The organism is Devosia sp. UYZn731 (genome assembly GCF_040546795.1).
GTDB lineage: Bacteria > Pseudomonadota > Alphaproteobacteria > Rhizobiales > Devosiaceae > Devosia.
Window position 1 is genome coordinate 165,975 of the sequence record NZ_JBEPOL010000009.1, and the last position, 57,671, is coordinate 223,645.

At 58.8% G+C, this 57,671-nt stretch carries 46 protein-coding genes and 2 pseudogenes (2 of these 48 cut by a window edge); 32 read left to right on the plus strand and 16 right to left on the minus strand.

The window, feature by feature from the left end; all coding sequences use genetic code 11:
- The 3 genes in view from traG to traC are tightly spaced (at most 4 nt apart) and all read right to left on the minus strand, a layout consistent with a single transcriptional unit that may run on beyond the window.
- Positions 1-1,262: the 5' portion of a Ti-type conjugative transfer system protein TraG gene (gene traG / locus ABIB57_RS21700; RefSeq protein WP_354043327.1), read on the minus strand. 646 nt of this gene lie to the left of the window's left edge; 1,262 of the gene's 1,908 nt are visible here — the first part of the coding sequence; the start codon lies at positions 1,260-1,262; the stop codon falls past the left edge of the window.
- Entirely contained in the window at positions 1,249-1,464 is a 216-nt protein-coding gene (gene traD / locus ABIB57_RS21705) for a conjugal transfer protein TraD (RefSeq protein WP_354043328.1), read from the minus strand. The genes traG and traD overlap by 14 nt, the downstream gene beginning before the upstream one ends.
- A 4-nt stretch (positions 1,465-1,468) precedes the next feature.
- Entirely contained in the window at positions 1,469-1,717 is a 249-nt protein-coding gene (gene traC / locus ABIB57_RS21710; protein WP_354043329.1) for a conjugal transfer protein TraC, read from the minus strand.
- A gap of 244 nt (positions 1,718-1,961) precedes the next feature.
- Here traC and traA point away from each other — a divergent pair, with 244 nt between their 5' ends.
- Positions 1,962-5,270, plus strand: coding sequence for a Ti-type conjugative transfer relaxase TraA (gene traA, locus ABIB57_RS21715; protein WP_354043378.1), 3,309 nt, complete (start codon positions 1,962-1,964; stop codon positions 5,268-5,270).
- Entirely contained in the window at positions 5,267-5,800 is a 534-nt protein-coding gene (gene traF, locus ABIB57_RS21720; protein ID WP_354043330.1) for a conjugative transfer signal peptidase TraF, read from the plus strand. Before traA ends, traF begins: the two co-directional genes overlap by 4 nt.
- A gap of 152 nt (positions 5,801-5,952) precedes the next feature.
- On the opposite strand, the gene ABIB57_RS21725 is transcribed toward traF, so the two are convergent.
- Complete coding sequence (locus ABIB57_RS21725; protein WP_354043331.1) at positions 5,953-6,207, minus strand: response regulator; 255 nt, start codon at positions 6,205-6,207, stop codon at positions 5,953-5,955.
- 42 nt (positions 6,208-6,249) lie between these two features.
- Here ABIB57_RS21725 and ABIB57_RS21730 point away from each other — a divergent pair.
- Positions 6,250-6,480: pseudogene (locus tag ABIB57_RS21730) on the plus strand (IS110 family transposase); the annotation flags it as partial.
- A gap of 365 nt (positions 6,481-6,845) precedes the next feature.
- On the opposite strand, the gene ABIB57_RS21735 reads toward ABIB57_RS21730, so the two are convergent.
- The 3 genes and pseudogenes from ABIB57_RS21735 to ABIB57_RS21745 all read right to left on the minus strand — a co-directional run bounded on the left by ABIB57_RS21735 (position 6,846) and on the right by ABIB57_RS21745 (position 12,069).
- On the minus strand, positions 6,846-9,467 hold the full coding sequence (locus ABIB57_RS21735) for a molybdopterin-dependent oxidoreductase (protein ID WP_354043332.1): 2,622 nt from the start codon (positions 9,465-9,467) through the stop codon (positions 6,846-6,848).
- Between the two features lie 8 nt (positions 9,468-9,475).
- Positions 9,476-10,768, minus strand: a pseudogene (locus ABIB57_RS21740) (NAD(P)/FAD-dependent oxidoreductase); the annotation flags it as partial.
- Between the two features lie 20 nt (positions 10,769-10,788).
- Entirely contained in the window at positions 10,789-12,069 is a 1,281-nt protein-coding gene (locus ABIB57_RS21745) for an MFS transporter (RefSeq protein WP_354043333.1), read from the minus strand.
- 445 nt (positions 12,070-12,514) lie between these two features.
- Between ABIB57_RS21745 and ABIB57_RS21750 the strand changes: the two genes are divergently transcribed.
- The 3 genes from ABIB57_RS21750 to ABIB57_RS21760 all read left to right on the plus strand — a co-directional run bounded on the left by ABIB57_RS21750 (position 12,515) and on the right by ABIB57_RS21760 (position 14,092).
- Positions 12,515-13,198, plus strand: a complete 684-nt coding sequence (locus tag ABIB57_RS21750) for a hypothetical protein (protein ID WP_354043334.1) — start codon at positions 12,515-12,517, stop codon at positions 13,196-13,198.
- 229 nt (positions 13,199-13,427) lie between these two features.
- Entirely contained in the window at positions 13,428-13,670 is a 243-nt protein-coding gene (locus ABIB57_RS21755; RefSeq protein ID WP_354043335.1) for a type II toxin-antitoxin system Phd/YefM family antitoxin, read from the plus strand.
- Complete coding sequence (locus ABIB57_RS21760) at positions 13,667-14,092, plus strand: type II toxin-antitoxin system VapC family toxin (protein WP_354043336.1); 426 nt, start codon at positions 13,667-13,669, stop codon at positions 14,090-14,092. Before ABIB57_RS21755 ends, ABIB57_RS21760 begins: the two co-directional genes overlap by 4 nt.
- A gap of 153 nt (positions 14,093-14,245) precedes the next feature.
- Here ABIB57_RS21760 and ABIB57_RS21765 read toward each other — a convergent pair whose 3' ends face one another.
- Positions 14,246-14,698, minus strand: a complete 453-nt coding sequence (locus tag ABIB57_RS21765; protein WP_354043337.1) for a Ros/MucR family transcriptional regulator — start codon at positions 14,696-14,698, stop codon at positions 14,246-14,248.
- Between the two features lie 427 nt (positions 14,699-15,125).
- Here ABIB57_RS21765 and ABIB57_RS21770 point away from each other — a divergent pair, with 427 nt between their 5' ends.
- From ABIB57_RS21770 to ABIB57_RS21840, 15 genes are all read left to right on the plus strand, one after another.
- On the plus strand, positions 15,126-16,415 hold the full coding sequence (locus tag ABIB57_RS21770; RefSeq protein WP_354043338.1) for a polysaccharide lyase family 7 protein: 1,290 nt from the start codon (positions 15,126-15,128) through the stop codon (positions 16,413-16,415).
- A 515-nt stretch (positions 16,416-16,930) separates the two neighbouring features.
- On the plus strand, positions 16,931-18,658 hold the full coding sequence (locus ABIB57_RS21775; RefSeq protein WP_354043339.1) for a type I secretion system permease/ATPase: 1,728 nt from the start codon (positions 16,931-16,933) through the stop codon (positions 18,656-18,658).
- Positions 18,648-20,006 (plus strand): HlyD family type I secretion periplasmic adaptor subunit, encoded by a 1,359-nt coding sequence (locus tag ABIB57_RS21780; RefSeq protein WP_354043340.1) that lies wholly within the window; start codon positions 18,648-18,650, stop codon positions 20,004-20,006. Before ABIB57_RS21775 ends, ABIB57_RS21780 begins: the two co-directional genes overlap by 11 nt.
- A 390-nt stretch (positions 20,007-20,396) precedes the next feature.
- A complete protein-coding gene (locus ABIB57_RS21785) occupies positions 20,397-21,716 on the plus strand; it encodes a nucleotide sugar dehydrogenase (protein ID WP_354043341.1) in 1,320 nt (439 codons plus the stop codon).
- A 2-nt stretch (positions 21,717-21,718) separates the two neighbouring features.
- The gene (locus ABIB57_RS21790; RefSeq protein ID WP_354043342.1) at positions 21,719-23,197 is read left to right on the plus strand and encodes a glycosyltransferase; all 1,479 of its coding nucleotides are present in this window, start codon (positions 21,719-21,721) and stop codon (positions 23,195-23,197) included.
- A 10-nt stretch (positions 23,198-23,207) separates the two neighbouring features.
- Entirely contained in the window at positions 23,208-24,317 is a 1,110-nt protein-coding gene (locus ABIB57_RS21795) for a pilus assembly protein PilZ (protein ID WP_354043343.1), read from the plus strand.
- Positions 24,314-25,759 carry a mannose-1-phosphate guanylyltransferase/mannose-6-phosphate isomerase gene (locus tag ABIB57_RS21800; RefSeq protein WP_354043344.1) on the plus strand — a complete coding sequence of 482 codons (1,446 nt, stop codon included), beginning with the start codon at positions 24,314-24,316 and terminating at the stop codon, positions 25,757-25,759. Before ABIB57_RS21795 ends, ABIB57_RS21800 begins: the two co-directional genes overlap by 4 nt.
- Positions 25,752-27,263 carry a NosD domain-containing protein gene (locus ABIB57_RS21805; RefSeq protein WP_354043345.1) on the plus strand — a complete coding sequence of 504 codons (1,512 nt, stop codon included), beginning with the start codon at positions 25,752-25,754 and terminating at the stop codon, positions 27,261-27,263. The genes ABIB57_RS21800 and ABIB57_RS21805 overlap by 8 nt, the downstream gene beginning before the upstream one ends.
- Entirely contained in the window at positions 27,263-28,684 is a 1,422-nt protein-coding gene (locus ABIB57_RS21810; RefSeq protein WP_354043346.1) for an MBOAT family O-acyltransferase, read from the plus strand. Before ABIB57_RS21805 ends, ABIB57_RS21810 begins: the two co-directional genes overlap by 1 nt.
- A 9-nt stretch (positions 28,685-28,693) precedes the next feature.
- Positions 28,694-29,794 carry an alginate O-acetyltransferase AlgX-related protein gene (locus ABIB57_RS21815; protein ID WP_354043347.1) on the plus strand — a complete coding sequence of 367 codons (1,101 nt, stop codon included), beginning with the start codon at positions 28,694-28,696 and terminating at the stop codon, positions 29,792-29,794.
- Positions 29,794-30,570, plus strand: coding sequence for a hypothetical protein (locus ABIB57_RS21820; protein ID WP_354043348.1), 777 nt, complete (start codon positions 29,794-29,796; stop codon positions 30,568-30,570). The genes ABIB57_RS21815 and ABIB57_RS21820 overlap by 1 nt, the downstream gene beginning before the upstream one ends.
- Positions 30,571-30,573: 3 nt before the next feature.
- Positions 30,574-31,935, plus strand: coding sequence for an alginate O-acetyltransferase AlgX-related protein (locus ABIB57_RS21825; protein ID WP_354043349.1), 1,362 nt, complete (start codon positions 30,574-30,576; stop codon positions 31,933-31,935).
- Positions 31,932-32,564, plus strand: coding sequence for an alginate O-acetyltransferase AlgF (locus ABIB57_RS21830; protein WP_354043350.1), 633 nt, complete (start codon positions 31,932-31,934; stop codon positions 32,562-32,564). The genes ABIB57_RS21825 and ABIB57_RS21830 overlap by 4 nt, the downstream gene beginning before the upstream one ends.
- A 9-nt stretch (positions 32,565-32,573) precedes the next feature.
- Entirely contained in the window at positions 32,574-35,309 is a 2,736-nt protein-coding gene (locus ABIB57_RS21835) for a tetratricopeptide repeat protein (RefSeq protein WP_354043351.1), read from the plus strand.
- A gap of 8 nt (positions 35,310-35,317) precedes the next feature.
- Positions 35,318-36,397 (plus strand): alginate lyase family protein, encoded by a 1,080-nt coding sequence (locus ABIB57_RS21840; RefSeq protein WP_354043352.1) that lies wholly within the window; start codon positions 35,318-35,320, stop codon positions 36,395-36,397.
- Between the two features lie 1,859 nt (positions 36,398-38,256).
- Here ABIB57_RS21840 and ABIB57_RS21845 read toward each other — a convergent pair.
- Complete coding sequence (locus tag ABIB57_RS21845; RefSeq protein ID WP_354043353.1) at positions 38,257-38,919, minus strand: hypothetical protein; 663 nt, start codon at positions 38,917-38,919, stop codon at positions 38,257-38,259.
- A gap of 910 nt (positions 38,920-39,829) precedes the next feature.
- On the opposite strand from ABIB57_RS21845, the gene ABIB57_RS21850 reads away from it, so the two are divergent.
- From ABIB57_RS21850 to ABIB57_RS21860, 3 genes are all read left to right on the plus strand, one after another.
- Entirely contained in the window at positions 39,830-40,036 is a 207-nt protein-coding gene (locus tag ABIB57_RS21850; RefSeq protein WP_354043354.1) for a hypothetical protein, read from the plus strand.
- Between the two features lie 198 nt (positions 40,037-40,234).
- A complete protein-coding gene (locus ABIB57_RS21855) occupies positions 40,235-40,375 on the plus strand; it encodes a hypothetical protein (protein ID WP_354043355.1) in 141 nt (46 codons plus the stop codon).
- Positions 40,376-40,903: 528 nt separating this feature from the next.
- Positions 40,904-41,161 carry a hypothetical protein gene (locus ABIB57_RS21860; RefSeq protein ID WP_354043356.1) on the plus strand — a complete coding sequence of 86 codons (258 nt, stop codon included), beginning with the start codon at positions 40,904-40,906 and terminating at the stop codon, positions 41,159-41,161.
- Between the two features lie 711 nt (positions 41,162-41,872).
- On the opposite strand, the gene ABIB57_RS21865 is transcribed toward ABIB57_RS21860, so the two are convergent.
- On the minus strand, positions 41,873-42,568 hold the full coding sequence (locus ABIB57_RS21865) for a hypothetical protein (protein ID WP_354043357.1): 696 nt from the start codon (positions 42,566-42,568) through the stop codon (positions 41,873-41,875).
- Between the two features lie 221 nt (positions 42,569-42,789).
- On the opposite strand from ABIB57_RS21865, the gene ABIB57_RS21870 reads away from it, so the two are divergent.
- Complete coding sequence (locus tag ABIB57_RS21870) at positions 42,790-43,059, plus strand: hypothetical protein (protein WP_354043358.1); 270 nt, start codon at positions 42,790-42,792, stop codon at positions 43,057-43,059.
- Positions 43,060-43,639: 580 nt separating this feature from the next.
- Here the strand turns inward: ABIB57_RS21870 and ABIB57_RS21875 are convergent.
- On the minus strand, positions 43,640-45,583 hold the full coding sequence (locus tag ABIB57_RS21875; RefSeq protein ID WP_354043359.1) for a methyl-accepting chemotaxis protein: 1,944 nt from the start codon (positions 45,581-45,583) through the stop codon (positions 43,640-43,642).
- 843 nt (positions 45,584-46,426) lie between these two features.
- On the opposite strand from ABIB57_RS21875, the gene ABIB57_RS21880 reads away from it, so the two are divergent.
- The 5 genes from ABIB57_RS21880 (at position 46,427) to ABIB57_RS21900 (ending at position 48,154) form a co-directional block, all read left to right on the plus strand.
- Positions 46,427-46,807, plus strand: coding sequence for a RidA family protein (locus tag ABIB57_RS21880; protein ID WP_354043360.1), 381 nt, complete (start codon positions 46,427-46,429; stop codon positions 46,805-46,807).
- A gap of 37 nt (positions 46,808-46,844) precedes the next feature.
- Entirely contained in the window at positions 46,845-47,138 is a 294-nt protein-coding gene (locus ABIB57_RS21885) for a GFA family protein (RefSeq protein ID WP_354043379.1), read from the plus strand.
- Between the two features lie 2 nt (positions 47,139-47,140).
- Positions 47,141-47,371, plus strand: a complete 231-nt coding sequence (locus ABIB57_RS21890; RefSeq protein WP_354043361.1) for a hypothetical protein — start codon at positions 47,141-47,143, stop codon at positions 47,369-47,371.
- Positions 47,372-47,518: 147 nt separating this feature from the next.
- The gene (locus ABIB57_RS21895; protein ID WP_354043362.1) at positions 47,519-47,830 is read left to right on the plus strand and encodes a hypothetical protein; all 312 of its coding nucleotides are present in this window, start codon (positions 47,519-47,521) and stop codon (positions 47,828-47,830) included.
- Entirely contained in the window at positions 47,831-48,154 is a 324-nt protein-coding gene (locus ABIB57_RS21900) for a hypothetical protein (RefSeq protein ID WP_354043363.1), read from the plus strand.
- A 52-nt stretch (positions 48,155-48,206) separates the two neighbouring features.
- On the opposite strand, the gene ABIB57_RS21905 is transcribed toward ABIB57_RS21900, so the two are convergent.
- The 3 genes from ABIB57_RS21905 to ABIB57_RS21915 all read right to left on the minus strand — a co-directional run bounded on the left by ABIB57_RS21905 (position 48,207) and on the right by ABIB57_RS21915 (position 51,593).
- Entirely contained in the window at positions 48,207-48,965 is a 759-nt protein-coding gene (locus tag ABIB57_RS21905; protein WP_354043364.1) for a GGDEF domain-containing protein, read from the minus strand.
- Between the two features lie 1,539 nt (positions 48,966-50,504).
- Complete coding sequence (locus ABIB57_RS21910) at positions 50,505-50,717, minus strand: hypothetical protein (protein WP_354043365.1); 213 nt, start codon at positions 50,715-50,717, stop codon at positions 50,505-50,507.
- A gap of 525 nt (positions 50,718-51,242) precedes the next feature.
- Positions 51,243-51,593 (minus strand): hypothetical protein, encoded by a 351-nt coding sequence (locus ABIB57_RS21915; protein ID WP_354043366.1) that lies wholly within the window; start codon positions 51,591-51,593, stop codon positions 51,243-51,245.
- Between the two features lie 1,514 nt (positions 51,594-53,107).
- Between ABIB57_RS21915 and ABIB57_RS21920 the strand changes: the two genes are divergently transcribed.
- Positions 53,108-53,380, plus strand: coding sequence for a hypothetical protein (locus ABIB57_RS21920; RefSeq protein ID WP_354043367.1), 273 nt, complete (start codon positions 53,108-53,110; stop codon positions 53,378-53,380).
- A 222-nt stretch (positions 53,381-53,602) separates the two neighbouring features.
- A complete protein-coding gene (locus ABIB57_RS21925; protein WP_354043368.1) occupies positions 53,603-54,352 on the plus strand; it encodes a Crp/Fnr family transcriptional regulator in 750 nt (249 codons plus the stop codon).
- 390 nt (positions 54,353-54,742) lie between these two features.
- On the opposite strand, the gene trhA is transcribed toward ABIB57_RS21925, so the two are convergent.
- Together trhA and ABIB57_RS21935 are read right to left on the minus strand one after the other, a co-directional pair.
- On the minus strand, positions 54,743-55,414 hold the full coding sequence (gene trhA / locus ABIB57_RS21930) for a PAQR family membrane homeostasis protein TrhA (protein WP_354043369.1): 672 nt from the start codon (positions 55,412-55,414) through the stop codon (positions 54,743-54,745).
- Positions 55,415-55,858: 444 nt separating this feature from the next.
- On the minus strand, positions 55,859-57,671 hold the 3' portion of the coding sequence (locus tag ABIB57_RS21935) for a hybrid sensor histidine kinase/response regulator (RefSeq protein WP_354043370.1). Its footprint extends 107 nt past the window's final position; the window shows 1,813 of its 1,920 coding nt (coding positions 108-1,920); the start codon falls outside the window, past its right edge — the gene reads right to left on this strand; its stop codon occupies positions 55,859-55,861.

Below are 57,671 nucleotides of genomic sequence, written 5' to 3' on the forward strand. Positions count from 1 at the left end.
GCAGCGTAATTCTGATAGCTCAACCAATGGGTTTCTTTGACGGCGTTGGCATAGACGCCTGAAAATGTCTCCGGGGTCATGGCGATGAACGGTGCGACGTTCTCTTTGACGAATACCGATTCCGACTTGTCGTAGATCGACTGCAGCCGCCTACGCAGCTGGGGCTCCGGCTCGGCAAGATTGGCGCGGACCTGCCGTAAGTGCTGGTCCTTCTTTTCCGTGTGGCCAGAGAGGCAAACGTCGGCGACCAGCGCGGTGACGAGCTGCAGCGCCGAGGCGCGAAAAAAGTCGTCGCGGGCGGAGCCCTGCCGCGGATTGTCGGTGACGATCCAGGAAGCGACAGCGACGATGTCCTCCTCCTTCGTTGCTCCGAACTGCCCGATCCAGTCGAGCGCGTTGAAGCCGATATCGGGAGATTTGGGGTCCATCGTAAAAAGGCTTCGACCAGCGGCACGGCGGTGGGCGGACACCAGCGGTCCAACCTCATTGGACGGGTCCAGTATGACAAGTCCGCTCCCCCATTTGAGGGCCGTGGGCACTGTGATCGATGTCGTCTTGAAACCACCGGACCCGGCGAATGCAATGCCGTGCGATGAACCGAACGAGCCGTCGAAGCAGAGTAATGGGGAATTGCCACCCTTGCCCCAGCTGTCCTTGCTGTCGGCCCGAAAGCTGCGATCAGCGGTGCTGTCCTGGTCGACACGATAGCGTTCGCCGATGACGATCCCGCCGGTCTCTGGAAAGAGCTGCGCCGCCCCGCCGATGCTCATCCAGTGCGACGCCCCATGCACCGCCCGTTTGCCGCGGATGCGCCGCGGGGCGGCGGCCGCGAAGGCCGCGTTGCCCTTGATGGCAACGCGCAGGGCGAACGCGCCGCACAAAACCGCGACCATGCCGCCCGAGAGTGTTGCGGAGTCAACGTAAGCAAAGATGCTCTGGTCAACGGCCCCTCGATCCGAGAGCGCCAACAACCTGTAGATTTCGCGCCAGAACATGATCATCGCCACGGCGACCGCGCCTGTGACGACGCCCCATGCGGCGGCGCGGATCGCGACCGCGCCTTTTGCCGCATAAAGAACAATGATACCGAGCGGACCGCCGATGCCATAGGGCAGCGCCAGTCCGATGCGGCTAAGAATCATTCTGGCCTCAGGCGTTAACCCCAACTGCCTGAGCCAGGTCTCGATGCCGGTGAGAATTAGGCATCCACCGACCATCACGATGATCGGTGCGAACAGCAGGGCAATCCTATTCGGGGTCATTGGCGAACGCCTTGGTGCCGATGGCCAGAAGGCGCTCACGCTCGGTATCGTCGCTCTTGATCCGGTCGCGCGCATCGATCAGCAGCCCAAGCAGCACGGCCCGCTTCTCGTAACGGAGACCTGCCTTGGCGATCAGTCCACCAAGTTGGATTTTCTCGCGGGTATCCTTTTTGCGATCCTCGGACTGGCTGACTTTTTGCATTCGCTCAAGCCTCCCCACCCAACTCCGAAGGCGCCTCAGTCGGGATCTTCGCCGCCGCCGCATTTCCGCTACGAAACTTTTCGGTCAGCGCCTCGAAAGCGGCTTGCAGGTCAGCATCGTCAATCTCAATTTCGCCGAGCCCGGCCTTGAGCGCGAGGCGGCCAATGCGTTCGGCCTCTTTTGTCTCGGCGGCCCTGAGCTGCTCCTGGAGTTTGGTGATTTCTTCCCTGATCTTCGATGACGGCTTCTTCATTCCGTATGGTCCTTTTCCCGCGTTGCACGCCGAACAGATTGATCGAAGATCGATCCTGCAGGGACCCGGCATTTCTGCCGGGTCGGCGTAGCCCCCATTTCCTGAGATGATCCCGCCGTTTCGAAGGAACGGCTCCAAGGGCGCAGTAATACGTCGCTTACCGCGACGTCCTGCTTTCGGCCGGTTGGGCCGGCCGTTCCCGATGAACACCGCCCTGCGCATCATCATCGGGATCAAATTCGCCTTGGCCATTACCCACTTCACGCCCCAGCTCATCGGACGCGGCACAGGCCGCAGCGCCGTATTGGCGGCGGCTTATCGGCATTGCGCGCGCATGGAGCATGAAGCTGAGGCGCGCACGGTGGACTACACTGCCAAGCGCGGCCTGGTCCATGAGGAGTTCCTGCTGCCACCCAATGCGCCGGTATGGGCCCGCGCTTTGATTGCCGACCGCTCGGTCGCGGGTGCGGCCGAGGCGTTCTGGAACAGGGTCGAGGGCTTCGAGAAGCGGCAGGATGCCCAGTTTGCCAAGGAGTTCATCGTCGCGCTGCCCGTTGAGCTCACCACTGAGCAGAACATCAATTTGATGCGGCAATTCGTGCTCGAACAGGTTTTGGCCCGCGGGCAGGTCGCGGACTGGGTCCTCCACGACGAACCGGGAAACCCGCATGTCCATCTGATGACCTCCTTGCGCCCGCTCACCGAGAATGGCTTTGGGGCCAAGAAAGTGGCCGTTGTTGATGATGACGGCGCGGCGCTGCGCAACAAAGCCGGCAGGATCGTCTATCGGCTCTGGTCTGGAGAGAAACAGGAGTTCCTCGCGCAACGGCAAGGTTGGCTGGACCTCCAGAACCAGCATCTGGCTTTGCGCGGTCACGACATTCGGGTCGATGGGCGTTCCTACGCCGAGCGTGGCATCGATCTGATGGCCACCACCCATATCGGGGTCGCGGCCAAAGCCATCCAGCGCAAGGTCAACCGGGAGGGAAGGGCGCCGGATCTGGAACGTCTGAAGCTGTTCGAAGACCGGCGACAGGAGAACGCAAGGCGGATTCAGCGCCGACCAGAGATCGTGCTGGACATGGTTTCGCGCGAGAAAAGTGTCTTTGACGACCGCGATATTGCCAAGGCGCTGCACCGCTATATCGACGACGCAGACACCTTCCAGCACCTCATGGCGCGGATCATCCAAAGTCCGGATGTGCTCCGGCTCGAGCGCGAGACGGTCGACTTCGAGACTGGCGAGATCCTGCACGCGAAACACACCACGCGCGAGCTGATCCGCATCGAGGCGGAGATGGTCAATCGCGCTACAGCCTTATCTCGCAGTAATGGCTTTTTCGTCCGCGATAGCGTGCTCGTTGCGGCATCTTCCCGTCACGCGCAACTCGCGGCCGAACAGCGCACGGCCATCGAGCATGTCGCATCCAAGGAGCGGATCGCCGCCGTGATCGGCCGCGCCGGCGCCGGCAAGACCACGATGATGAAGGCCGCTCGGGAAGCATGGGAGGCCGCGGGTTATCACGTAATCGGCGCCGCGCTCGCCGGCAAGGCCGCCGAGGGGCTGGAGAGGGAAGCGGGCATCCCATCGCGGACATTGTCGTCCTGGGAACTTGCCTGGAAACAGGGGCGTGACCAGCTCAACGACAAGACCGTGTTTGTGCTGGACGAGGCAGGTATGGTCGCCTCGAGGCAAATGGCGACATTCGTTGAAGCAGTGTCGCGCGCCGGCGCCAAGCTGGTGCTTGTCGGCGATCCCGAACAGCTGCAGCCGATCGAGGCCGGCGCCGCCTTCCGCGCCATCGTCGGTCGCGTCGGCTATGCCGAACTTGAGACGATCTATCGCCAGAAAGCGGACTGGATGCGGACCGCCTCGCTGGATCTCGCGCGTGGCAGGGTCGGCGCGGCGCTGTCGGCCTATACCGACAGGGGCAGGGTGTTTGGTTCCCAGCTGAAGACCCAGGCGATCACCAATCTGGTTGAGGATTGGAACCGTGAATATGTCGCGGACAAGTCCACCCTGATCCTGGCGCATCTGCGCCGCGATGTGCGCGCGCTCAATGATATGGCCCGGGCTAAACTGGTAGAACGCGGTCTAGTCGCGCCCGGTCACCTGTTCCGGACCGAGGATGGCGAACGCCGCTTCGCGTCTGGCGACCAGATCGTCTTCCTCAAAAATGATGCCAGCCTCGGCGTCAAGAATGGCATGATCGCCAAGGTCGTCGAGGCGGAGCCACGCCGTATTGTCGCCGAGATCGGGGAGGGGGAACACCGCCACCGGATTGAGGTTGATCAGCGGTTTTACCGCAATCTGGACCATGGCTATGCCACCACCATCCACAAGTCGCAGGGCACCACCGTCGACCGAGTGAAGGTGTTGGCGACGCTTTCGCTCGACCGGCACCTGACCTACGTGGCGATGACCCGTCACCGCGAAGATGTAGCTCTTTACTACGGCCGGCAGTCATTCGGCGGGTCCGGTGGACTGATCGCGATCCTGTCCAAGCGCAACGCCAAGGAAACGACGCTCGACTATGCGCGCGGCGGGGGCTATCGCGCTGCGCTGCGCTTTGCCAACAGCCGCGGCCTGCCCATCGTCCATGTCGCGAGAACCCTGGTCCGCGACCAACTGAACTGGGTGCTGCGCCAGAAGCAGCGCGTCGCCGCGCTCGTGACGCGACTGCGCGGCATCGGCCAGAAACTCCGTCTCCTCGATACAAGCGAGAACGCAAATGTCGCCACCCCACAGAAGATGCGTCCCATGATCGCCGGCGTCACCACATGGCCCAAAACCATCCAGGATTCGATCCAGGACAAGGTGTTGCTCGATCCCGGCGTCAGGAAGCAGTGGGAAGAGGTTTCGGCCCGCTTCCGACTGGTGTTCGCCGATCCCGAAACCGCGCTTAAGGCGATGAACCTCGAGTCCGCGGTGAACGAAACGAATACTGCGTCCCGATCGATTGCCTCGCTCACGAGCGACCCTGCGTCTATCGCTCCGCTCAAGGGCAGGGTCGGGCCCCTCGCCGGAACGGTGGAGCGGTCGGATCGTCGGATCGCCGAGATCAACGCCCCGGTCCTCAGGCGCGACATCGAGCGCTATGTCCGGGTGCGAACTGAAGCGGCCCGCAAAATCGAGGCTGAGGAGCGCGCTGTCCGATCGCGGGTGGCCATCGCTATACCTGCGCTGTCGCCGCAAGCCGGAATGGTGCTCGAACGCATCCGCGACGCCATCGATCGCAACGACCTGCCAAGCGCGCTCGGTTTCGCCCTTGCCGACAAAATGGTGAAGGCGGAGATCGATGGTTTCAACAAGGCGATTGCCGAGCGAATCGGCGATCGGGCCTTGCTGGCAAATGCGGCCAAGCAACCATCCGGATCGGCGTTCGAGAAGGCGGCGCTTGGATTGAGGCCCGCGGAGCGGGAAAGGCTGGTGGCGGCATGGCCGGTGATGCGCGCTGGCCAGCAACTGGCCGCCCATGAACGCACGGCCGAAGCGCTGAAGCACACCGAAGCGGTGCAGCTCAACCAAAGGCAAGGTCAGGTGCTGAAATGACCGCCCGGCATCAAACGGTGATCGCGATGGGCGCCGGCGGCGCGCTCATAGCCATTCTGTTCGCCGCCGGCTCCTGGGGTGGCTTGAGGATCAATTTCACGCCGAGCTACCCGCTCGGCCTCTGGCGGGTGACCTCGCTGGATCGGCCCATATCGGTGGGCGATCTTGTGCTCATCTGCCCGCCCGAGACAGCCGCTTTCATCCTCGCGCGTGAGCGCGGCTATGTTCGCCGCGGTCTTTGTCCAGGCTGGCTAACCCCGCTGATCAAGACGGTGGCGGCGATTGCCGGCCAGCAGATCAAGATCGGGCAATCGGTCCGCATCGATGGGTACGCCCTCGAACATTCCGAGATCCATGCGGTCGATGCCGAGGGCAGGGCGCTTTCCGCCTTCCCCGGTGGGACCGTGCCCGCCGCACAGGTTTTTCTCCATTCAGATTTTGCAGGGTCCTATGATTCCCGCTACTTCGGGCCGATTCCGACCGACGGCATTCTCGGTCTGGCGCATCCAATTCTTACCGTCCCGCCCTGATGGTGTTCGAACGAACGCTTAGATCGTCAGGGTGGCGACCGTCGGTACGGCCCCCAGAAGGCTCAGCGGGAATCTGAACTACTGTTGGGTGCCATATGAACGGCTTAAAATTACCCATCGTCAATTGACGTGGAGTAGACGCGTCGCCACACTCAATAGGAACATCTTAGCCACATCACCCGTCGTGAAGACGACTGGAATGCCACGCGAATGACAGGTCGCCGCGATATTAAGGCTCGTCGTTGAGCCAAGATCATATCCGTGCTGTGACGCAGCAGGGCTAGCGCTTCGCTTTCGGTGTAGGCACAGCCCTCGATCTGCCAGCCCAAATCGGCGGCGATTTCTTCAATGTTGATCGAGATCAATGGCTCGTCTTCGACAGTGTCCAGACGACGCACTGATTGCATCTCATTCCTCTATCTGAGTGGCCAGCCAATTAGCGCCAGCCAATGGGCGACCGGTATCTGAGAAAGCTCCTGGTGATTGGCGCCACCTCGCTAATCCGCCGAGCTAGGCACAAACCCGAGACGGCCGATCCGCGCCTCCTCGCGTTGCTTGCCCGCAAACCAGCCCGCGTGGCCAGTGTCGCCATGGCCAACAAAATGGCCCGCGTTGTCTGGGCGATCATGGCCCGCGGGGAGACGTATCAGGCCCGCCACGCCCCGATCCCGGCAGCGTAAGGCAATTGGGACAGAAACGAGATCTTGAAGCGAAATCCAGTTCGAGCCGGCCGATCGGCTCCATGAAGTTGTGAGAGCGAAGCGATGTGACGGCGAAACCGGTCAGGCCGGAAACAGGGACAACCGGTCGAATGTCTGAGGCGTCATAGCCTGCAAAGCAGATTGGGACCTTGTTCGCCGACCCCATCAGGGCCAGCAGTCTCCAATGGCTGCATCAACAGGCCGAACAGAAGACTGCACCCGACCAACGCGCCAAAACGTCGAATTCCCTCTTGCAATGCGGGGGCCATCCACAGAAGACGTTCGTGCGTTTCCTTGAGTAGTTCACTAACTGCCGCAATGGCTTACGCAAGGTGACAGCCGCCCTATTCAGCTACAGCGAGACGATTTGTGTCGATGATCCCCCTGATTTCGGCCCGACAGGAACCACAGTTTGTGCCCGCCTTGGTGCACGCTCCGACAGCCTCGACGGTCGAGCAGCCCTGGGCCACGATGGCGCTGATGATGGTATTGATACCAACGCCCATACATGAACAGACGATGGCTCCAGGGTCGGGCATGTCAGCCGGAGGGCGGCCCGCCAGGACCGCGTTGCCGTCGAGGCCCGAGGCGGTGAGCAGGTTGGCTGCCCATCGCCGGGCCACCAGCACCGGGTCTGGCGATATGTAGAGGGCCAGCGCCAGCCTGTCGTTCTCAAACACGGCAAAGCTGCGACGGCCGGACGGGGCATCGTCAACGCTGACGATCGACAGTTTTTCCGCCAGCGCGAAAGACCGGCGCAGCCACGCGGTCCAGTTGGTGGGTTCGTCCACCCAAGCCAATTCGCCGCGCATGCCGCCCGTGGTTTCGGCTACGGCCCAATATGCAGTGTCCAGAGTTGGCCGATGCGTGGCGACGAAAAAGCCGTACAGGCGGATCAGGAGTGGCTCAACGTGCACCTGCGCCATTTTCAGCGCGGGTTGGCCGGACATCGGATCAACCTTGGCATCGACAAGGGCATCGATCCGACCATTGGAAGCGTACTGGTTGCTCCAGTGCATCGGCACGAAGGCATGGCCGCGCCGCTGCCGATCCGTGACCAGGGCGCGAACGACAGCACTGCCGTGCCGATTGGAGAGGCGAACCAGCGTCGCTCGACGAATGCTGAGCGCGTCGGCATCGGCCGGGTGCAGTTCGACAAAGGGCTCGGCCATATGGGCCGAAAGCCGTGCGGCCTTTCCGGTGCGCGTCATCGTGTGCCAGTGGTCCCGGACGCGGCCGGAATTGAGAATGAAGCTGCCCGGCGCAGGCCGCAGCGGTGGCGGCGGCAGGACCGGCACGAAGCGAGCTTTGCCGTCGGGCGTGAAGAACCGGCCATCGCCGAACATGCGCGCCGTTGGCTTCCGACGAAAAGGCCACTGAACCGGGGCGAGTTTTTCGTAGTCGGTGCTGACGAGGCCCGAAAGATCGAAATCTCGCACGCCGTCATTTTCAAATGCCGAGAGTTCGACATGTTCGGCAAAAATCTGACCTGGCGAGGTGTAGGCGAACGCGTCAGCGAAACCCATGCGGCGGGCTACTTCCGTGACGATCCACCAGTCCGGACGCGCTTCGCCCGGCGCATTGAGGAATGGGCGTTGCCGGGAGATGCGGCGCTCGGAATTGGTCACCGTGCCGTCCTTTTCTCCCCAACCTGCGGCCGGCAGGCGCACTTTGGCTTCCACAGCGGTATCGGTATTGGCGTTCATTTCTGAGACCACCACGAACGGGCAGGTGCGCAAGGCGGCCCGCACCGCATCCGCTTCGGGCATGGAATCGACAGGATTGGTGGCCATGATCCAGACTGCCTTAATTTCACCACGGGCCATTGCGGCGAAAAGATCGACCGCCTTCAAGCCGGGTTTCGAGGCGACATTGACGCTGCCCCAGAATCGGGAAACCCGATCGATTTCGTCCGGCGTGAAATCCATGTGGGCTGCCAGCATGTTGGCGAGCCCGCCCACTTCACGACCGCCCATGGCGTTGGGTTGCCCGGTGACCGAGAACGGCCCCATCCCCGGCCTGCCGATACGCCCGGTCAGCAGATGGCAATTGATGATGGCATTGACCTTGTCGGTACCCGACGAGGACTGGTTGACGCCTTGGGAATAGACCGTGACGACCTTCTCTGTGGCGGCAAACAGACCATAGAACAGTGCGATGTCGGCTTCCGACAAGCCGGTCGCTTCGGCGACGCGGGTAATGGTCCAGTCCTCAGCAATCATCAAGGCAGCCTCGGCGCCATTCGTGTGGGCGGAGAGATAGTCGGGAGCCGTCTTGCCCGCCCGCGCGAGTTGGCTCAACAGGCCTACGAACAGCGCGCTGTCGCCATCCGACTGTAGAGGCAGGTGCAGATCGGCGATGTCGGCAGTGGCGGTACGGCGGGGATCGATGAGGACGATGCGCATGTCCGGGCGATCGAGCTTAGCCTTGGCAATGCGCTGGTACAGTACCGGATGGCACCAGCCCAGATTGGAGCCGACCAGCACCACGAGGTCCGCCAGTTCCAGATCTTCGTAATTGCCCGGCACGGTATCGGAGCCGAAGGCCCGCTTGTGGCCGGCGACCGAGGAGGCCATGCACAGGCGTGAATTGGTGTCGATATTAGCAGTGCCGATAAAGCCCTTCATCAGCTTGTTGGCGACGTAATAGTCCTCGGTGAGCAATTGGCCAGAGCCGTAGATGGCGACCGATCCGGGGCCATGCTCGGCAATGGCTTGCTTGAATGTGGAGGCAACCAGGTCCAGTGCCTGATCCCAGCTGGCGCGTGCGCCGTCGATCTCAGGGTGCAGCAACCGACCCTCCAGAGACAGGGTCTCGCCAAGCGCCGAGCCTTTCGAGCACAGGCGACCGAAATTGGCGGGATGGTCGGGGTCGCCGGCAATAGCGACGCTCCCATCTGGCTGAGGCGTGGCCAGTACGCCGCAGCCGACGCCGCAATAGGGGCACGTGGTCCGTAGGGCGGTCATGCGGCTACCAAGAGCGAAATGGGGAGGTTGCGGAGCAGGCCGTTGCAGTTGCCGACATTAGCCGGCGAGGCTGCAACGGCCGCCATAGGGTCCAGTGGGGGGCTCCCCTGATAGGCCTCGCCGAAGATCAGCGTCTGGCGCAGTTGCGCCGTGTCGATATGGCGCTTCAGCAGGTCGAAATACCAAGGCCCATCGCTCGTTTGGCCGTAGAGCACCGCGCCGATGATGCGATCGTGCTTGAGCACAAGGCGTTTATAGCTGCCCGTATTGACATCGCGCAGGATGATCTCTTCGCGATCGTCGGCATCGGCGAAATCGCCGGCCGAATAGACCGAGACGCCCGTGACCTTCAACTGCGTGGCGGTCTTGGGTGGGTGGAAGGCGGCGACAAGCCCGGCAAGCGTCTGCGCGGCGACTTTGGCCATGTCGTACAGCGGCGCCACCAGCCCATAGACGACGCGGTTGTGCTCGACGCATTCGCCGAGGGCTAGCACGTTGGGATCGGATGTGACCATGTGATCATCGACGACGATGCCACGCTCCACATGCAGGCCCGCATCGGTGGCCACGCGGGTTTCCGGTCGGATACCCACGGCCATGACCACGATGTCGGCCTTGTAAATGGTGCCATCGTCCAGCAGCACGGCCTCAGCGCGAACCGCGCCGAGAATGGCCTTGGTCTGCGCCTTGCAATGAACTTTGATCCCGCGTGCTTCGAGCGCGTCCTGCAACAATCGTGCGGCAGCGGGATCGAGCTGACGCTCCATCAGGTGGCCCATGAGGTGGAGGATGACAACTTCCATGCCCCGCAGACGCAATGCCGCAGCGGCTTCCAGGCCAAGCAGGCCGCCACCGATGACCACGGCGCGGGCCCCCGGCCTGCCCGAAGCGACGATCATCTTGTTGACATCGCCCAGGTCGCGGAACGTCAGCACCCCCGGCAGGTCCTTGCCGCTGATCGGGATAATGAAAGGGGCCGAGCCCGTCGCGATCAAGAGCTTGTCATATTGGGTCTCGCCGCCCGCCGAGATGACAACCTGGCGCTGCCGGTCGATGGCCGTGACCGTCTCGCCGAACCGGCAGGTCACACCATGCCGGGTGTACCATGCCGCGTCGTGGATGATGATCTGCTCGTAAGTCTTCTCACCGGCTAGGACCGGAGAGAGCATGATACGATTGTAGTTGCCACGTGGCTCGGAGCCGAACATCGTGACGTCGTACTGGCCGGGCGCTTGCGCAAAGAGGTCTTCAAGCGCCCGCCCCGAGGCCATGCCGGCGCCGATAACCACCAGCTTCTGCATTTGGGCCTTCCCTGCCGCGATCATGTTGCCTGCGCCATGGTCTGGTGCTGCAGCCGCCGGACCGAAAGGTGCATCCAGATGAAGCACGTGACGACCAGTACGAAGAGCGCGGCAAAGCAGCTCGACCAGATGCCGGTAAGATCGTTGAGCACACCGAACGCCAGAGGTAGGACAAATCCACCGAGGCCCCCGAGCATGCCAACTAGTCCTCCGACGGCACCAACGTTTTTCGGGTAATAGACGGGGATGTGCTTATACACCGCGGCCTTGCCCAGGCTCATGAAAAAGCCGAGCACGAAGAGCAGCCCGATAAATGCCCAGGGCGTCAGCTCGTAGTGGAATGAGACTGGCCCATTGATGCCCGCGATGACGTAATCCGTCGGCGGCACGGCCAGAATCAGCGTGACCAGGGCCGCAACGCCGAAGGTCCAGTAGAGGATACGCCGCGCGCCGACCTTGTCCGAGAGTGTGCCGCCATAGGCGCGGAAGACGCTGGCGGGAATGGAGTAGAGCGCCGCCACCATGCCGGCCGTGGCGATATCGAAGCCGTAGACATTGATCAGGTATCGCGGCAACCAAAGCGTCAGCGCGACGAAGGCGCCGAAGGAAAAGAAGTAGTAAAGGCCAAAGCGCCAGACTTGGACGTTCCGCAGCGGTTCGAATTCGCCGAGCAGGCTTTTGGGCGTATAGAGCTCGGTCCGCCGCTGAACGGTGACCGGATCATCCTCGGAGGTGAACCAGAACACCACCGCCGTGATCGCCAGCGCCGCCGCCCAGATCAGCGCCACCGACTGCCAGCCCCAAGCCAACATGACGAAGGGCGCAATGAACTTGGTGACTGAGGCGCCGACATTGCCGACTCCGAAGATGCCGAGCGCGGTGCCCTGCTTTTGCGCCGGGTAAAAGCGCGAAACATAAGCTACGCCCACCGCGAATGAACCGCCCGCGATGCCGACACCCAAAGCCGCCAGCAGCAACTGGTCATAGGTTTGCGCAAAGGCCAGCAGGAACGTCGCGGCTGCCGCAGCCAGCATGGTTAGGGCGTAAACCAGCCGTCCGCCGCGCCGATCGGTCCAAATCCCCAGAACGATGCGAATAAGCGATCCGGACAGCACCGGCGTGCCGACCAGCAGGCCATATTGGGTCTCGCTGAGCCCGAGCTTGTCTTTCATCGTAATGCCGATAATCGAAAAGATCGTCCACACCGCAAAGCACACCGTAAAGGCCGCTGTTGAGGTCGTAAGGGCGCGCCGCTGCCCCGATATCGTGTCTGCTTGTCTGCCTAGCTGAACCTGACCCATTGTGTTGCACCTGCACCATGAACAAAAAAGCTGCCAACGGGAGCGGTGCCGCGGTCGATGACCGGGAACAGAACCTGTTGGCAGCTTTGCCTGAGACGCCCAGCACTGGACGTCGATAATAGGACGCCAATGGCGTCGTTGCTCTCCACTATGCATGAGACGTGCCAAGCCAAATTGTAACACAATAGTCTTGTAGAATCAGATGCTTAGAAAAAGCCTGGAGTGGTTTGCGTTTGCACAAGTTTCCGACAAGGGCCAAATTTACGGCATTTGCTTAACAAATGATCGATTCGCTTGTTGATTAACATTTGGCCAATTAGCGGCTGGAGGACCCTGTAAGGGTCCATGAATCCAAATCTTACAATCCGCTGACAAGACGCCTCACTGGGACGTCACCCCGTATCGGATAGAACTGTCGCCCTCGAAGCGTGACGAGGTTTGGCTAATGAATTCTTCAAGTGAGCATGGGCTTGCCTGCGTAGGGGGCATCGCGGCGTACCAATGGATATTCACGGGGGATGTGAAGGGAAGTGCAACGCTAAATCAGCGCTGCTCAATCTGCGACCGGGACGATTTAAGCGTGATGTTCCAGGTGCGCACAGCTGCCTCGGACGCCATAAGCGAGATTTGCGAAACTTGCCTAGGCAAGGGTGCCGTCGCACTGCAGCCGGGAGGCTCGATACTGCGCGGGCACGAACTGCGGCATCAGCTCGGCCAGATGTGCATGCGGGTGATGCTGCGAACTTGCAAGGACGTTCTAAGGGAACTACTGGCGAACACCAACGACAGCAAATTGCCCGAGGTCGCGGTCTACTTCGATCGAAATGCACAGCTGTCTCCTCGCCATGCCGCAACCCTCTTCCTGATCCTGTCAAATGCCGGATCGAACGTTGATGCCCGCATCTTTCAGGTTCAATTGCGAAAAACTGAGCACCAGCAGGAGTTTGGACGTTTGCTCCAGCCTGAGAAGCTTGCCCTGTGGCCTGTCTTGTCCCCCGCTATTCGGACGCGGCTGGCTACGTTAGGATTTGCTCCGACGCCCGATGTTGTTCAGCGGTCTAGAGGGATCAATTCGAACAGTGGGCGGCACGTTGCCGTAGACCAGAGAAGTTACGACCTCCGCATGTGATGTGGGCTCCCCAGGTATCAAGCGATTCAGGGGCATTGGGAGCCTGCGGCGGTGTTGCTGGCCACAGCGTGGGACCGGTTCGACGAAATCTCGCCTATCAGCGGGCAAGTACCGAGCTTCGGCTCGGCTTTTCGATATCCCATTGATTCAGTCTTTTAATGCACTAGCTAGTCTTATTATGGCACGTCGAGTGGACTAAGTTTAGCGAACTAAGTTTGACGAGGTAGTCATGGTCCAGACAGTCAACATCCACGATGCGCATCTGTCGCGCCTCGTCGAGCGAGCCGCAAAGGGGGAAGCCTTCATTATTGCCAAGGCAGGCAAACCAATGGTGAAGGTTATGCCAATCGATCAGCCTGGACCTTCCGAAGCGCGGCGCCTGGGATTCATGACTGGGCAGTTTGTTGTGCCGGATGATTTTGACCGCATGGGCGGGACCGAAATCGAACGACTCTTCGGAATGGGCCAATGAAGATATTACTCGACACCCACATTCTGCTCTGGGCCGGAGAACCGGATCGTCTACCTGCGGCAGCATTAGAGGCTCTCGAAAATCCCCAAAACGAGTTGATCTTCAGTCCCGCCAGCCTTTGGGAAATCGCTATCAAGACGGGTTTGGATCGCGAAGACTTCAAGGTCGACACACGGCTGATCCGCCGTGGTTTGCTGGACAATGGCTATGTCGAACTACCCGTCACGGGTGAGCATGTCGTTGCAGTCGTCGATCTTCCTCCGATCCACAAAGATCCATACGACCGCATGCTGATCGCTCAGGCCACGATCTGCGGCATCGAACTGATGACAGCCGACGAAATCGTCAGTCGCTATCCAGGCCGATCCGTCGAGTTTAACTACTCACGCACGTTTATTGTTCATCATAATTCAACAGAGTGAAGTTATTGTTCGCATAATATAGATTATGGAACAAATCTCGATCAGTTATCGCGCAACATCGAGCCGGGTCTCATGGCCGTGAAAGGCCTGTAGCCGGATTGGGCGTTACGAGTTTGCGAGTGTGGGGATTGAAGCAAGCTCGCCAATTAGTTGCTATACCGCGCTACCGCTTTTTCGCCGTGCGGGTACCTGTAATGGCTCACGTGTGCGGCCAAGGCCGGTGCTTTTGGCTAGGTTGGAGCGCACCGCCGCGTACGCGGCGGACACCATCGGATAGTCACTCGGCAGATTCCATTTGGCCCGGTATTGATCCGGCGTCATTCCGAAATGCGCCATGAGATGGCGCTTGAGGGATTTGAACTTTTCGCCGTCTTCCAGACAAATGATGAAATCTGCGGTAATTGATTTATTGATCGGAACTGCTGGAGCCTGCACGGTAGCAACGTCGACCGGCTGGGTACTCCAAAGTGATTGCAGAGCAGCGTGCACAGCCGAAATTAACCCCGGCAAATCCTGAGTGCTGATTGAATTGTGACTGACATAGGCACTGACTATCTCGCCGGTGAAAGATACCAAGTCATCATCGGGGGCTGCGTCTTTGAACATCGCCAAACCAAGCCATCAATTCTACATCATTGATATAATTACCGCATTTTGAACGCGTGTCCAGTTGGTACGCTAGCGGAGTGAATGACAAATTTTCATGCCTGACTTGGCACTGATACTTTTCTTTAGCCATAGCTGCGCCAAGCCGCACTTAACTGATTGTTAACTATGTTCTTCCCTAATGTCATAGCCGAAAATCGACGACTAGCCGGACAGTTATGCGATTAGCGCATAGCTGACAGTCGATTTCAGAGGAAAGATGGCAACCCGTGTAACTATTTGCGCGGCATCACAAAACTTATCTCAGGAGCGTGTCGCGACCGCTCGGCAGCGGGCAGAGCCACATTCTGATCACAAACCGGGACAGGATGCACTGACGCGTCCGTGATCGGCGGTAGCGATTAGCGTCAGCAGAGTGGGAATAGCCATGACTCTCGACCCCAACGCGTTACCGAGTTCCAATTTTGATCTGTCTAACTGGAAGCTCCAACTCCCTATAGACGCCAAAGGCTTGTTCACCGGCAAGGCCGCCGAGATCAAAGCGTTGACCGGCTATGAGAACGCCAATTATTTCCACACCGGTTCGGATGGCGCGGTTGTTCTGGCCGCTCCTGTTGGCGGGGCCACAACGGGGGGTTCGATTTACGCTCGCTCCGAATTGCGCGAAATGTCAGGTTCTGCCCCAGCAGAGTGGAAGCTTGGCCAGGGCGGCCATATGCAGGCCACCATGCAGGTCGATTCTGCCCCGAGGCAGTCTGACGGCACCTACGGCAAGATCGTGGTCGGTCAGGTCCACGGCGGGGATGGGCAACTGGTTCGCCTGGCGTGGGAGGACGGCACGCTGTTCTTTGCCAATGACATTGCCACCGACGGCAAAAAGGACGTGCATATCGAGTTGCTCGACTCCGCGGGCAAACAACCGTCCGTCTCGCTCAACGAGACCTTCTCGTATTCGATCGATGTCATCGATCACAAATTGGTCGTGTCCGTGGTCGCGGATGACCATACTTACAGTTCTACGTCGCAGATTAACAATGCGTGGGATGACAACTCATTCTACTTCAAGGCGGGAGCTTATCTGGGGGTCAATGAGAGTGGTGGCACCGGCGGCGGACAAGTGTCGTTGTTTGCCCTAGCTGTGGACCATTCCGGCAACAGCACACCGATTACAACTGAAAATCCGACGCCGACCCCGTCCACGCCCACACCGCCGGTATCAGAACCGCCCGCCTCAACGCCTCCGACCTCTATTCCGACGGCGCCGACCACGACGACGAAGACAATAGTCGGCACGGATCACGATGACGTCCTGCGTGGCAAATCGACCAACGACTTCCTGGTCGGGGGTGCTGGCAACGACCATCTGAACGGCACTTATGGTCATGACGTGCTTTTTGGCGGCGCCGGTAACGACGTCTTCGTTTTCGATCGCAATGCAAGCACCAAGGGCAATAGCGACCTGATCAAGGACTTCACTCACGGACAGGACAAAATCTCGCTGGAAGACGGAAAGTTTCATTCCCTGGCCGAAGGCTTCAATTCCAACAACCTGTTCTTTGGTGAACAAGCCCACGACGCCAATGACTTCATCATTTACAACAAGTCGACAGGTGAGCTGTTCTACGACCGCGACGGGTCAGGCCACCGCTCCGCGCAACTCATCGCGACGCTGGATGGTCATCCTACCCTGACAGTGGACGATTTCCTGATCCTTTAGGAGGGCCGATGTGCGGACCACCAGAGCTCGCCCCCGCCCACACATCCGCACGAATTTCGCCATCAATCCGTCGTTAACTTTTCTCGCCTACCGTTTGTGATCGAGGCAACACCGCGAGATTTCGATGCTTGAGTTTCCAGGGCCACGATCACCGATCGAATGGGATACGGAAGTGGCGGCGGAACTGGCACGGCTATGGCTGTCGCGCAAGAGCACGACGGTTATCGCCCGACGGTTGGGCATCTCGCGATCGTCGGTTGTCGGCAAGCTCAAAAGTATGCGGACCGACATTATGTGCTCTGTAGCGCGTCGTGACTGTCTCGAGCTCTAGCCGCATAGCGACTTACTGACTTCGGTCCAACACCTTGGCGTCCTCGCTTCCCTAGCTACGGGAGAAGCGTATCGGCGACGGCTGCCCAGTCTGTATACGCAGCTAATTGCCGCATATCGATGCCTGCGGTTGACGCGGCGCGAACCTTCATTAACCATTGCAGCCGATCGAATGAAAGATCGCCATGCATCGTGTTCCAAACTTGCGGCTCCAAGGGCTGGCCCAACTCGTCCAGAGCTATCCCGTGCCTTTAGCCGCCGTCGCGACGCTAAGCGTCGTGGCAAATCTGCTGACACTGACCGGCTCGATCTTCATGCTGCAGGTGTACGACCGCGTCCTGACCAGCCGTTCTATTCCCACCCTGCTATCGCTGACTCTGTTAACGGCGGTCATGTATGGCTTCTTTATCGCCATCGAGAACCTGCGGCTGCGCATCGCCATTCGATTTTCGAGGCTCGTGGTCGATTGGCTCTCACAGCCCCTATTCGAAGCCTATTTGCGGGGCGGACTGCGCCCGAACGCAACGAACACAGACCCACTACGAGACCTCGATACGGTCCAGGGATTCATCGGCAGTGCCGGGCCGTTTGTGCTGCTGGACTTGCCTTGGGTCCCGATCTACCTCGCTCTGATCTTTGCGCTGCACCCCTTGCTCGGCTGGGTGGCCATTGCAGGCGCGGGAACCATTACTGCGCTGCTCATCGTCAGCGAGATGCAGTCGCGCGGATCGTCTCGCCGCATCAATAACGAATTGCTGCAGCGGGTCGCGCTAGGGGAGAGCGCACGCTCGAACGCCGAGTCGGTCATCGCCATGGGAATGATGCGACAGATCAGCGAACGCTGGCTTGCCGCAGCAAGCAGGCTGGTCGATAGCCAACAAAAGACCGCCGACCGTCTCGCCTTTTACACGTCCGCTAGCCGGGGATTTCGTTATTTTCTTCAGTCTGGCGTGCTCGCAGCCGGTGCTTTTCTTGCAATCCATGGTGACATGACCGCGGGCCTAATGATTGCGGCGTCCATAATCACTGCGCGGGCGCTGGCTCCAGTCGAACAGGCTATCGCGCACTGGCGCGGCTACGTCAGCGCAAGGCAAGCGCTACGGCGAATAGACGATACGCTCACTGCAGCAACAAGCCCCGCGATCGCTACCGATCTACCCCTGCCCCATCGAGACCTGGTCGTGACCTCGATGGCCACCGCACCCGCCCGTGAGCATCGCCCCTTGGCTTCGGGCATATCCTTTTCCCTTCAGGCAGGGGACGGCCTGGGCATTGTCGGCCTTTCAGGCTCGGGAAAGTCCTCTTTGGCACGCGCCATCGTTGGCGTGTGGCCGACCCTTACGGGCCAAATCCGCCTCGATGGATCTGAATTATCGCACTATGATTCCGAGCGGCTCGGTGCTTGCACTGGCTACCTGCCGCAGTCCGTTGAGCTTTTCGAGGGCACGGTCGCCGAAAACATCACTCGCTTTCGCTCACAAGCCGCGACCAGCGAATTGTTGCGGGCGGCGGAACAATCGCAAATCCACGACCTCATCGTTTCGCTGCCTCAAGGTTACGACACCCAGGTGGGCAGGCACGGATCAATATTGTCGGCTGGACAGCGGCAGCGCATCGGGCTCGCCCGCGCTCTTTACGGCAATCCGTTCCTGATCGTGCTGGACGAGCCAAATTCCAATCTCGATGGAGAGGGCGACAAGGCTTTGACAGGCGCAATAACCGACGCCATGGCTCGAGGCGCCATCGTCGTGGTCGTGGCTCATCGCCCCAGCGCGATCGCGGCACTCAATAAACTTTTGCTTATGGAGAATGGACGCCAGGTCGTTTTTGGTGACAAGGACGAGGTTATGCGGGTCATCGGCCCGCAATCTGCACGCCCCGAACCAACGCAGTTGCAACAAAATGGCGCTTAGCCAAGGGCGTGGAAGGCCGACTGCGGAAGGGGCCGTCGACACGGGCGGGCTCAGCGCCCCCAATACAAGGAGCCTGCGCAGTCACTCGGTAGCCGCCTTCGGCGTTATGTTCTTGTTAGTTGGCTGCATGGGCGGGTGGGCGGCTACAACCAGCATAGCCGGGGCGGTTATCGCCAGCGGTGTCGTTTCGGTGGAGGGCGGGTCAAAACGCATTCAGCACGCCGAAGGCGGCATCGTGAGTGAAATTCTTGCGCACAATGGAGACATGGTCCAAGCCGGAGACGTCCTGGTCAGGCTTGATGGCGTTGTCGCGCAATCGGAACTGTCCATCGTCCTATCGCAATTGAGAGACTCACTAGCTCGCCAGGCACGGCTGACTGCTGAAAGTACACAGAGTGATACGATCGTAATGCCCGCTGTTGCAGGGAACTGGCCGCCCGACCCTGAATTATCGGGACTGCTGGGTGCCCAGTCTCGTTTGCGTCAGTCGAGAAAAGCCTCGCTCGATGGGCGACTGGACCAATTGCAGCAACAAATTGTCCAGCAAAATGAGCAGACTTCAGGACTCCTCGTCCAGCAGGACGGCGTGCGACAGCAGCTTGGCCTACTCCAGGAGGACGAGAAAAGGCTCCAAAACCTGTTCGCGCAGGGACTGATCGAGTCTTCGCGGCTCAATGAGGTGATGCGCAATCGCGCTCAAATGGAGGGCGAACTGGGCCAGACCACTGCTCAGATTGCAGAGGTGAGATCCAGAATTGCCCAGCTCGAGGTTAGTCGCGTTCAGACGGCAGACGACTTCCAAGCCGACGTGCTGCAGGACCTGGCCAAGGTCAGCCAGCAAACATCGGAACTGATGCAACGCAAGGTGGCGGCCGAAGACCGGCTGCGACGCCTTGATATCCGAGCCCCGATTGACGGGATGGTCTACATGTCCACCGTTCAAACCGTCGGCGGCATCGTGGGTAGTGGCGAGACAATCATGCAGATTGTTCCCGGCGGCAACCAATTGACGTTCGACGTCCGGATCGGTCCGCTGGACATCGATAAAGTGCATGTGGGGCAGGATGTCCTGGCGCGACTCTCAGGATTAGACCCACGGACGACCCCTGAACTGACGGCGAAGGTCAATACTATCGCTCCAGACCTCACTCGTGACGCTAATTCGGGCGTGCAGTTTTATCAGGTTCAAGTGGGTATCGGCCCCGATGAACCCGCCAAGTTACCGGCAGGGACAACGCTCATGCCCGGCATGCCCGCGGAGATTTTCGTAAAGATTGGTGACCGCACAGTACTGAACTACCTGCTGTCACCGTTTACTGATCAGCTGGGACGGGCCCTTAGAGACTAGCAGTCACTTCTAAGTAAATTGCCTATTTTTTACGCTTGTCTGAGCGGGTTCCATTAACAGGTGCTCACAGTCACGTGAAGCCGTTTAGTACGGTCTCGCCAAGGCTTTATCTAAAGTGTTGTTGTCGCTCAAAAACCCCTGCAGCCTTAACCTCAATTATAAAGGTTAACGATCTGTTAAAAGGGCATGCACCTCATGCAATAACTGCATATGGCGCCCCATTGGGGAATGTACCTATAGTGAAACAGACGATCTACTGAGAAACGAAGGCCTTTTAGGGCTATGTGTCAGTATTACGTGCCTTTTGAAAAATATATGTGAAACAACGACGTTCTTCACGGCAAGATCGGTTAGGTCCGGATTGCTGAGCGGGGGCGTTTGGAGATTTGTATGGCCAGAATAAGTGTCTTCGGAATTGGCTATGTCGGTGTTGTCTCGGCCGCCTGCTTGGCAGAAGACGGTCACACTGTGGTGGCGGTAGACGTAGATCCTGGGAAGGTGGCCGCAATCAACTCCGGTCTGTCGCCGATTGTTGAGGAGGGCCTTCCTCCACTGATCGCGCGAAATGTGGCAAACGGCCGGCTGACTGCCACAACCGACGCAAGCCAAGCGGTTATGGATACTGACATATCGTTTATCTGCGTCGGTACACCGAGCGCGCCGTCAGGGGCCGTGGGTCTGAAGTATGTAACGGCAGTGTGCGAAACCATCGGTGCCGCAATCAAGGCCAAGGGATCTGCGCACTCGGTTGTCGTTCGCTCGACAATCGTGCCGGGCACCATGGACGACGTCATGGTGCCTGCGCTTGAGCGCGCTTCCGGCCTTAAGGCCGGCGAAGACTTCGGGGTCGGCTACTACCCAGAATTCTTGCGTGAAAGCACCGCGATCGAAGACTATTACGCACCGGGCTTGATCGTATTCGGCGTGCTCGACGGCAACACAGAAGCGCTCCTGCGCGAGGTCAACGCGAACATGGGCGTGGAATGCTTCGTGGTGAGCCTTGCCACTGCCGAGGCGGTGAAATACGCGAGCAATTCGTGGCGGGCTGTGAAAGTCACGTTTGCCAACGAGATCGGCAACATTGCCAAGGCCTGTGGGGTAGATGGTCAGCAGGTCATGAAAATGATCTGCTCGGATACCAAGGTCAATATTTCCCCCTACTTCATGCGCCCCGGCTTTGCATTTGGCGGCTCCTGTCTGCCCAAGGACGTCCGCGCGCTGAGCCACCTAGCGACCGAAAAGGGCGTAGAATCTCCCCTCTTGACGGCTGTGCTCGAAGCCAATGAAGCCCAGATACAGCGGGCTGAACTGATGGTGGAGTCGAGCGGCAAGCGTTCCGTCGGCATGGTCGGGATCAGCTTCAAGCCCGGTACGGACGATCTGCGCGAAAGCCCGCTGGCCGAGCTTGCGTCACGGTTGATCGCGAAGGGCTTCGAGCTGAAGGTCTACGATCCATTCGTCAGCGAAGCCTTCCAGAACGGCGTAAGCGCGATCGGGCGCGGCAATGATGTCGTCCCGGATCTGGGCGGGCGCATGGTCCCCAACATCAATGACCTGATTAGTAGCACCGATATTATCCTCGTGGGTAATCGCTACGAAGAGACACTGCATCCCCTCAACGAAGCGACCAAGTCCCACTCTCTGGTCGACTTGACCCGGATCAATACGGCTTTGCGGTCTCAGGGTGCCTACCAGGGGATCTGCTGGTAACTATGAGCGGCATCCTTTCCCACGCGGTCTATATTCTGGTTTGCCTGGGAATAGCGCTCTCCATTCCCGGGGGTGTCCTCGGCGCGCACGGCGCCTTGGTCATAACCCTGGGGGCGGTCGGAGCCTGGCGTTATCTTTGGGCCGCCACGAACTTTGTTCGGGCTCAAATTTACAGCCGGTGGGCGTATCCCCGCTGGCGCGGCGAGGCGGAGCAAGCCTACGCTCAGCAAGAGTCGCGGGCGCACGCCTATTTCCTGGTCACCTCCTACAAGGTTGAACAGGCGATATCGATGCGGGTGTACCGGTCAGTGTTTGCCGCCGCCGCACGGTCCGAAGGTGGCGCAACCGTGGTCGCCTCGGTTGTCGACATCGCGGACGAACGTTTGATCCGCTCGATCTTCGGGAAGTTCGCGGACGTCAGTGGGGTCAAACTCATCATCGACCGCATCCCGGGGACGGGAAAGCGCGATGCTCTCGCCACCGCGCTTGACACTATAGCGGGGGAGCTTCCAAGCACGCGCGACATCGTACTGTTTGTCGACGGCGATACGATCGTGCCGGTGGACATCGTCGCGCGCAGCGCGCCGTTCTTTACCGATCGACGCATCGGTGCGCTGACCACCGACGAGATGAGCGAGACGACAGGCAGCCCGCTGTTCCGCGATTGGTTCTCGCTGCGTTTCAACCAGCGGCAGATGATGATGTGCTCAATGGCGCTCGGCCGGCGAGTGCTGACATTGACCGGCCGCATGTCCGTTATCCGTGCGGATCTGGCGACCGACAAGAGCTTCATCGATCAGGTGGGCAGCGATTTTATAGATCATTGGCGCCTGGGTCGGGTCAATTTCCTGACCGGGGACGACAAATCCACCTGGTACTGGTTGCTGCGCCACGGCTTCCAGATGGCCTACCTGCCTGACGTGCAATCGATCTCCATGGAAACTCAGCCAAGGGCAGGGTTCATCGACTCTGCGACGACACTGATGATCCGCTGGTTCGGCAATATGTTGCGCACCAACGGGCGGGCCATGGCTTTGTCACCGCGCCAGATCGGGCTTTTCACTTGGTGGTCGATTCTCGACCAGCGGGTGTCGATGTGGACGACACTGGCAGGCCCGATCGCTGTCGTGCTGACCGCCCTCTTCGTCGATCCGGCGATCCTGCCTGCTTACTTTGCCTGGGTCATGGCAACCCGCTACGTCAGTTGCTGGCTGCTGGCAAGTTTCCGTGGCCCCTTCCCGATCACCTATCCCTTCCTGCTCTATTTCGGCCAGATCCTGGGCTCCGTCATCAAGAGCTATGTCGTGTTCAGGATCGATCGGCAGAAATGGACCCGTCAGGCGACGTCCATCGGCACCAGCGTCGGGATTTCCGGCCAGGCCCGCGCGATGTCCTCGATCTACATGCACGCCCTAGCGCTGGGATGGCTGATCACTGCCGTTCTGCTCTTGAGCCGTTCTGCACTTAACCCCTTAATTTAGAAGAGCAATCATGCAACAGCCCAGCAGTTTAGATGCCCTGTCCGCTGATAGCGGCAAAGCCGAACTTTCCAGAGCGCACTATGACGGCGAACATCCCGTTATAGACATGCCGTTCAGCGCCATTGTCGATGGCCGGCTCTTCGAAGGCGATGGAATTTCACTGGTCGGCGCTCGCGCTCACGGCCTGGTGCCGCCGCAACTCGAAGGCGAGCGACGCCTCGTCACGCTGTTGTTTGCGTTTTCCGGATTCAACGTCGCATTGCCGACTGAGGCCTTAATCGAAACAGCCTCGGTCGCTTCGGGCAGCCTGTCATTGCGCTTCACCAAGCCGACAGGCCCACATCTTCCGCAGCTGCGCCATCTGCTGAACTCGTTTATCGCAGGCGACATCAATGACGTCCGCTCGGTTCTGTCGGTCTCTGCAGGGCCGGCTGACAGCAAGCCGATGGCAAAGTCATCGCCATCGCGCAGCGCGGCCAAAGTGCTTGGGGGTCTCGCACGCGGACTGCTTATCACCGCGGCCTCGCTGGCCCTCTTCGGTTACGTGGGCTCAAAGATTTATGAGCGCGTCTTCGTGGTTCACGCCGACGGCATATCGCTGATCAGCAAAGACGGCACGGTGCTGCGGTCGGTGAGTTCAGGCCAGCTTGATTTTGTCGATCCCACCGCTGCCAAGGGTCAAGTTGCCTACTCCGTCAGAGCGACCTCAGGTGAGCTGGTCAGCGTCAGCATGCCTTGCGATTGCGAGACTTTGCCCGGAAGCCTAACGGCCGGCGCAACGGTTTTGGCGGGTGATACCGTGATGAATGTGGCGCCAGTCGATGCCCAGGCCGAGGTCAAGGTACGGATTGCCCTCAACGGTTATCGTGCATTGTCGCAAGGGGCGTTGGCTGAGCTTGCGCTGTCCGACGGCACCGTTGTTCAAGCAGGCCTGAAAGCCGCCGCGCTGCCAACAACGAGCTCGGACGCGCAGGACACCCTTGATGTCGTGCTGTCGCCGCTGGGTACGCTGGATCCAAGCCTTATCGGCACTCCCGTCAGCGTCACAGTCGAAACGGCGCCGTTCGCCCCAGCTGTGGATTATCTCCGAGGCCTTGTCCTTAAAGGATTCAATCAATGACACAAATCAACCCAGTGATCTTGTGCGGGGGTGTCGGCACTCGATTGTGGCCGCTATCGAGGCAACATCAACCCAAGCAGTTCCAGCCCATCAACTCGGAAGGCACCACCTTCTTTCAGGCAACTGTGCAACGGCATGGCGGGCGCCTCTTTGGCAAGCCGGTCGTGTTGGTGAACGAACGCCATCTGCCCACTGTCACCAGACAATTGCGCACGATCATGACCGACGCCATGATCATCGGCGAACCCGTGTCGCGGAATACTGGCCCGGCGCTGCTGGCAGCCGCCTTGTATCTGTATGAGCAAGATCCCGATGCCGTGCTTCTGGCTCTGCCGTCCGATCACGTTATCGACGGCAATCTGGAGCCATCCATAGCATCTGCCCTATCGGCCGTTCAGGATGGCCTGATCGTCACGTTCGGTATCGCTCCGAGGTATCCGGAGAGCGGTTACGGCTACATCATCGATGGCGGCCCCTATATTGGATACGACGGGGTCCGCAAGGCCGCTCGCTTTGTCGAGAAGCCTGCGGCCGAGATCGCCGAGGCTTTGATCGAAGAAGGTGGTGCGTTCTGGGCATCAGGCATCAGCCTTTTCCGCGCCGACACCCTGATCGCGGAATATAGTCGAATTGTTCCAAAGACCTTGCTTGCGGTCAAAGAGGCCAAACGCCTGGCTGAAGTAACGGCCTCGGGTATCATTCTGGAAGCAGAGGCGTTTTCCCGGTCGCGCAACGACTCCACCGAAAGCACGATTTTCGAAAAGACCGACCTAATGGCCCTCTTTCCTGCCGATGTGCAGTGGGACGACGTCGGTGCCTGGTCTGCCTTTCATACGATCGGGGCCAAGGACGACAGCGGCAATGTCAGCTCGGGCGATGTGATCTTGCTCGACACGCAAAACTCGTACGTGCGCGGCGGCAACAAGCTTATCGCGGTTGTCGGCCTCAATGACGTTATCGTCGTCGACACTCCAGATGCCCTGCTGGTGACCAGCCGATCTGCCTCGCAGAAGGTCAAGAAGGTCGTCGAGATGCTCGCACAGACCTCGCGGCCTGAAATTATTGATCACCGTTGGCTGAATACGGATTGGGGCCGTGTCGGGACGATATCGGAGGGCGGCGGCTACAGCATCAAGCAGCTCGTGCTCAATGCTGGCGGCACCGTGCTATTTGACTCCAGTTCCACCCAACGCAGCCTGCTGACGGTGGCCGAGGGTGTAGCTCAGGTCGAGAGCGAAGCCGGCCGACGCGTGTTGGGCGTGGGGGCCACATTCGAGGTCGGCCCGCAGGTCAGGGCTATTCTGTCCAATGTCGGCACGACAGCGCTGCAGGTTATCGAGGTTACTTGCGAAATCGAATCGAGGGAAACCACCGAGCCCGCCCAGACCGGAGCCGCGTTCGACGCCATGGCAGTCGGCAAGAAGTTAGGTCAGTATGCGTAAGGGTTCAATTTCCTGCGGTCTTGGCATCGCCCTGTTGTTGGCCCCCATATCGCTGCCCGCCAATGCCGGGCAGTTGACTGGCCTGATTGGTGACATCGAGGTTGATCTGGAGCGTCTCGCTTCAGCGGGTGGCGGCACCGCAAAGGATTACCTTGCCCTCGTCGCTCCCTTGGGGTTTTCCGAGGAAGCAAATTACAACCCCGAACTTTCCATCCACTTCCCAGAACCGTCTGCATCGGCACCAATTGGAAAACTGTTGCCATTGCCGCTCGTTCTGGACGCTGTCCTCGACAAAACCTCCAGCCATGCGCTCGACAGCATCAATGACGCCCAAGGCGAGCATGATAGCGCCATCTATTTCGAACATGGACCTGTCTTCCTCAAAGACATTGCGGCCGCGGCTGCGGCGCAATCATTGCCGGCAACGGCCAGCGACACTGCAACGTTGCTCACCCTCAAAACGCCTTTGTTGCTGTCGTCGCAGGCAGTTCTCGTCTTGCGGGCGGGCGAGCAACTGACGCTGGATCGTGCGAGCGGCGCGTTCGTGATTGCCGCTGGTGGTGTGGTTCTCGACAGGGCCGCCATTATCGGTTCTGAACCGGCAAATCCGAACGAAAAGAATTTTCGCCCGTTTGTGTTTGTCAGTGCCACCGGCCCGGTGGAAGTGGCCGGAGGCACGTTTGAAGGTCTCGGCTTCGGCGGAGATCCTTACACAGCGGGACTATCAATCAGCGGTCAGGCCGCCGATGCAGACGCACACTCATTTGTTCTCGATAGCCATTTTACCCGGACCGGATCACTTTCTCTCGTCGATGTCAGGCACAGCACGATCAGTAGCAACGTGTTTGCCCAGTCTTTGGGGAACGCGATTGCCATTTCGAACAGCAATTCGATCATTGTGGATGGCAACGCGATCGTTGGCGCCGCTGATTCACACGGCATGAAAATCGGCCCGAGTTCGGAATCTATCCTGGTTTCGGACAACTTGGTCGTCGGCAGCGGCAGGCACGGCTTGCTGCTCCAAGGCGATAATGCCGGGACGACGGTTTTCAATAATATGCTGTTCAACAATAAGGGCTCTGGCGTTGCGGTGCTGGAGGGCGCCTGCATCTCCCTCGAGCAAAATGTGGCGCTCAACAATGCTGCCGATGGCATCATGGTTCGCAACAGCAGCAGCCTTTCCGTCAAAGCAAATTACATCAGCGGCAATGCTCGGGCCGGTGTTTCGATCGTTGGCAATGCCGGCACTATGGCCATCGCGGACAACCAGTTTGATGCCAACAAAGTTGGTCTTCGCGTCAACGCCAGCCGCACGCTGGTTTTGAGCAACAACAACTGGTCGGGGCAAACGCCGCGTCTGCTGGATGGCGACATCGCTCAATATACTTTGCCGCTGTTGGCCGGGATCAAGGCAGGACAGACCAGCCTGACAATGGCGGGATTATCCTCACCACAAGCCAAGTCCGACAGCGCTACGTCGTGCAAACCGGGGCAGCCGATCTGATGGTCTTCTCATCCGAAACATTCCTGTTTCTTTTCCTGCCCGCGTTTCTCGCGATATACTATCTGACGCCCAATCGCTGGCGCTCAGTCACAATCCTGCTGGGCTCCTACGTGTTTTATGGCTGGTGGCGGATCGACTTTCTCGCCCTGCTGTTCGCCACCACATTGTGGACGTATGTTTTCGGACTTCTCGTCGCCCGCACTGAGGGTAAGCAAAGCAAGATGCTGTGCATCGCGGGGACGGTCGGCTGTCTCAGCGTCCTGGGCTTCTTCAAGTATTTCAACTTCGTTGCCTCCACTGTCGGCAGCGTGCTTGGCCAGGATCCTGCCGCGTCGACGCTCTGGCACGTGATCCTGCCGATCGGCGTGTCGTTCTACGTCTTTGAATCCATCAGCTATCTCGTTGACGTGTACCGTCGGGAGTCCTTGCCGGCCCGCAACTTCGCCGACTTTGCCTCATTCGTTTCGCTGTTTCCACATCTCGTGGCCGGGCCAATTCTGCGCTTTCGCGACCTGCGCGATCAGTTCGCCAATCGGACGCACTCACTGGCGCTGTTCTCGCAGGGCATGACGATCTTCATCATCGGCCTCGCCAAGAAAGTGCTGATCGCCGATACGGTCGCGCCGCTGGCCGATACGATCTTCTCGCAGGCGGCGCCAACCCTGATCGAGTCCTGGCTGGGCGCGGGCGCTTACACCATCCAGCTCTACTTCGATTTTTCCGGATATAGCGACATGGCTATCGGACTGGGCCTGATGATGGGCTTCCGGCTGATGGAAAACTTCAACGCGCCCTATACCAGCAAGAGCATCACGGAATTCTGGCGGCGCTGGCATATCAGCCTGTCGGTATGGCTGCGCGACTATCTCTACATTCCCTTGGGCGGTAATCGCAAAGGCGTGGCCCGCACCTACTTCAATCTGTTCATCGTCATGGTTCTCGGTGGCCTCTGGCACGGCGCCAACTGGACATTTGTTATCTGGGGCACATGGCACGGCGCGATCCTGGCGATCGAGCGCTACTTCGCTTGGCCCAAGAAGTCGGCGACAGTGCCGTGGTCCTTGCTGCTGACGCTTCTGTTTATCGTGCTCGGCTGGGTCATGTTCCGTGCACCCAATGTGGGTGCCGCGATGACGATGTATGGCGGCATGGTCGGTCTGAACGGTCTGGGCGTGACGGCCGACGTTGCCTGGCAATTGCCGCGCGAAGGCCTGGTCGTGCTGGCTATCGCCATCGGGCTGACCGCGCTCGAGCCCAGGCTCAAGAAGCTGGCTGAACCGGAGCTGGTGATCGAGGGGCAAGGCACGGCTGCACTTCGAGCCCAGTGGCTGCCGGCCATAGCCATGTCTTGCCTGACCGTGCTGGTGCTGATGCGCCTGGCCGACCAAGCCTTTTCCCCCTTCCTTTACTTCCAGTTTTGAGTTCGAGTGATGGTCTGGTCTAGTCGCAACGTTTCCCAACTGTTACTGCCCACGGTCTTTTTCGGCTATGCGCTGTGGGTCACCGGAAGTTTCCTGGTTGATGCCAACCAGTATCAGCGCGACCTGCCCGCCGCACCCGGCAGCATGATCAATGGTCAGTTCACCGCCAAGCTCGAGACGATCTACAAAGACCGCCTGCCCTATCGGCTGATCTCGGTCGATCTGGTCGGTGCCGCGCGTTACCTCATCTTCGGCGAGGGGCGTAAAGGCGTCGTCGTGGGCAAGGAGGGGTGGCTCTTTTCCAGCGAAGAGTATCGCGTGGCCAGCCACGAAGCTCAAAACCTGACCGACGCGGCAGATCTGATTGCCAAGGTGCGCGACCAACTTGCAGCGCAGGGATCCGACCTGATCGTTCTGCCCTTGCCGGCCAAGGCAGACGTCTATCGCGAGTTTACCGCGGACCCTAGCCTCGGCGACGCGATGGCGTCTCGTTATGCGGCGTTCCGGGATGCTCTGACGGCACGTAGCATCAAGAACGTCGATACCAAGACGGCCCTCCTCGATACCAAGGGGGCAGACCAAGTTTTCCTGAAATCCGACACCCATTGGACGCCTCATGGGGCCGCCGTGGTTGCGGACGCGACGGCGCGCGCCGCGGGACCAGCAAGCAATCCCGTCTCGTTCGATATCAAGGCGGCAGAGACGCTGCCTTTGGAAGGCGATCTGACCAAATTCATCGTCTCGGCCAAGTATGCCAGCTATGTCAGCCTGCCCACGGAAAAAGTCACCGTGCTCCAGGCATCTGCCCAAGCGCCAGCTGACTCAGGCGCAGTTGATCTTTTTGGCGGCCCTTCAATCAACATGGCCTTGGTCGGCACCAGCTACAGCGCCAACGAACGCTGGGGTTTCCTCGCATCCCTGAAAGCAGACATGAAATCCGACATCGTCAACTATGCCGAAGAAGGCCACGGCCCACTGGTTCCGATGTGGAACTACCTCAAGAGCGACCTTGCCACCAAGACGCCGCCCAAACTGGTGATTTGGGAGTTTCCGGTGCGCTACCTTACAGACCCCGACGTCATCGCCGACATAGCGGCGCGGAGGCAGTGATGGGTATCCGCTCCAAATTCCCTGCAAGGCGTGTTCTGTTGTCCGCCTTCGCACTGTGGCCGATGGTCGCCATGGTACAACCAGGTGCGGCGCAAGAACCGCCAGCGCCGACGGCAAGCGATGCAACCGAGTTCGTCCCGACAAAGCCGATCGTCTACCGCCCGTTCCGGCGCGGGGTTTCTGAGACTGTGCAACTTCCTGCAAATCTGCAGCAAGTTCGGCGCAGACTGATTGCCGGGAGTTCAGTGCGGACGGCCGATCTTCGGTCCCTTGCGGATGCGGGTGACAGCCTCGCGCAGATGCGGTTCGCCAAGCAGCTCGCGCAGATGACCGGACCGAACCTGCAGCGCGCCCAAATACATTACTACGCCATGGCTGCCTATAATGGACGCGAGGGCGCGGTACGGCCCCTGTTGTCCTTGTTGCGCGCTAACGGAGGAGCGCTCGACGCAGCCGCGCTGGCCAATGCTGAGGCAGCACTGACGGCCCAGGCAAGTCACGGTCAGATCGATGCCATTTCCGGCTTGGCGAAGTTCTATATGGCCGGTTCACCCTTTGGGCTCAAAGAAACGGAGGGCCGCGACATGATGGCCAGGGTCGCCAAGGCCGGCGACTACAAAACAGCGCTTGATCTAGCCCTGCATTTGCTCGGCGACCCGCAGAATGCCGTCGCGATGGCCGAGGCGCGCGAATATCTGACCATTGCTGCTGCCTCGCCGGAGCCTGCCCTCAGGGCCACAGCACTGTCTTTGCTCAATAGCAGCGGTGGAATCTAGACCATGTTCCCATCGTATAATTTGGACAGACATATCGCTCGCCAGCTTGCTGCCCTTGCTGTTGGAGCACTGGCGCTGCTTACCAACACCGCGGCAGGTCACGCATTTGAATCGCAGTTTGGCTGCCGCAACCTGGACCATAACCGCTCCATTCCGGCGCTGGAGGGGGCTTCGGGCGACTTCTTTCGCATTCAACCGGACTTGCGAATGTATTTTCCGATGACAGACCGGCTGATCGCGGATTTGGCGCACCTATCCGCCGTCCTCAAGGCCAAGGGGACGACTCTGGTCTACCTGCCAGTGCCGCCCAAGGGCATGACCATGCCGCACTTTCTTCCCGACGAAGCGCGGTTTTACGGATTTGACCCCGTCGTCGCGCGACGCATCTACGAGGATACGATCGCCAAGTTGCGAGACGCGGGCATCGTGACGGTGGACCTGCTCCCGCCCCTGAGCAATGACGATCCGGCGGTCAAACTGTTTTTCCAGGCGGATTTTCACTGGACGGCCAAGGGTGCGGAACGGGTCGCAGAGGCGGTCGCCAAGACGATCATGAGCGATAGCGGCTATGCCGGCATGGTCACGACGAAGTTCGAGACGACACCAACTGGGCCTCAGCACTTCGTCTCCAGCATGCGGCAATTGCTGCAGAAATCCTGCGTCGACAGCCTGCCTGAACCAGTTACCGACACATATCGGACCTTGGAAGTGGTCGATGCGGGAGAAGCCGTCGATATTTTCGGCAATGCCGGAGCCGACACAATCTCCTTGGTTGGGACCAGCTTCTCGGAGGTTCCGCAATTCAACTTCGCCGGCTTTATTTCCCAGTACAGCGGGCTCAACGTGCGGAACCTTGCGATATCAGGCGGCAATCAGTTCGCATCGATCTCGTCTTACTTGACCTCGAAAAACTTCGACCTGGACCGCCCGAAATATCTGATCTGGGAAAATCCGGTCTACAACAATCTGGCCCAGTTCGGCGACGGCCCGATCAACGAGATGATTGCCGCGGTATCGGGAGGATGCGATCCGGTTCCAGCCAACGCCTTCCGGCTGGTCGCTGACAATGAATTGTCGGTGGACCTGTATGGCGCCGGGATGGTGCAGGGTGAAACTTTGCTTGCAGACGCCGGTGTGATCGAAAGCCGTGAAGTCGATTTGACCTTCTCGGATGCGGCCGGTCGTGTCAGGACACAATCGATAGTTCGTTCACCGCGTTACCGCACGTCGGGGCGTTTCTACATCCCCATCAGCGGTTATCAGGCCGATGGCTTTTCCACCCTTTCAATCCGTTTCGACCGCCCAACCGCGACAACCGCGATGATCAGCGCGTGTCCTCCCAATCAAGGTATCCAGAAGCCATGAACAAGCCCTCGTTTTTTTTGTGCATGCTAGGTTTCGTCTCGGCATCAATGGTCGGTCACAGCGCAGCGCAGGACGCGGCCCTCTACGACAATGCCATCGATCCCGGCAAAGCCTATGTCAGGGTGGTCTTGCAGGATGGCGACCAGGCCAGCATTGGCGGCGCGCCAGTAACACTGGCAGACAAGGTCTCGGGTTATGTCAGCATAGCACCCGGATCGGTAGAGCTGGGGGCAGACGAAACGAAAAGCCCGGCGACGGTCGATGCAGGCACTTACTACACTTTCGTCCAGTCGCCCGCTGGCTTCACTCAGTTCATCGACCCCCCGATCGGCGATCCGTCGAAGGCCGAGATCTTGTTCTATAATCTGACCGACCAGCCCAGCATTGACCTTTTTGTCCCCGCCGCCAAGACCAATGCAATCGTGGGCGTTGCGGCTGGCGGTAGCAAATCGGTTGAGCTGCGTGCACCATTGACGCTTGGTTTTGAAGCCCAATCCAGCGGGACGAGCATTGCGTCGGTCGACAGTGTCGATCTGGAACGCAAGCAGGCCATTTCGCTGTTCCTGACGCAGAGCGCTGACGGCGTACAACTCCGTAAAGTACTCAATTCCTTTGCAGACGCAAAATAGGAGGCGGCCATGCGGACTTCAATTTCCGGACGTGCACCGGTCACAGCATCGCTCGTTGCGGCGTTAGGCCTGAGTTGGATTGGCGCGGCTGCCGCAGCGCCGGTTGCGGTGGTCTTCGCGCCACCGGCAATCGCACCGCAGCAACTGTGTGTCATTCAGCCAGAACTGAGTGCCCTGGCAACCAAGTGGCAGGCTTGGGATGGCAAGCAGCTTTTGGACAGCGACCCCGAGGTGGTGCTAGGCGAAATCCAGCGTCTACGTGATGGCAATGCCACTCTGTACAAGAGCGCTGCCAGTGCGGCCTTCGCTCTGCTCGATCATGTACCCGACGCCGATTTCCAACAGAAGCTGGTCGTCGATGAGATTAGATTCGACATGGCCGCCGGTGATGTAGCCACCGTCAAATCCGAAGGCCTGGTGCAAAAGCTTGAGACTTCGTTTTCCGCATTGACGCCGCGAAGTCTATTCGCGTTGGCAGACATTTATCTGGCAGGCGAAGCGGTCCCTGCCGATCCGGCCAAGGGCCGCGCCTTCCTGCTATCGGCCGCGGCGGGCGGCAGTGCCGACGCCCTGCTTCGCGCTGCGCAAATGAGGGCTAACGGCGAGCTTCCCGAATACGGACTTGATGCGACGACCGCCATTGCGGTTGCGTTTGGCACCATCCTGGGCGAAATCGACAAGGATGTGTGCTCACGCATCAGTCGCATTGCCCGCTATTATGAATCTGGCGATATCGTGCAGCAAGATTATGCCTTGGCCGAACAATGGTTGCGGCTTGGCGCCGATCTCGGTGATCCGGGGGCAGCCTGGAAAGTTGCACGCTATCACCTCGCCAGCGAGCGCATCGTCAAAGACAATGACACGCTGGTGAAATACCTGACGATCGCCGCCAACGCACAAATCCCTCCAGCTGAAGTAGAGCTGGGCGAAATCTATCAGGCTGGTTCGCTGTTGCCTCAGGACCTCGACGCGGCCGAAAATCTCTATCGCGGCGCTGCAGCCGGCGGGTATCGCATCGGCAACCTGCGGCTGGTCAGTCTACTGGAAGATCGCACTTCCGAGGAAGGCGCAGACGCACGCCTCGAGGTCGCGCTGCGCGACCTTTCCAGCTTTCCCGATGCGCCGGCGTCCGCGCTGGTGAAGCTGTCGCAGGTGCTCGTCAAGAAAGACGGGCGCTGGGGCTCCCTCGCTGAGGTCCGCCCTCTGCTGGAGCGTGCCGTGGACCAAAAGAGCCCCGATGCCGCCCTGATGCTCGCGGATATCGTGCTGACCGACGCGCGTGAAGCGACGACGATCGACCGGGCAATCTCGCTGCTGAATCTCGCCGTCAGCGAGGGTGGCAAGAGCGAAGCTATGTCGCGCCTTTCCGAAGTTTATATGTGCCTCGTGCCGGACGCCCCCAATCTGGCGCTCGCTGCAAGCTGGCGCGAAAGTGCGGTAGCTGCCGGCAACAGCACGATGATCGGCGATGATCACGCGACCGCAGACGATGACACTGACCTGGCACAGGCCCAATCCATGGCTTTGCGCGGCGCATCGGGGCGCGTGGCACAATATGTCGATATGTTGCGCAAGCAGAACTATGGCGACGAGGTGATCGCGTTTTGGGAAAACCGCATGGAGCAGGATCCAACGGCCCAGAACATGTTGGCTAAACTCCTTGTCCAAAATGGCGCGACCGGGGATAGCGTCAAGCTGAGCATCAATCTGCTCGAAGGCGCCGTCGAAGCGGGCTCCGACGCAGCTAGGGTGACCTTGGCCAATCTATTGCTTACGGCCTATGTCCAAGAACCTACGGCGCAGGAGCGCGCTTCGGCCCTGCTGGAAGAAGCTGCCTCCCACGGTTCAGGTGCTGCACTCGAAAGGTTGCTGGAACTGCAGCCTGACGGCACGAAGGCCGCAGTCCTGCTACAGCGCTATCAACAGGCGATTGACGCGCGTGGCGACCTCGATGCGTTCCTATTCGCTGCTAGCAGCGCGACAAACTCCAATGAGCGTCAGGCCTATTTGACAAAGGCAATCGACGCTGCCAATTGCCAGTTCAGTGACGTGATCAAACTTGCCCGCAGCTACGCCTCAAGCGGTGACAAAGCGACTGCCAAGCGCTGGCTGAACATCGCAACCCACCTGACAGAAGGCAAAGGCTGGCAATATGCGTCGCTGGCGCAAGAGTTCGCCTTGCTCAAAGATGATCAGTATGTCGCCACCGTGGTCGGATTGCTGGAACAGGCGGTACAGCATGGCCAGATCGCTTCGCTCGACCGTTTGATCGAACTTCGGTCCGATCCGCAGTCATCGGCCTATGATCCGCCAAAGGTGGTCACCTTGGTCAAGGCGGCGGTTGCCGATGCCAGCCCCGTGCAACTCCTCAATTTGGCACGGCGGATCGAGCGAGCCACACCGGAGCTGCGCAACGCCATTACACAGACGGTCGATATTCAAGCCATTTATCGCACGTCCGCCGAAGGCGGCAATCCAACCGCCATGCGAGAATTGGGCAAGTATCTGCAACAACGCGCGACCGATCCAAAGCAACTGACCGAAGCCATGGACTGGATGGAAAAGGCCGCCGACGCGAAGGATCCCGAAGCCATGCTTCTGCTGGCCAAGGCTTACACTGTCGGCATCGGCCGGGATGCTTCTCTCGAACGTGCCGTCGCCCTTCTAGAGGACGCAGCCGATCTTGGAAGTTCGGATGCCAAGAAGATGCTTAGTGCCATGGGCCCTCTGCATACTACTCAATGAGAGTGACAATGAATTTTGTAAGAAAACTGGGAATGCTGGTGGTGGCCTTGGCAGTTGCTGGTGCGATCGGCAACCCCCTGGCCTCGGGACAGGAGGCAGCGGCAACAGAGCCCGCTTTTACCTGTCCAGCGGCGCCGGACGCGGTGGTGTCCCTATCAATCGGCAGTCGCTACCAGAATAATAGCGCTACCCGCTCGGAGATTTCTCAGGAATCGAACGACGACGTGAACAAGGCTCTTGAGCCCGTCGAGACGTTCATAAACGACCTCTCCAAAATGGCAAACGTCGCTTATCTGGATGAGCCCGACGGCCAAGAAGAGGCCGATTGTACCATGGCCTGGCTGCACAGTTGGGCCAACGGCGGTGCACTTACTGAACTCAATTCGCTGAATGCACGTCTCGCGATTTCCCCCCGCCTTGCAGGGATGGGCCTGGCATATTTGCAAGCCAAGGACAAGGCGTCCCCGAATCCGGAACGAGACAAGGTCATTGTCGACTGGTTTGAAAAGCAAGGTACCGCCGTCATTACCTTCTTTTCCACCGAAGCGGGACCGTTGGCCAACCGCAACAATCTGCGCGCATGGGCGGGCTTGGCTATGGCCTCAATTGGCAAGATTACGGGCGACGAGAAAACGCAGGCTTGGGCTCGTGACAGCTACAAGGCGCTAGTCTGCGGCGCGGAAGACTCTGGAGCCTTGCCAGCGGAGATGGAGCGGGGCGAGCGCGCCCTGCATTATCAGTTGCATGCACTGGCGCCGCTCGCGGTAACGATCGGGTTGATCGATCCGGACGGATTGGCGGATGATGAGCTTTGCCGAACGAAATTGATCTCGATTGCCGAGTTCACCTTCGCCGCCGTCAAAGATCCCGCCATTGTTGCTGATTTGGTTGGAAAGCAGCAGGTATTTTCCGGAGACGGAGAATCCGAACTCGCAAGTTATCAGATGGCCTGGGCTGAACCCTATCTGAAACGATACTCGAATGCGATGCTCGAAGACTATGTCGCCCCGCTTCGGCCGCTTAAATATTCAAAACTTGGCGGCAACCTTTCCGCGATTTACGGTCAGAAGCTTCCGCCATCTGAATAGATCATGAGACTGACAGCTCGAAGGTTGAGATATCTCCCACATTCGTCCATAGATGGTTCGTCATGGGCAGGGAGAGGACATGTCACCGGTAAAGACTCCGCCCGGACAGTCGGATGCTGTTTCCGACTTGGTTGGGCGATATCAGCAGGTCATTGAACGAGCCCGCTCGAGCAACGTGTCACCTGACGCTGTCTTCGAAGTGCTGCGCATGGAAGCGTCAGAATGGCATGAAGACACGATAGCGGCCGCGATTCTGCTGGTCCAGGAACGCTTTGGGAAGTCCGATGACGGCGACTTATAGATTCGTGACGCTGGCTCCCTGGCGATTGCCCTCGGCACGAAGGAATGGTCACAACGACAGGCACAAAATGATAATCTATGCTTGCAGTTGCCGGCCAATCTTCTCGAGTTCCCCGAGTCGCCCGCGCAGGGAGGTCATCCGCTCGCTAAGGTGCTCGATCAGCGGTCTGGCCGGTCCGGTCTTTGCACGGCCCGTTGCCTCAGGTCGGCAAGATAGCGCGCGATAAGCTCCTCGACATGGGCCTCCCCGGGCGCCAACTTACCCTTGGTGTCGTTCTTCTCGTGCGTCTTCACCGCTCGGAGGCGTGACCCTTCGATAGCCACCATGCCACCGCCTGCCAGGCCAACAACTCGGCGGACGGCAACAAGGTGCTGGCACGCGATCTGGATCGCGCCGGCATTTGTCACGACGAAAGTCGGCAATGATCTTGAACTCGGGTACCAGCTTGCCGCTCAGGCATATCAGCTCTATTGCGGCCCGCCTCGCGCTCTAGCTCCGGCTCTCAACACGTGCGGCAAGACCAGTGTGTCACGATCGGCAGCAGGACGGCGTGTATTGACCGCCTTGCGCTCGTCGCCTTGAGTTCGATGAACAGTCAGGCGACGTTCGCTATCTGGCTGGCTGGGTTGAACTGAGGCCGCCATCCGCCGGATTGGAGATAAATCGCCAAGCAGCAAAAGGACTATACCAGGCGCCCTTAGCGCGGAACGTTTGTTCAGCGGACATTGAAGTCACCAGTGATGTTGTTGGGGGAACGAAAAGGATTGGCACTTGAAGGAAGTCCGCTTGGACCAACGCTCCTGAGTGGACGCCGGCCGCCCCTCCTGCGTCCAGTTCGAGAGGTGGCCCGGTTTTTGGAGGATTGGGGGGCTCAGATCTACCGTGTCGTTGACTGCTGCGATCCGAACGCCGAGCCCGTTCACTTTACTGTCAACGCAGATACGCCAGAGCATGCAGCCAGGTTAGTCATTGGCGAAGATTTACACAGCGGAAGCGATGGAAACCGGGTGTTGCAGGCTAAGGTCTATGTACAGTTGGAGGCGGCCCCCACAGTCCTCAGGCTTTATGCTCCAACCGAACTTGCCAGCGCTGCCAAAACCCGATGGAGACGGTCGGCCCTGACGTCCAACGCGTAACGGCTTGCAACTTTGGCGGCACGAAAACAAGTCTGCAGACCCCAGTTTATGATGAATTGCGATGTGATTTGAGGATTGGGAACGAAAAACCTAATGAACGCTTAAAGGGAGCCCGCTTCGTTTGCGGGATTAGCTCAGCAGGATGTCAGATGGCCTTGCCGTATTTCGTAGTCGACTGCCGTGATCCTACGGCCAAAACCATAGAGGTTCGGGTCGTTGCGGATACACCGGAGCAAGCGGCAGGCTTAGTGCTCGGCGAAACGCTGGACCGGGGTGGCAGCGGGGCAAGACGCAAATTGCGAGCGAGGGTGTATTTAGACACTGGCACCGCGCTGTCCGTGGTCCACCTGTACGAACCATCGCAGACCGCTAACGCCAAGAAGGCGCGTAGGCTAAGGAGGACGAGGCACACCTGAGAAAATTTAGGTTGGCCGCATGAGCGGACGCTGCGCGAACTGACCAAACTTAGGAATTCGCCCCATGCCAAGGGCGTCAGCCGATGGCTTGATGAGTAGAGTTGTGAGCCAACCGGCAATGCCAGCTCCGACCGGCCATGGATGAGTTCGTACTGATCGGGATAGTAGCCGATTAGGCTGATGCGTGTGACGTTTGATCACCACCACGAGGGCGCAGGTAAGCGCCCCAAGCCCCAGCGTTGCTCGCGACCATTTGCCCGAGGTGACGTTAACGAAGCCGACGAAGGCCAGGATTGCCAATGTGAGATTGCTGAACGAGGAACAGCCGGGGGCGATCCACATGGCGCCAGACCCGTCGGCGAACGGAACGATGTTGCCGTTTCGCTCAGAGCCGACGGCCCATGCGGTGAGCGTGGCATCCACTGCGAGAATCGTGTCGTTAAATATGCTCAGGACGACGCGGGCCCAAAACATGGGGATTGTTACCGCGAAGAGGATGGCCGCATCTCGCTTCAGCGTGCTGCCCGGCGCAGCACGGACGAGAAAGAAAAATGCCAGACCGGAATTGGCCAGCCAACTCAGGTCCGGGACCGGAAGCAGCATGGCCGCGGCGGCGGCGATGGGCCGGTCGCTTTTTGTTCGGCTCAATCGCCGAAGATCGTCTGCCAAGCAGCAACCCCGCTCCGAAGGCGAGCCAAACAAAGACGCTGACTTCGAAGCAATTCATTGCCGCCGACAGAAGTCCCGCTTCAGAAACGGCGCCAGAAATGTTCTGGAAAATGCCGTTGGCAAAGCCAATTGCTATCAACCCGCAAAATAGCAAACGGCGCGAAACGTCCCGGTCTGGTGCCAGGTCCAGTACGCCGGAGGCTCGCAGTCGGCTCACCCTTTGAGGCGATCCGGGCGCCGCTTGCGAGACTTGATCCATACGAAGCCGCCGGCCACGGCCAAGACGGGCAAACCTATCCCAGCCACCGGTCCCGGCGCGCCTACCATCGTACCGCCTTTGGAGCCGCCCGATCCCCAGCCAAGGCCAGGTGTGTCACCGCGATCAGCGGGCTGGCTGGCCATGACCACAGGGACAGCGCAAAGAGTAGCAGCGAATACTAAAGCAAAAAATGTGGGCTTACCCATGGCAAATCCTCCAGATGCTTTACGAAACTGCGCCTGAGTGCCATCGGGATCAATAACTCGATCGGCCTACCGCTGAGGCAGCAATCTACACATTTTGGCGCCGGGAGGCGTGCCCAGCTTAGCGTGAGTCATTTCTGATCTTCACCAAGTCCTCCCGCCGGAACTTACTATCTATCGCGAGGTCAAAAAGCGCTCGGTGTCTCATCCCTACCACGACGGCAAGTGTCGGGCGGTACCGGACCCGCGCAACAATAATCAAGACTTGGGCCGGCTACGGCCGCTCCTCGCTTCCCCGCTAGCGAGCTGTAGAAAAATTGGTGCGAAGCCCGCAACCTTACAAATACATAACACCGCCCTCCATCAATTTTTCATCTTATAAATCAGTGCGTTAAGCAACTAACTCCTCGTGTCGGCGTTTTATTTTCAATTAACAATGGAGGCAGCGATGCCCATAGAACGAGAAACAATTGTCGAGCGCGCTCCCACCGAAACTGTGGTCATCGGCGGCGGCATCAGCCCCTTTGGGATCATCGGCGGTATCATCGCTTTGGTCATCGCCGCTTTGCTGATCCTTTGGTTGGTCAATGGGGGAATTTCCAGCAACGGAGATGCGGTCAAAGTGGACCTGCCCAATGTCACCGTTACCAAATAATGATCATGATACCGGTCATACACACGCACCGGGGACGGTGATCGCACAAGTGGCGATCGTCGCGGTCTTGGGAGTTCTCTTTCTAACACCAAAGATCGACTCCGACAGTGCTGATAGGCCGGAAACCGGTGTATCGGCGCCCGGCGCACTTGGTGCGGCTTCTTCTCGTTTGCATCTTCCGAGCTCGGAGCAGCGCAAATGATCACCTTGACAGTGATCGGCCTGCTCGTACTCATGTCCTGCATTGGCGCTGCCGGGCTTATTGCCAGCACCAAAAGTGAAGGTGATGCAGCTCGAGCAATACTCGATCTCGAAATCGATCCGGATGCTGGCCTCTAGTCGGCGGACGGTGGCATCGCGTCGGAAATCGGCAGGGTTAGCGTCACCACTAGGCTGCCCCCAGGCACCTAGTTGAACACCATGCTGCCGCAGTTGAAGTCGAGAATCTCGGCGGCTATGGCGAGGCCAAGCCCCGACCCATCATCCGAATTGGCATTGCCGCCTGAATTATCACCATTGTCGTGGCCATTGGCGTTCCCATTCCCGTTCCCGCCAGCATTGCTGCATTGTTGCCGCCGTTTCCGTGTCTCTGCGCCCATGCAGAGGTGGGCATGAGCAAGGCGATGCCGACCAGGATTGCGAATGCGGATCTGCGGTTCATGATAACCTTGGACTAAATCGCAGTGGCTGACAAAACGCTGACAGGAGGCGTCACGGTTCCATCACCCCGCCGCTGCTAGGATGACATCGTTGGCGTACGAGATCCCATGCCGTTCTTGATCGTCAGTGAACCGCCTCCGGCATCGACATCATTGCCCCCGCTGTCGATGCCGGCATTTTCCCGCATATCTGGTATTGGGATCGTCGATGACCGGTCATGAAGCTGAAGACTATCTTCGGGAGTATCGCGCGATGCTGAAGTCCTGGACGATGGCAGTCGCGGGCTTTTCCGAGGCGAACTCCGACACGCTGTACGCTCGTTTGGAAGAGGGCCAGCAGCAGTTGGCTGAGATCGCCTTAGCGCATCCCGACAAAAGCTATTCGGTCGACATGTTGATCAATTCCCGCAGTCGCACCTGGGCTGGTTTCGCCATGGAGCGCGTGCCTCGGCCTGAGCAAGGTTAGGCGGACACCAAGGTGAACACCGTCAAGCCTCAAACGCGAAAGCGAGCTGTCCTGGTCACGCTGGCTTGGATTGTCATTGTCGTCTGCTTGATAGCGTGGCTGGCCCATGCTCTTATCACCCACCTGTGGACCACAGTGACGTAAGCGGGAAGTCTTGCAAGGTAAAATGCGACGTGGGATGCGCCTTTCGGCAATCGGCTTATGCGTGTGGATCGCCGCCGGGGCAGCGTTCAGCTAGCAATTTGACTCACCAACCGACCTCGTGTGAACGCTCTACAACAGTTACTTCGACGACCTGCCTGTCCGACGACCTTGCGCCCTACCTGTCCGACGACCTGACCCGGCAGATGTCCCGCAAGGTCGGAATCGGGTACTTCAAGGTGCTCGGCTTCGATCCTATCGTTGGTGATCCGAACTGGGAGCCCCATAATTTCCGCGCCGAGCTGGTGAAGGAACCGGCGACAAAGCCCAGGTGGATGTCAGCTTCGCGAGCCGGGGCACACCGGTTTCAATCACGATCGACTTGATCCGCGAGCCACGTCATGGCTGGCAAATCAACCACATTGCCGGCCGCGCCGGCGAACGGACTTGGTGCACCAACAATATCGTCGGACTGAGGCCCGCAAACGGCGGAGGCTGATTGACCGCTCGTCCTTCGGCCTGCCAGGCACCGTGTGACCGGTAGCGGCAGGACGCTACTCGGCAGTAAGATTATCCTGCCGCGCCCGCACCAAAGTTAGATGTCGCGCCATTCCAGACCAACTGGCCGCGGCCAGGCTTGGTCCGCGTGCCTTGCGACTGTGCATAGCGCTTTAGGGCCAGTCCAAAAGCGATCAGCCGTTTCCGGACCGTTGGTGACAACCCCGGCCAGACCGCGAGCTTTTCTCGCTCGCTCAGCCGCCCAAATTCCTGCCTATGCTCAATGCTGCGCATCTGAACCTCGAAGATGCGGGGATCGACATCAGGCCGAGCGCTCGACAAGGCCAGGAAAAGGGTCGCCGCGTGGCGAGGGGAAAGCTGCGCGTTCCGGTCGAAATAGACGACTGCCTCGGGCAAGCGGCTATCGCTTGTGATCGCCAGCAGATCGCGCAGCACCTCCCTGCACGTGCGCTGCATAACCCGTACAGCCATCTCGCGAAGGTGGTGGCGCAATTCCTGCCCATGCAGAACCGGGCCTTGCGGTCCCAGGACCATCGCTTCCTTACTAAGACAATTCTCGCAAATGTCGCATATTGCTTCCAACGTATCCGTCGATACCTCGAAAGTCAGGCGCAAATCTTGCCGGCCGCACATCAAACAGCGTTGGTCGAAGGAGCCCGTAGCTCTCAGGTGACCCTCGAATATCCATGGGCCTGCCTGGGTGGCGGCCGCCACCCAGGCAGGCCCGCGTCCGGATAGAGAAATCATCGGCCGACCTCATCGCACGTCTCGAAGGCAATTTCCTTAACCGATGGCCGGTGACGTGCCAGTGAGGCGAGTTGTAAGCTGATTTTAAGGTGCCCCGTCCGCCCGTCGTCTACCTTACAGGGCGCTTACATCCCCGATAAGCCCTCCAACATGCGGCCGTCTGTAGTGTGAAACGCGCGGCAACCACCGGGTGCCGCTATTCAACAGCGTGGAGCTGCGAAATGAAAATTTTATCGAAGAATTCCATTGTGGGCGTAGGCATTGCACTTCTCATCGGCGTGACCGGAGTTATGGCCGAAGAGGGCAAGCATGACGGGAGCTACGTGCTCAAGGACGGCACCGTCCACGACACTCCGGGCGAGATGTTCCAGTACCTCCGCGATCGTGAAAACGGTTTGGCCGCTGGCAATCCCAAGGACATTGTGGACGCCTATCCAGACGAGTTCGACAACGTTGGGGATCTCATCCATCAGAAGCGCGAGCCGAAATAATCTATTCGACATGCGCTTACAGATCGCTGTGCTGTTTGATTTCACGGCTGCTGCGGTCTGTCTCTCGCCAAGTTCGGCAACGTCCGATAAAGCTTCTGCTCGGGATTCTTCCGCCCGAAAAGATGATGTATCGCGATGGCTGCAGCACGATCTGAGATCAGGAAGCTGCAGCCCAAACGCGAACAGCGTCATGCCGTCGCCAAGCTTGAATGCTCGCCCGTAGAACCATCTTCGGTCGCTTCGCTGCAAGCGTTGAGTCCATCCTCAAGGCAACGAGGTCCTCAGCGGATGCCAGAAGCTGCCAGGCGGCACCTGCCCCCGCAATGCGCCCCATTCCTGCCATTTAAGTGGCTTTGCCGATTTCCCGAATGCTGCCAGTCAGCTTGGTTTGCCGCCACGTCCATGACGAGGTGGAAGCGGAACGGCAGCTTGCGGTTATGACCTTAGCGAATGCGAACATCTGATGAGCGTTAGTTTTGGGGCCGATCAGCCACATTTTGCGATTCTTCCCCAGGTGGTTGCGGTCTGCTGCAGCCAGCGCTGCCCTGACGCATTCGCCGAGCTGACCTAACGGTACTGCCTACGCTGCGTTACTCCGCCTTTCAGCATTCGCGGGGGCGCTGGTTCGCCGGAGTTGCCGATCATCGGCTTTATCGACAACAAACACATCCACGATTTCGTCAAGCTCCGTCGCCTGCTTTTCGGTCTGCTCGATCGCGGCGTTCGTCTGTTCGACCAAGGCTACGTTATGCTGCGTCATTTCGTCCATCTGCCGGATTGCCGCCGACATGTCGGTGATAGCGACTTTTTGCGTTTTGCTAGCACCGGCAATGGCTTCGATAAGCGCCTCGTTGGCGCGAACACCTTCGAGCATGACGGAGAGATGCGAAGAGGCCCTGGACACTAATTGGGACCCGTTCTGGACTTCTGCGGCTGACAGTTCGATGAGAGCCTTGATGTCGGCAGAAGCAGTCGCCGCGGACTGCGCCAACCGTCGAACCTCGACCGCAACAACCGCGAATCCCTTGCCGGCATCACCGGCTCGAGCCGCTTCCACCGATGCGTTCAATGCGAGCAGGTTGGTCTGGAATGCGATATCATCGATCAATCCGATTATGCCGGAGATTTTGCTTGATGATCCTGAGATGCGCTCCATCGCGAGCCGTGCTTCTTGCATGATTTCGCCGCCTTGCTCGGCCGCGATGGTGACTGAGTTCGCATTGCCATTGGCTTGGTCCGCGCGGGCCGAATTCTCCGCTACTGTCGCCAACAACTGCCCCATCGATGCTCCGGTATGCTCGATAGCTTCGGCCTGTTTGATACTGCGTTCCGAAAGATCATTGGCGCCGGCCAGGATCTCACCCGTCGCTGTCCTGAGATTGCGAGATGTGTGGCGCAACTGGGAAACGACGCTGCTTAGCCGCTCTGCCACTGCATTCGCGTCGGCCTTGAGTTGGGCGAAAGCGCCGTCGTATTCGCCGGTGACACGTTTGGTCAGGTCGGTATGAGCCAAAGCATTAAGCACCACGCCTGTCTCTGTCACTCCACGATCGACATTTGCGACCAAGCTGTTGACGCTTTGGGCCAGCACGTTCAATTCGGCATCGGCCGAGCCGGTGTCGACACGCTTTGAGAAGTCGCCTGCGATCGCCGCGTCGACTACTTGCCCAAAGTCAGCCTTGAGCTGGCGCATCATAGCTGCCCGCTCGGCTTGGTTATGCTGGCGGTCCGCTGCTTCTGCGTCCGTCATTTCTGTAACCCGGATGCCGTTCTGTCGGAAGACCGCGACAGCTGCGGCCATCTTGCCAATTTCGTCGTTTCGGCCTGTATAGGGTATGGCCCCGCCATAGTCTCCGTCCGCGAGTCGTCTCATCGACACTTCCATTTCGTGCAATGGACGCAGCACCCCGACGATGATGACGTAAAGCGCGAAGGCCATGACCAAGCCGGATATCAGTGCAATGATGCTCATCACCAAGAACGCTTGGCTCGACATGGATTGTTCGGTGTGAAAGTCCTCGCTCGCGAGAGCTGCCTGAATCTCGGCAAGCTGATCGAACTCCGACGCTATCGATTCCATCGCGTCGCCGAGTGTGGTCTTTGTAAATTCCGTCAGCGCCGGCAGATCTTGTTTGTCAAACAGCGACATCAGGCTTGCGACGCGGGGTTTGGCCTGTTCCATTCGCGTGTTGGCCAAGTCGACAAGCGAAACGGCATCAGGCCTGATGTCCCCCGCGGTGTAGTCTGCCCAATCCTTTTCCACATTCGCGAAGGATTCAAGGACCGAGGATTTGCCCTCCGCGAAACTCAACTCACCCAACACGACGCCTTGGGTGTCCCGCACGATATTGGAGTACATGTCGTTGATGCGTGTAAGTTGGCCAAGCCCCACCATCCCGTCCTCAACGATGACCTTGGTTCTATCGGTTATTTGATGGAGTGCGACGAAGCTGCTTAGCCCCAAGGCAGCCAGAGACAACCCCAACAGTGTTGTAGATGTAATCAGCTTTGATTTTATTGACATTCAGGTTGGACCGCCAAAAACATTCTGCGGATCGATTTATTCCGATGATGGCTAAAAAACGGTGAAGATACCTCCTCAGGAGCTCAGGGCGCTCCTTGGTGCGGTCAGTATATTAGTGCCGCAACGTACCTGTTATTGGCCGCCATCCCAGCAATGAGACGGCGGAGCTACCCGTTTGCCAACTCAGAGACAGCATCCTGACACAAAAACAGTTCTGTCCCTACTGACCTAGGTGGCACGCGGCACATCGCAGTCATCGGCGTTAACATCGTGTTGTCGCTGGCCTTGGGCTGGGCATTTCAAGGGCTGGGCTTACTCCCTCCTCGGACCAGCCATCGTCTGATTTGTTGCACCTGATGTCCTTTTCCTAAGTGCTGGCATTGCCATAGCTGGCCCCGACCGCCCCTCCACGCCTTGGTGTTGGCATCGATTGCCTTCGCCCTGACGTGCGCAGCACGATAGCCAGTTGGAGCAAGGCTGTAGCTGCGGAGCCGCAGCGGTTCCCATTGGCCATGGTGGCGCCGCTTACAATGGCATGGCTTGGCGGCGGATTGCCGGTCAACGGGCCAAACGCCCATATTCGTAGCGCAGCACAAGGTGTGGCGTAGCGCGCATGGATAACTACGGTTACTCTCCGAATGTTGTTGCCAACTGTGAACAACAACAAGAAGTCGATGACGTACCGATTGAGCAGGGGTCCAAAATTGCGATGGCTGGTTGGAATCGAGTTGAAGCTAGCGGAAGTAGGGTTGGACGGCTCGCTTCAGCTGAAGGTCCCGTGCCCAGATTGAAAGCGGGGAAAGTCTAGCACATACATATAGTCCAAGTGCTCAGGAGCCCCACATGTCACGAACCATCATCATTAGCCGCTCCGCCCCAGCGGCTCCGGCGTCCTATAGCCAAGCAGTGAAGGCGGCGGGGCTGGTGTTCGTATCGGGCACTGCGCCGATTGACCCGGCCACAGGCAGGCTCGTCGACGGCACGGTACAGGCTCAGGTTGCCCAATGCCTCACCAATATTGCAGCAATTTTAGAGGCGGCCGGAACCAGTTTGGCAAATGCGGTGAGCGCCACTCTCATTGTCGCTGACGAAGATGATTTCGCGCCGGCAAGTGAAGAGTGGGAGAGGTGGTTCCCAACCGATCCGCCTGCTAGGCAAGGCGCTAAAATGCCAGTCCGCGTCGCCGGTATGAAGGTATCGATCGCGATGATCGCACTAGCCTGACTTGTCTCTGACGGAAGCTGAACGTCCATGAACGCATATCGCTTTTCATTGGACCTGTAGCGCGTTTGGCGTTGCCGTATTTTTCTCAAGAGACGCCGTTTCGATATCTGGCCAATCGACCGTCTTCGAACGTGTCGGCAACAGCGGCTTCCCGCTGCATAACCGTTTCTGCACGACCCGCCGAAGCACTGTGTTTTGGCATCCGGCCAGGAAACCAAATAGCATTGCCGTGGCCCTGGGCAGTTTTGGCGACCCTACTTTACTGCTCCGGAGAAATCGGCCTATGAGGCGCAGCGGCACCTGTGGGTGCGATTCAGTGTGTCTGGCATAACGTTGCGTCGGCTTTCCGACCCCGAACCCGACCCCGACATCCACATCCTGAGCGTGGTCGCGAAGCACGACTGCACCTGCATCGCAGTGCCGGTCGATGCGGAGTGGGCGCCGATCCCCGAGGCGCTCCGTCGGCTGGCGAAATGGAAATACCTGGTTGAAGAGCAGACCGACGACGGTCCTGCGTACTCGCCGACGGCCGCCGGATATGCCAGGTGCCGGGCAGCCACCTGAATGCAAATCACGCGTAAATCACGAGCCACGGCCACTGGCGTGACGCCGTTGTGACGAATGCACCCTATGCTTAAGAGCCAACGGCGGTAGTCACCGCTATTTCGATTGGCTAGCGCGGATGAGGTAGACCAAAACAGGGGATGACAGATGAGCTGGTATCAGGCGACCCTCTACCTAGATAGGCCTCAGAACAGGTTTGGTTCTGAAGTGCCGTTCATTTTCTTTGATGTCCGGGTGTTGCGCGAATTGCATGCCGCCCTTTGGGCGCAGGGCTGCATCGAGGTTGAACGCGCTTCTGCGGAGGGTCGCTTCGAAACACGCGGCATGGCGATCCTGCGCGATCCGCATGTGGTGGCAATTGAGATGCGGTTGGATCTCGACCTCAAGGCCCCCAACGGTCCATCGCCGTTCGTAACGAGAGCCCGCGTAGTAGGATCGAAGCACGCTGTTGGTGCTTAAATGGCCGTCTATCAGTGGACTGACGGGGATGACACCGCCACCGACGCGGTGATCGTAGGCATCGGCAGGGACAGTCCTGCTCTCGAGGCCGCCTCTCTGACGGCAGAGCCGATGTTGGCATCGGTTTACTGGCCAGAGCGCCTGTTTCAAGGCGATAAGGTCGATGCCCGAATAGAAGGACCGTTCGACCCCGCTGTCGCCCTGAGCTATGCCCAGGAGATTGCTAAGCTATATGACTATCCCCGCGTCGTCGTCGCAATCCAGGCCCGTGCGCTTTGGAACGATGCTTGGGGAACGCTGGCGCCGGAATGTGGTTTGGACTGATAAGTTACGGTCGCGTGCCTCCGTGACCGGGCGGCCCGTAGGAACCTATGATTTAGCCTGCCAATTCGATCATCTGCACGCGATTGCGGCCTTGCTCCTTCGCCGCATAAAGACGCAAATCCGCTTGGCGAAACAACTCCTCAAATGAAACGTATTGCACAAAACTCGCTCCGCCAACGCTCACGGAGAGCGGCTCTCGATCGCCACGGGGTCGGAAATCTACCTCCGCGATCGATACTCGAATGCGTTCCGCTACGCTCCTGGCGTCTGTCGTTCTCAAGCCCGGCAAAAACACACCGAACTCCTCGCCTCCGATCCTACCGACCAAGTCGATCTCTCGCAGAGACGATTTGATGGAAAGTGCAATCAGCTTGAGCGCAGCGTCACCCCGGTCATGTCCGAAACGGTCATTAATCGCCTTAAAGTGGTCGACGTCGACGACCAACAGGGCTCCCTCTTTGGCAAAATGCGATGCTTGTACCTTGGCCAAGTAGCTGTCGACGACCAAGGTGAAGGCACCGCGGTTCAAAACCTGAGTGAGGCCATCGGTGCTGGCCAAAATGGTGAGATGGTCCTTGGCGATCGCCAACTCTCGCAATTTGGTCATGAGAAATGACAGCATTGGTATCGCCAATGCCGTCGGCAGCAGGATGTCAACCAAGATGGATCGAAGCCTACCTGCTTCGTCAAGGTTGGGAAAATTGAAGCTGTCAACGATCAGCGCCGCGGCCACGCACACAACTGTGCCAACCGTAGTCACGAAAATCACCCGGCCCCAACTTTGGGCAGATAAATTGAAAGCATGGCGCATCCACTCAAACCTTGGTTACGAGACGGTGTTTGGATGACGCTTCAATACTGGTAACCGACCGCGCGTTAAGCAAGCGTGTCATTTTGCGCTCAATCCGTAGCCCTGTTTCCTTAGGGCCGTGCGGCCCAAAGGCTCTTGATGAACTCTTAGATACCGTCCGTCAGCGTTTGCTCCGTTCCGAAATGGCTGCACCACGCGGAACTGCCTCGGCAGAAACCGGTTTATAGGAAGAGCGCTTCAAGGGGACTCGTCATGAAGGCCCTGTTCGCAATTCCCGGCCTGCTTTTCGCTTAGGTCGCAGTACTGCCCGCCGTGGGACAGATAGCTCCTGGCGGCGGCAATAGTGTCCAGGAAGGCGTAGTGACGGAGCCGGCGCCGTGCCCTGATGGATCAGAGCCAATAAGCACGTCAGAGGAACCAACCGACACTTCTGCCCCCCGTTCCCGTGACAGTCGGTCCCGTTGACCATGGTCAGCGCTCTGCCCGCCGTCGGGCGAAACTAGCAAAGGGGAGGTGTCGACACGCCGGCCGCAGTTGAAGCTCCGTCTATGAAATGAGCTATTCCTGATTATAGCGGCACTTGGTCTGACCGACCATCTTCGCCAGTTCGGAAAATGGCATAACTTTGGTCTCTCAGGCGCCGTTGTTCGCAAGCCTGAGCAGCCGAATAGAGAATGCGATCACGTCGCGCTGCGCCTCCCACAGATCTTTCGTTCGGTAGAGGCGAGCACCGTCTGTTCCGCGACGTCCATGGCGTGTGCGTGCCATTGCACACGAAGGCTATTGAGATGATACGCACCGCGGCTAGCCGATCATCAACCCGTCACGAGAAATTCCCATGGCAGGCCACGAGGCATTCCCAGTTGATCAACCCCTTCCCGCTTCGCTGGATTCCACCACGATGACTGTGACCAGCGTCTTGCCGCTCCAAGGCGTCCTGCGCATAGAAACCAAAGACGGCTCGCTACTGGTCACGCTCGATCGTATCGGCGCGGCCAGCCCGGTAAGCGGCTAGCGGAGTTCCTGATGAGCCGGCGGACTTCGACCCCCCGGGCCATCCAGCGCCGAATTAGCTGGTCTTCCGCCGAGATAGCTCTTGGGAAGGTTAGGCATCACATCCTTCACGGGCGAGGCAACCCGTTCTCCCGGGGCTCTTGCTCATACTGAAGCCTGACCGGGCGCATCAGCAAGGTTAGGAATGCACTGTCCTCAGCATAAAGACTATTCGGCGGAGGCCTCACCATCACGTGGGCTGCAATCAGCGGCACCTCGCCTTCGACGCCCCAAGGGACCTCCGTCGCCACGCTAATCCACCAGCCCTCGGTGGCCCCATAGGCCGCGACTTGCTTGTAGAAGGCATAGCCACGCTCTCAAACCACCTTGGCCAAGACACATACAGACCCACGACAGGTGCCTGCCAATGTTCGAGGTCACTCACTGTCGCAGCGAATTGAGGAGGTGAATGCCGAGGGGATAGGCCGCGAACCATCCTGCCTCTTTGCGCCATTTGAGGCGAGGCGGAATCTGCATGGCCAACCACTATTCCATCCAGGCCTCCTCCTGCTGCAGGGTGACGGTGCCGCGGTCTAAATTGTGCAGCAGGCGGAACGGGATCGAAATGCGGTAGTCCTGATCTAATGGATTGAAGATCGAGAACCGAAACCCAACCCGTTGCATCTCCCAAGCTTCCTGTTCGGTCAGCCTGAATTTGGCTGTATCGTGGTCTTTGAGATCGGTCGTGAACGAGTGCATGGCGAGGCCCCTCTTGACTAGAGGAGTCGGTTTGTAGCGCCGTGAACAGAATGAGAACGAGATGGGTCGTGATCAAATCTTACAAACGCAAAAAGAGCCCACAGCCGCGCAAGCGATCGGGGCTGGGTTCAGCTTCGGGCAGAAGTCGGACATTTTTGAAGGGGACACTGACGGGCCAATGATCTCCGCCGTCAGCAGCGCCACGGGCGCCGTTGAGGAAGTCTATCGCCATCGGCCTCAACTCATTTCGTCCAGCATATCCATCTGAGTGCGCCTGAGCGAAAGGGGGCTGGCTTCACCTTCTGGCAGGAAGGCGATCTGAGTTTGGAAGGGACCCTACGAAGATCACGCCCGCCGAGTCTCAACCGCACTATGCCCATCCACGCTGGGTGGCAATCGCCCATTCAGGCAATAAGAAAACGCCCCAGCCGCTGGCGCAGTCTGGGGCGTCCCGTGGGGATGGGTGTGATAACAACCGAACGGTACAAATCAACTGAATCCCGACGTCGTCGGTTCCGTAAATTCTCACTTCATTTTGGAAGCCGACGGGATCACTTCATCCCGAAGTCGATCAGTGCCATCACCCAAGTGTTCGACCTGTTCGGCGAGACGATCGGTGGCACGGACGTGCTGGCGGGGGCGATGACGCAGCTTTCCGTTACAGCGATGGTCAGGCCGCTCTGCAGCGGCCGTGGCGTGGTTCAGGGCCGTCGGGGTCAACAATGACCGCAGCGACCTGTGCGGCCCCGCTTGGAGCGGCAGCAGAGTGGTGCCTTTGCGCATGCCGAATCGGTCGACGGCGACGGTGACCGCCAGCGCAAAAACGAAGGCGGCAATGGCCGATGGTGGCAGTGCGGCAAGACTAGGGAAATCCACGGCTGTTCTCTCCAACAGTCGAGAAAGGCGTGGATGACTTTGACCTGCGTTTGGCTGATCTTATTGCCAGACACGGATGCACGGACACGCGCAAAAAATGCCTCGGGTTTCGAGAGCATTGGGTGACTCCATTTGTGTTGAGGATTGGCTCCCTGCCCCATCGCGGCTAAAAGGACGATGAAGCGAGGGAGTGATGGCAAAAGAGTTTCGAGTGGCGGACTACCGGAGCGAACTGGTTGATCTGGCCGGGATACAGTCATAGCCGGGACACCGGAACAGGCTGCGCGGCTCCTGCTCGGTGAAGACCTGGTGCGCGGCGGCAACCAGAAAGGCAACTTGCTGCGTGCCAAGGCCTATGTCCAGGCGACGGAACCTCTGACACTGGAACGCAGGGCGGGGTAGATCGAGTAGAGGCTTCGGTCACTGCCGCCGGAAGGCAATGCCGGGGCGGATCACAAATGGCCCCGGGATCAAGTGTGTTGGAACGAAGGACCCCGACGAAGATTTGTGGCTAGTCGCTGGCATCACCTCGAAGCGGCGGATGAGGCCGCCGATCCCCCATGGAAGCGGACGGCCTCAACTTTCAGGATACCGGCCATGCGAGTGAAGGTTTTCATTATACGTCGGAATGGCGTGCTAGAGACCTCGTTTCTGGTAATTCCGCAGAGCCAAGAAGTGACGTTGTCACCAGGCTTCGGAAGGGCTGGCAATTTACAGGCGCAGCTGGAAACGACTCGCACGCAGGACCCTGAAACTACAATGTGAGAAACTCTTTAGCGAACGGCTTGTTCGTACTGGCCGTTTACGAGACCTCAGACCTAGGTCACATTCGGTGATCTGAGCGACGGCACTAAAACCGTCCTGCTCTATCGCCGCCAGCTTAGCTGGCCCACCACCGCACGGACCGTGGCGATGGCCTGCCGCGACTACGGTATAGAAGCGGCGTCACGTCTTAATGACGCCCCCGAGGCGATACCGAAATCACAAAAGCCGCCCCGTACCAGCAGAAGCGCCCAAGTTCCCTGCCCCAGAACGCGTCTTCCTGCGCCTTACTCGGCACTTGTGGTCCAGCGTAAGAATAGGCGGCACCCGCGGCAACGGCTTGAAAAGGCAAAATGTGGATGCGCTCCCGCACGTTGAAGTTGCGACGCGGCGCTGAGCTGTGGGCATCGTGGTCTCCTGATGATTGGAAATGAAGGCTAGTTTTGCCGTGGGGACTCATCCCATTACGCGCCCATGGCCGACCTATCAGCTGCCGCCATCGACGTGCTTCGCACCCTCGAAAAAAAGGACCGCGACTAATGGACAAGACCACCGAATTGCAGCCGCTGTGGGATTTACGCTACGTAATGGGCAACAAGTCAAAGACGTGCATCACCAGCCTGGGTCAACGGTTTGTCCGGGCATTTGATACGGCTCAGAGGCACTAGGGACTGTCGCGCATGATCGCAATTGATGTTGAGGATTGGCTCCCTGCCCCATCGTGGCTAAAAGGCCGATGAGCGAGGGTCCGGATGGCAAAAGAGTTTCGAGTGGTGGACTACAGGACCGAACTGGTTGATCTGACCGGGATCACAGTCATAGCCGAGACACCGGAACAGGCTGCGCGGCTCGCGCTCGGTGAAGATCTGGTGCGCGGCGGCAACCAAAAAGGCAACGTTGTGCGGGCGAAGGTTTATGTTCAGGGCAACGACGCATTTACGCTTGTAAAGCTGTTCGCGAAGTCCGAAACGCAAAGCGCAAAGCGAACGCGGAACGCAGGGCGAATACGTCTGAGTAGACCCTAACCTACTCCGCGAGGGCGAGAGGGCTTTAGTTGTTGTCACTTGATGTACCTGTAGAAGGTTGACGAGGCCGCTAATTCCGGCAGTTGAAGTCGCCAGCGCTGCTGTTCCAGAAGGGTGAAGTGCGCTGATCTGGAATGAACAAACAGTGGACAAAGCTAAGACCTGATGCGGAGAACTGGCGGGCCATGAAGCCCGTGGTCCGGGCGTACTGAGGAGGGTATCGTGATTCAATCACCGCAATATGCGGGTCCCAATCGCTTGCTTCAATCGTTGAGTGATGCGGATTTCGATCTGCTTCGCCTGCATCTAGATCCCGTGTCTTTGACAATGCGTCAGTCGCTGGAAGTAGCAGACCGAATCCCTCGCGACATTTTTTTCATGGAGGGTAGTGTCGCGTCTGTCGTGGCAACACTGCGCGGCGGCAAGAACTTCGAGGTGGGGTTGATCGGCTGGGAGGGCATGACTGGAACCTCGATCTTGGTCGGGGCGCCAAGCCCGTTCGATTGCTATGTGCAATTCGTGGGTCCAGCCTTAAGGTTGCCGGCCAAGGGTTTGGTTTCCGCGTTTGCCCAAAGCGACACCCTACGCTGGGCACTCGAGCTATACGCTCACATGCTGTCGGTTCAAACCGCATATACGGCGTTGGCGAGCGCTCATGCCCCAATACAGAAGCGACTGGCGCGTTGGCTCTTGATGATCCACGACCGAGTTGAAGGCGACCGGTTTCCCGTGACGCACGAATTTTTGTCAATAATGCTTGGCGTAAGGCGGCCCGGCATTACCACGACGCTTCACGAGCTGGAAAGCATGCATCTTGTCAAGTCGACGCGTGGCGCTCTCACCATCCTGGATCGCGATGGCTTACTTGCTCTTGCCGGAGATGGGTATGGCAAGACTGAACGAAGCTATGACGATCTGATCAGCGCCGTTGACCCGGAACTTATTCCACTCAGGGTGACCACCAACCAATAGGGGGTCGTCCGTCTCCGCAGCGGCCGCCGACCAAAGCATCCCCGCTCTCACGCTTGGCATCTAGCACCGATCACTATGGCCGTGCCCATGAGTTCATTCAGCTGGTGCAGGCGCTGTGGGGTTGCTGGGGCAAAGACGCGTGGGTCCATGATCACGCCACCGGTCAGTTTGCTAAGTCCGAACGGGTCGCGCCAATCGACTTGGGCGGTAAATACGTTGCCTCCCGTGGTCCGCTTTACATTCCGCCTTCAGAGCAGGGCCAGCCTGTCATCTTCCATGCTGCCGGCGCCAGCAACAATGCACTCTGCCTCGCAGGTCGCTACGCCAGCGCAAAAGATATGAATGCACTAAGGGATGGCGATCTGGTGATATCATCATCAAGCCCCTATCTCAGCGATGCAAAAGGATTTCCATCACGGCCAACAAATGCAAACTAGCACCCGCGACAACAGTCACATGCCAAAGGGCATTTTGAAACCGCAATTTTTCCCAAAGGTGGAAGATAATCCCAAGGGAATAGACAATGCCGCCGGCCAGAAGAAGGAAGAGAGTATTGTCAGTCACATGGCGAGCCAGATCCCGGAACACGATGAGGCCGCTCCAGCCAATACCAAGATATAAAACGATGGCGATCCGACCAAATCGGTGCGGCGCGATTAGCTTCAATGCAATGCCAATTACTGCAGCCCCCCAGACAATGGTCATCATCAGTGGACCTTTGGGTGTCCCTGTGAGCAAAGCCAAAAATGGGGTGTAAGAACCGGCCATGAAGAGGAAGATCGAGGCCTGATCGAGCCGAGCTAGATGCATCTTGAACGGGGTTGGCGGCCACTGATTGAAGACCATCGAAATGCTCAACACGGCTAACAACGAGCCGACGTACAGGCTCAGATGGGCGGGATTGATCGGGGAACGGGAAATTAGGGCCAAGTAGATGAGGATGGCCCCCATCAGCAGCGCGATTGTCAGCCCCAGAAGATGAACTGCCGCATCGACCTTGAGCTCGACGGGATCATAAGGGCGATTTTCTCGGTTCCACCAAGTGCGTGTCGTTGTGCTCATGTTGCGCTAACGACCAAAATCGTCGCTAGTTCCAGTGAACTCGCGCGTGTGACGGAGTGTCACCTTAGAATTTTAGTGAAGTATATCGCTAACGTTACAGTCCGGTATTTGACCTCCGCGCTCAACATAGAGGTCGATAAGACAGCGTGCGCGATCCATCAGTATCCGCTCGCCCTCTTCGTACGTGGCGGAGACCTTTTTTGGAAAGGGTAACCGAGTTTTGCACTCGGTGATCTCTGCTGTTAAGACCTGGTCGATCAGCACAATAATAACGTGCCCGCGGTGAAATCCGAGCAATGTGGTCACCTCGCTGGACCGTCTATAACACCGAGTTTCTTCCCTCCGTTCGAGAGAAGGCGATAGGCGTTAACCCGGGGTAAAACCAGAAAAGTTTCAGCGGATTCTTCATTTTACAGGGCGTTACCACATACGCTGGATTGTCCCCTAGGAAATAACCCCCCAAATTGCCCGGTCGAGTTCAGCCTGACTAAAAGGTTTTGACAATCTTGGCAGATGGTCGGCACCACCCTCTGGCAGTTCGGCATAACCGGTGGCGATTATGATTGGCTGCTCTGGCCGACTTTCATGCACCATCGAAGCAAGTTGCGATCCTGTCGTCCGCGGCATTGAATGGTCCGTGATAATGAGGTCGAACTGCTCCCTTCCCAGCGCCTTCACGGCTTCTTCTGCCGACGTGGCTTCAACGACACTGTGGCCTAGGTCTTCCAGCATGCTGCTTGTGTTCAGGAGAACGAGGAAGTCGTCGTCTACTGCCAACACCTTCAGGCGCCGTCGCGCATTGATGGGTTCGACAGCAGCTGGAATAATGTTCGGTTGCTCGTTCTCACCTGTTGGGGCTGCGACCGGAAGCCATATCTCAGCTGTGGTGCCGCTGCCTTGCACGCTCCGTAAAAGGAGGCGACCGCCTGACTGTTCGGCGATCCCATGCACCATCGATAGCCCCAACCCGGTCCCCTTACCCACGCCCTTGGTGGTAAAAAACGGCTCGGCTGCCTTGGCCAGGGTTTCACCGTCCATTCCCTCACCACTATCGATGACCCGCAAGCGAACAAACTTGTTAGACGCGTCAGATTTGTCATCGACCAATCCGGGCTTGGCGTCGGCCTCGATACGGATGATGCCACCGCCCGGCATAGCGTCGCGTGCATTGACCGCAAGGTTCAACACCGCAATTGCAAGTTGATTGGGGTCCGATAGCGCCAGTGGCAGACCAGGCGGAATGTCGATTTCGATTTCGATGGAGGCGCCCAGCGATCCCGCCAGCATGTCGCGCATTGATCGAACGAGCGTTGAAACGTCCACGGGCACGATTTTCATTTGCTGGCGCCTTGCAAAGGCCAACATGCTGCGGGTCAATGCTGCGCCTCGTTCGGCTCCCAGCTGCGCGTTAGCCAAAAGCTTGCGCAGTTGCGTGTCTTGCGGCATCCGCTTCTGCATCAGTTCGAGACTGCTCATGATCACCATCAGCAGATTATTGAAGTCATGGGCGACGCCCCCTGTGAGCTGGCCGATGGCCTCCATTTTTTGGGATTGCAGCAGTTGTTCGCGAGCGACTTCAAGCTGCCGTTGGGCTTCCATCCGTTCGGTGATGTCGCGGGTGATCTTGGCGTAGCCGATCAGCGTTCCGTCAGGATCGCGGATGGCATCGATGATGACGTGGGCGAAAAACTGGGTGCCATCCTTTCGAACACGCCATCCTTCTTTCTCAAATCTTCCTACGGTGCGCGCTACTTCCAGCGCCTGAGCTGGGCGTCCTTTCGCGCGGTCGTCGGGCGTGTAGAACTGGCTGAAATGGTGTCCAACGATCTCTTCTGGTCGATAGCCTTTAATGCGCTCCGCCCCAAGATTCCAGTTGGTCACGATGCCTTCGGGGCTGAGCATGTACAGGGCGTAGTCCGTAACGCCCAAAACGAGACGTTTGAACATCTCTTGGGAATGATACAACTCGAGCTCGGCTTCGCGCCGCTCGGTTAAATCCCGCGTTATCTTAGCGAAGCCCATCAGGTTGCCACCGGCATCCCTGATAGGATCGATAACGGCATGGACCCAGAACCTGGTGCCGTCCTTGCGGATACGCCAGCCCTGCGTTTCGTACCGCCCTTTGTCAGCGGCTTCCGCTAAAGCCCGAGCAGGCAAGCCAGAAGCAAGATCTTCAGGCGTGAAAAAGACCGCGTAGTTCTGGCCTAAGATCTCCTGCTCAGAATAGCCCTTGAACCGCTTCGCCCCCGCGTTCCAG

Coding starts and splice junctions, on each gene's coding strand:
- ABIB57_RS21835 (WP_354043351.1), top strand. CDS start 32,574: ATGCGGACTTCAATTTCCGGACGTGCACCGGTCACAGCATCGCTCGTT.
- ABIB57_RS21850 (WP_354043354.1), top strand. CDS start 39,830: ATGCCCATAGAACGAGAAACAATTGTCGAGCGCGCTCCCACCGAAACT.
- ABIB57_RS21755 (WP_354043335.1), top strand. CDS start 13,428: ATGGTCCAGACAGTCAACATCCACGATGCGCATCTGTCGCGCCTCGTC.
- ABIB57_RS21785 (WP_354043341.1), top strand. CDS start 20,397: ATGGCCAGAATAAGTGTCTTCGGAATTGGCTATGTCGGTGTTGTCTCG.
- ABIB57_RS21790 (WP_354043342.1), top strand. CDS start 21,719: ATGAGCGGCATCCTTTCCCACGCGGTCTATATTCTGGTTTGCCTGGGA.
- ABIB57_RS21840 (WP_354043352.1), top strand. CDS start 35,318: ATGAATTTTGTAAGAAAACTGGGAATGCTGGTGGTGGCCTTGGCAGTT.
- traC (WP_354043329.1), bottom strand. CDS start 1,717: ATGAAGAAGCCGTCATCGAAGATCAGGGAAGAAATCACCAAACTCCAG.
- ABIB57_RS21780 (WP_354043340.1), top strand. CDS start 18,648: ATGGCGCTTAGCCAAGGGCGTGGAAGGCCGACTGCGGAAGGGGCCGTC.
- ABIB57_RS21765 (WP_354043337.1), bottom strand. CDS start 14,698: ATGTTCAAAGACGCAGCCCCCGATGATGACTTGGTATCTTTCACCGGC.
- ABIB57_RS21880 (WP_354043360.1), top strand. CDS start 46,427: ATGTCACGAACCATCATCATTAGCCGCTCCGCCCCAGCGGCTCCGGCG.
- ABIB57_RS21750 (WP_354043334.1), top strand. CDS start 12,515: ATGAATTCTTCAAGTGAGCATGGGCTTGCCTGCGTAGGGGGCATCGCG.
- trhA (WP_354043369.1), bottom strand. CDS start 55,414: ATGAGCACAACGACACGCACTTGGTGGAACCGAGAAAATCGCCCTTAT.
- ABIB57_RS21860 (WP_354043356.1), top strand. CDS start 40,904: ATGACCGGTCATGAAGCTGAAGACTATCTTCGGGAGTATCGCGCGATG.
- ABIB57_RS21735 (WP_354043332.1), bottom strand. CDS start 9,467: ATGACCGCCCTACGGACCACGTGCCCCTATTGCGGCGTCGGCTGCGGC.
- ABIB57_RS21905 (WP_354043364.1), bottom strand. CDS start 48,965: ATGCGCCATGCTTTCAATTTATCTGCCCAAAGTTGGGGCCGGGTGATT.
- ABIB57_RS21820 (WP_354043348.1), top strand. CDS start 29,794: ATGGGTATCCGCTCCAAATTCCCTGCAAGGCGTGTTCTGTTGTCCGCC.
- ABIB57_RS21800 (WP_354043344.1), top strand. CDS start 24,314: ATGACACAAATCAACCCAGTGATCTTGTGCGGGGGTGTCGGCACTCGA.
- ABIB57_RS21865 (WP_354043357.1), bottom strand. CDS start 42,568: ATGATTTCTCTATCCGGACGCGGGCCTGCCTGGGTGGCGGCCGCCACC.
- traF (WP_354043330.1), top strand. CDS start 5,267: ATGACCGCCCGGCATCAAACGGTGATCGCGATGGGCGCCGGCGGCGCG.
- ABIB57_RS21855 (WP_354043355.1), top strand. CDS start 40,235: ATGATCACCTTGACAGTGATCGGCCTGCTCGTACTCATGTCCTGCATT.
- ABIB57_RS21795 (WP_354043343.1), top strand. CDS start 23,208: ATGCAACAGCCCAGCAGTTTAGATGCCCTGTCCGCTGATAGCGGCAAA.
- ABIB57_RS21745 (WP_354043333.1), bottom strand. CDS start 12,069: ATGGGTCAGGTTCAGCTAGGCAGACAAGCAGACACGATATCGGGGCAG.
- traD (WP_354043328.1), bottom strand. CDS start 1,464: ATGCAAAAAGTCAGCCAGTCCGAGGATCGCAAAAAGGATACCCGCGAG.
- ABIB57_RS21725 (WP_354043331.1), bottom strand. CDS start 6,207: ATGCAATCAGTGCGTCGTCTGGACACTGTCGAAGACGAGCCATTGATC.
- ABIB57_RS21815 (WP_354043347.1), top strand. CDS start 28,694: ATGGTCTGGTCTAGTCGCAACGTTTCCCAACTGTTACTGCCCACGGTC.
- ABIB57_RS21920 (WP_354043367.1), top strand. CDS start 53,108: ATGGCAAAAGAGTTTCGAGTGGTGGACTACAGGACCGAACTGGTTGAT.
- ABIB57_RS21810 (WP_354043346.1), top strand. CDS start 27,263: ATGGTCTTCTCATCCGAAACATTCCTGTTTCTTTTCCTGCCCGCGTTT.
- ABIB57_RS21870 (WP_354043358.1), top strand. CDS start 42,790: ATGAAAATTTTATCGAAGAATTCCATTGTGGGCGTAGGCATTGCACTT.
- ABIB57_RS21805 (WP_354043345.1), top strand. CDS start 25,752: ATGCGTAAGGGTTCAATTTCCTGCGGTCTTGGCATCGCCCTGTTGTTG.
- ABIB57_RS21910 (WP_354043365.1), bottom strand. CDS start 50,717: ATGCACTCGTTCACGACCGATCTCAAAGACCACGATACAGCCAAATTC.
- ABIB57_RS21770 (WP_354043338.1), top strand. CDS start 15,126: ATGACTCTCGACCCCAACGCGTTACCGAGTTCCAATTTTGATCTGTCT.
- ABIB57_RS21775 (WP_354043339.1), top strand. CDS start 16,931: ATGCATCGTGTTCCAAACTTGCGGCTCCAAGGGCTGGCCCAACTCGTC.
- ABIB57_RS21825 (WP_354043349.1), top strand. CDS start 30,574: ATGTTCCCATCGTATAATTTGGACAGACATATCGCTCGCCAGCTTGCT.
- ABIB57_RS21900 (WP_354043363.1), top strand. CDS start 47,831: ATGGCCGTCTATCAGTGGACTGACGGGGATGACACCGCCACCGACGCG.
- ABIB57_RS21830 (WP_354043350.1), top strand. CDS start 31,932: ATGAACAAGCCCTCGTTTTTTTTGTGCATGCTAGGTTTCGTCTCGGCA.
- ABIB57_RS21760 (WP_354043336.1), top strand. CDS start 13,667: ATGAAGATATTACTCGACACCCACATTCTGCTCTGGGCCGGAGAACCG.
- ABIB57_RS21875 (WP_354043359.1), bottom strand. CDS start 45,583: ATGTCAATAAAATCAAAGCTGATTACATCTACAACACTGTTGGGGTTG.
- ABIB57_RS21895 (WP_354043362.1), top strand. CDS start 47,519: ATGAGCTGGTATCAGGCGACCCTCTACCTAGATAGGCCTCAGAACAGG.